The 57,171-nt window shown below is 63.7% G+C and carries 47 protein-coding genes (1 of these 47 only partly in view); 24 read left to right on the plus strand and 23 right to left on the minus strand.

The annotated features are described in order from the left end of the window. The first annotated feature begins 82 nt into the window (after window positions 1-82). The 3 genes from ABVV53_RS09460 (at window position 83) to ABVV53_RS09470 (ending at window position 2,245) form a co-directional block, all read left to right on the plus strand. Window positions 83-970, plus strand: coding sequence for an ArdC family protein (locus ABVV53_RS09460; RefSeq protein WP_353984124.1), 888 nt, complete (start codon window positions 83-85; stop codon window positions 968-970). Then, window positions 967-1,251, plus strand: coding sequence for a sigma factor-like helix-turn-helix DNA-binding protein (locus tag ABVV53_RS09465; protein ID WP_353984125.1), 285 nt, complete (start codon window positions 967-969; stop codon window positions 1,249-1,251). Before ABVV53_RS09460 ends, ABVV53_RS09465 begins: the two co-directional genes overlap by 4 nt. Before the next feature lie 82 nt (window positions 1,252-1,333). Then, window positions 1,334-2,245, plus strand: coding sequence for a HEPN domain-containing protein (locus ABVV53_RS09470; protein WP_353984126.1), 912 nt, complete (start codon window positions 1,334-1,336; stop codon window positions 2,243-2,245). 7 nt (window positions 2,246-2,252) lie between these two features. Here ABVV53_RS09470 and ABVV53_RS09475 read toward each other — a convergent pair whose 3' ends face one another. Then, complete coding sequence (locus ABVV53_RS09475; RefSeq protein WP_353984127.1) at window positions 2,253-2,630, minus strand: hypothetical protein; 378 nt, start codon at window positions 2,628-2,630, stop codon at window positions 2,253-2,255. Window positions 2,631-2,978: 348 nt separating this feature from the next. Here ABVV53_RS09475 and ABVV53_RS09480 point away from each other — a divergent pair, with 348 nt between their 5' ends. From ABVV53_RS09480 to ABVV53_RS09490, 3 genes are all read left to right on the plus strand, one after another. Further along, window positions 2,979-5,084, plus strand: coding sequence for a DUF3363 domain-containing protein (locus ABVV53_RS09480; RefSeq protein ID WP_353984128.1), 2,106 nt, complete (start codon window positions 2,979-2,981; stop codon window positions 5,082-5,084). A 151-nt stretch (window positions 5,085-5,235) separates the two neighbouring features. Next, complete coding sequence (locus ABVV53_RS09485) at window positions 5,236-5,658, plus strand: hypothetical protein (protein WP_353984129.1); 423 nt, start codon at window positions 5,236-5,238, stop codon at window positions 5,656-5,658. Between the two features lie 26 nt (window positions 5,659-5,684). Next, window positions 5,685-5,864 carry a helix-turn-helix transcriptional regulator gene (locus tag ABVV53_RS09490; RefSeq protein WP_353984130.1) on the plus strand — a complete coding sequence of 60 codons (180 nt, stop codon included), beginning with the start codon at window positions 5,685-5,687 and terminating at the stop codon, window positions 5,862-5,864. Window positions 5,865-6,156: 292 nt separating this feature from the next. On the opposite strand, the gene ABVV53_RS09495 is transcribed toward ABVV53_RS09490, so the two are convergent. The 3 genes from ABVV53_RS09495 to ABVV53_RS09505 are packed head-to-tail and all read right to left on the minus strand — an operon-like array spanning window position 6,157 to window position 8,878. Continuing rightward, window positions 6,157-7,191, minus strand: a complete 1,035-nt coding sequence (locus tag ABVV53_RS09495; RefSeq protein ID WP_353984131.1) for a CBASS cGAMP-activated phospholipase — start codon at window positions 7,189-7,191, stop codon at window positions 6,157-6,159. After that, on the minus strand, window positions 7,188-7,592 hold the full coding sequence (locus ABVV53_RS09500) for a type II CBASS E2 protein (protein ID WP_353984132.1): 405 nt from the start codon (window positions 7,590-7,592) through the stop codon (window positions 7,188-7,190). Before ABVV53_RS09500 ends, ABVV53_RS09495 begins: the two co-directional genes overlap by 4 nt. 41 nt (window positions 7,593-7,633) lie before the next feature. After that, on the minus strand, window positions 7,634-8,878 hold the full coding sequence (locus ABVV53_RS09505) for a nucleotidyltransferase domain-containing protein (protein ID WP_353984133.1): 1,245 nt from the start codon (window positions 8,876-8,878) through the stop codon (window positions 7,634-7,636). 146 nt (window positions 8,879-9,024) lie between these two features. Here ABVV53_RS09505 and ABVV53_RS09510 point away from each other — a divergent pair, with 146 nt between their 5' ends. Genes ABVV53_RS09510 through ABVV53_RS09525 form a run of 4 tightly spaced genes read left to right on the plus strand, consistent with a single transcriptional unit; the run spans window position 9,025 to window position 13,816 of the window. Further along, a complete protein-coding gene (locus ABVV53_RS09510) occupies window positions 9,025-9,351 on the plus strand; it encodes a helix-turn-helix domain-containing protein (RefSeq protein WP_353984134.1) in 327 nt (108 codons plus the stop codon). Continuing rightward, a complete protein-coding gene (locus tag ABVV53_RS09515; protein ID WP_353984135.1) occupies window positions 9,348-10,253 on the plus strand; it encodes an ImmA/IrrE family metallo-endopeptidase in 906 nt (301 codons plus the stop codon). Before ABVV53_RS09510 ends, ABVV53_RS09515 begins: the two co-directional genes overlap by 4 nt. 51 nt (window positions 10,254-10,304) lie before the next feature. Beyond that, on the plus strand, window positions 10,305-12,425 hold the full coding sequence (locus ABVV53_RS09520) for a RecQ family ATP-dependent DNA helicase (RefSeq protein WP_353984136.1): 2,121 nt from the start codon (window positions 10,305-10,307) through the stop codon (window positions 12,423-12,425). Beyond that, the gene (locus ABVV53_RS09525) at window positions 12,422-13,816 is read left to right on the plus strand and encodes a DNA-processing protein DprA (protein WP_353984137.1); all 1,395 of its coding nucleotides are present in this window, start codon (window positions 12,422-12,424) and stop codon (window positions 13,814-13,816) included. The genes ABVV53_RS09520 and ABVV53_RS09525 overlap by 4 nt, the downstream gene beginning before the upstream one ends. A 316-nt stretch (window positions 13,817-14,132) precedes the next feature. Here the strand turns inward: ABVV53_RS09525 and ABVV53_RS09530 are convergent, their stop codons facing one another. The 6 genes from ABVV53_RS09530 to ABVV53_RS09555 all read right to left on the minus strand — a co-directional run bounded on the left by ABVV53_RS09530 (window position 14,133) and on the right by ABVV53_RS09555 (window position 22,237). Further along, window positions 14,133-16,085, minus strand: coding sequence for a DUF3732 domain-containing protein (locus ABVV53_RS09530; protein ID WP_353984138.1), 1,953 nt, complete (start codon window positions 16,083-16,085; stop codon window positions 14,133-14,135). Then, the gene (locus ABVV53_RS09535; protein WP_353984139.1) at window positions 16,082-16,570 is read right to left on the minus strand and encodes a three component ABC system middle component; all 489 of its coding nucleotides are present in this window, start codon (window positions 16,568-16,570) and stop codon (window positions 16,082-16,084) included. Before ABVV53_RS09535 ends, ABVV53_RS09530 begins: the two co-directional genes overlap by 4 nt. Further along, a complete protein-coding gene (locus tag ABVV53_RS09540; RefSeq protein WP_353984140.1) occupies window positions 16,567-17,691 on the minus strand; it encodes an ABC-three component system protein in 1,125 nt (374 codons plus the stop codon). The genes ABVV53_RS09535 and ABVV53_RS09540 overlap by 4 nt, the downstream gene beginning before the upstream one ends. 530 nt (window positions 17,692-18,221) lie before the next feature. Continuing rightward, window positions 18,222-20,369 carry a hypothetical protein gene (locus ABVV53_RS09545; protein WP_353984141.1) on the minus strand — a complete coding sequence of 716 codons (2,148 nt, stop codon included), beginning with the start codon at window positions 20,367-20,369 and terminating at the stop codon, window positions 18,222-18,224. A gap of 330 nt (window positions 20,370-20,699) precedes the next feature. Further along, the gene (locus tag ABVV53_RS09550; RefSeq protein WP_353984142.1) at window positions 20,700-21,554 is read right to left on the minus strand and encodes a hypothetical protein; all 855 of its coding nucleotides are present in this window, start codon (window positions 21,552-21,554) and stop codon (window positions 20,700-20,702) included. A 251-nt stretch (window positions 21,555-21,805) separates the two neighbouring features. Continuing rightward, entirely contained in the window at window positions 21,806-22,237 is a 432-nt protein-coding gene (locus ABVV53_RS09555) for an Rrf2 family transcriptional regulator (protein WP_353984143.1), read from the minus strand. A gap of 87 nt (window positions 22,238-22,324) precedes the next feature. On the opposite strand from ABVV53_RS09555, the gene ABVV53_RS09560 reads away from it, so the two are divergent. Beyond that, the gene (locus tag ABVV53_RS09560) at window positions 22,325-23,104 is read left to right on the plus strand and encodes a class I SAM-dependent methyltransferase (RefSeq protein ID WP_353984144.1); all 780 of its coding nucleotides are present in this window, start codon (window positions 22,325-22,327) and stop codon (window positions 23,102-23,104) included. Window positions 23,105-23,303: 199 nt separating this feature from the next. Here the strand turns inward: ABVV53_RS09560 and ABVV53_RS09565 are convergent, their stop codons facing one another. The 3 genes from ABVV53_RS09565 to ABVV53_RS09575 form a co-directional block, all read right to left on the minus strand. Further along, on the minus strand, window positions 23,304-24,716 hold the full coding sequence (locus tag ABVV53_RS09565; RefSeq protein ID WP_353984145.1) for an MFS transporter: 1,413 nt from the start codon (window positions 24,714-24,716) through the stop codon (window positions 23,304-23,306). 427 nt (window positions 24,717-25,143) lie between these two features. Then, window positions 25,144-26,340: an IS91 family transposase gene (locus ABVV53_RS09570; RefSeq protein WP_353984146.1), complete on the minus strand. Its 1,197-nt coding sequence runs from the start codon at window positions 26,338-26,340 to the stop codon at window positions 25,144-25,146. A gap of 4 nt (window positions 26,341-26,344) precedes the next feature. Beyond that, window positions 26,345-27,253 carry a tyrosine-type recombinase/integrase gene (locus tag ABVV53_RS09575; protein ID WP_353984147.1) on the minus strand — a complete coding sequence of 303 codons (909 nt, stop codon included), beginning with the start codon at window positions 27,251-27,253 and terminating at the stop codon, window positions 26,345-26,347. 526 nt (window positions 27,254-27,779) lie between these two features. Here ABVV53_RS09575 and ABVV53_RS09580 point away from each other — a divergent pair. Then, on the plus strand, window positions 27,780-29,135 hold the full coding sequence (locus ABVV53_RS09580; RefSeq protein ID WP_353984148.1) for a serine hydrolase domain-containing protein: 1,356 nt from the start codon (window positions 27,780-27,782) through the stop codon (window positions 29,133-29,135). A gap of 216 nt (window positions 29,136-29,351) precedes the next feature. After that, window positions 29,352-30,782, plus strand: a complete 1,431-nt coding sequence (locus ABVV53_RS09585; protein ID WP_353984149.1) for an IS1182 family transposase — start codon at window positions 29,352-29,354, stop codon at window positions 30,780-30,782. 142 nt (window positions 30,783-30,924) lie between these two features. Here ABVV53_RS09585 and ABVV53_RS09590 read toward each other — a convergent pair whose 3' ends face one another. From ABVV53_RS09590 to ABVV53_RS09600, 3 genes are read right to left on the minus strand one after another with little or no spacing between them, the layout of a single operon-like run. Beyond that, the gene (locus tag ABVV53_RS09590; protein ID WP_353984150.1) at window positions 30,925-31,965 is read right to left on the minus strand and encodes an MBL fold metallo-hydrolase; all 1,041 of its coding nucleotides are present in this window, start codon (window positions 31,963-31,965) and stop codon (window positions 30,925-30,927) included. Between the two features lie 33 nt (window positions 31,966-31,998). After that, a complete protein-coding gene (locus ABVV53_RS09595) occupies window positions 31,999-32,919 on the minus strand; it encodes a ketopantoate reductase family protein (RefSeq protein ID WP_353984151.1) in 921 nt (306 codons plus the stop codon). Beyond that, entirely contained in the window at window positions 32,916-34,100 is a 1,185-nt protein-coding gene (locus tag ABVV53_RS09600) for an aromatic amino acid transaminase (RefSeq protein WP_353984152.1), read from the minus strand. Before ABVV53_RS09600 ends, ABVV53_RS09595 begins: the two co-directional genes overlap by 4 nt. A 168-nt stretch (window positions 34,101-34,268) precedes the next feature. On the opposite strand from ABVV53_RS09600, the gene ABVV53_RS09605 reads away from it, so the two are divergent. After that, window positions 34,269-34,736 (plus strand): Lrp/AsnC family transcriptional regulator, encoded by a 468-nt coding sequence (locus tag ABVV53_RS09605; protein WP_353984153.1) that lies wholly within the window; start codon window positions 34,269-34,271, stop codon window positions 34,734-34,736. 226 nt (window positions 34,737-34,962) lie between these two features. Continuing rightward, window positions 34,963-37,761, plus strand: coding sequence for a TonB-dependent receptor plug domain-containing protein (locus tag ABVV53_RS09610; RefSeq protein ID WP_353984154.1), 2,799 nt, complete (start codon window positions 34,963-34,965; stop codon window positions 37,759-37,761). A gap of 184 nt (window positions 37,762-37,945) precedes the next feature. On the opposite strand, the gene ABVV53_RS09615 is transcribed toward ABVV53_RS09610, so the two are convergent. Continuing rightward, on the minus strand, window positions 37,946-38,914 hold the full coding sequence (locus ABVV53_RS09615; protein WP_419956766.1) for a formylglycine-generating enzyme family protein: 969 nt from the start codon (window positions 38,912-38,914) through the stop codon (window positions 37,946-37,948). Window positions 38,915-39,064: 150 nt separating this feature from the next. Then, a complete protein-coding gene (locus ABVV53_RS09620; protein ID WP_353984155.1) occupies window positions 39,065-40,579 on the minus strand; it encodes a sulfatase-like hydrolase/transferase in 1,515 nt (504 codons plus the stop codon). A 129-nt stretch (window positions 40,580-40,708) separates the two neighbouring features. Here ABVV53_RS09620 and ABVV53_RS09625 point away from each other — a divergent pair, with 129 nt between their 5' ends. Beyond that, window positions 40,709-41,608: a ketopantoate reductase family protein gene (locus ABVV53_RS09625; protein ID WP_353984156.1), complete on the plus strand. Its 900-nt coding sequence runs from the start codon at window positions 40,709-40,711 to the stop codon at window positions 41,606-41,608. Between the two features lie 21 nt (window positions 41,609-41,629). On the opposite strand, the gene ABVV53_RS09630 is transcribed toward ABVV53_RS09625, so the two are convergent. After that, window positions 41,630-42,619 carry a 3-hydroxybutyryl-CoA dehydrogenase gene (locus ABVV53_RS09630; RefSeq protein ID WP_353984157.1) on the minus strand — a complete coding sequence of 330 codons (990 nt, stop codon included), beginning with the start codon at window positions 42,617-42,619 and terminating at the stop codon, window positions 41,630-41,632. Beyond that, window positions 42,609-43,691 (minus strand): NAD/NADP octopine/nopaline dehydrogenase family protein, encoded by a 1,083-nt coding sequence (locus ABVV53_RS09635; RefSeq protein ID WP_353984158.1) that lies wholly within the window; start codon window positions 43,689-43,691, stop codon window positions 42,609-42,611. Before ABVV53_RS09635 ends, ABVV53_RS09630 begins: the two co-directional genes overlap by 11 nt. A 269-nt stretch (window positions 43,692-43,960) precedes the next feature. Between ABVV53_RS09635 and ABVV53_RS09640 the strand changes: the two genes are divergently transcribed. The 5 genes from ABVV53_RS09640 to ABVV53_RS09660 are packed head-to-tail and all read left to right on the plus strand — an operon-like array spanning window position 43,961 to window position 49,439. Then, window positions 43,961-45,214 (plus strand): spinster family MFS transporter, encoded by a 1,254-nt coding sequence (locus ABVV53_RS09640; RefSeq protein WP_353984159.1) that lies wholly within the window; start codon window positions 43,961-43,963, stop codon window positions 45,212-45,214. After that, on the plus strand, window positions 45,211-46,386 hold the full coding sequence (locus tag ABVV53_RS09645) for an alpha-hydroxy acid oxidase (protein WP_353984160.1): 1,176 nt from the start codon (window positions 45,211-45,213) through the stop codon (window positions 46,384-46,386). Before ABVV53_RS09640 ends, ABVV53_RS09645 begins: the two co-directional genes overlap by 4 nt. Next, window positions 46,376-47,701 (plus strand): MFS transporter, encoded by a 1,326-nt coding sequence (locus tag ABVV53_RS09650; RefSeq protein WP_353984233.1) that lies wholly within the window; start codon window positions 46,376-46,378, stop codon window positions 47,699-47,701. Before ABVV53_RS09645 ends, ABVV53_RS09650 begins: the two co-directional genes overlap by 11 nt. Next, window positions 47,701-48,450 (plus strand): class II aldolase/adducin family protein, encoded by a 750-nt coding sequence (locus tag ABVV53_RS09655; RefSeq protein WP_353984161.1) that lies wholly within the window; start codon window positions 47,701-47,703, stop codon window positions 48,448-48,450. Before ABVV53_RS09650 ends, ABVV53_RS09655 begins: the two co-directional genes overlap by 1 nt. 20 nt (window positions 48,451-48,470) lie before the next feature. After that, window positions 48,471-49,439 carry an AraC family transcriptional regulator gene (locus tag ABVV53_RS09660; RefSeq protein WP_353984162.1) on the plus strand — a complete coding sequence of 323 codons (969 nt, stop codon included), beginning with the start codon at window positions 48,471-48,473 and terminating at the stop codon, window positions 49,437-49,439. Between the two features lie 172 nt (window positions 49,440-49,611). On the opposite strand, the gene ABVV53_RS09665 is transcribed toward ABVV53_RS09660, so the two are convergent. The 3 genes from ABVV53_RS09665 to ABVV53_RS09675 form a co-directional block, all read right to left on the minus strand. Then, a complete protein-coding gene (locus ABVV53_RS09665) occupies window positions 49,612-52,389 on the minus strand; it encodes a TonB-dependent receptor plug domain-containing protein (protein ID WP_353984163.1) in 2,778 nt (925 codons plus the stop codon). A 120-nt stretch (window positions 52,390-52,509) separates the two neighbouring features. Next, window positions 52,510-53,769 (minus strand): CapA family protein, encoded by a 1,260-nt coding sequence (locus ABVV53_RS09670; RefSeq protein WP_353984164.1) that lies wholly within the window; start codon window positions 53,767-53,769, stop codon window positions 52,510-52,512. An 84-nt stretch (window positions 53,770-53,853) separates the two neighbouring features. Further along, window positions 53,854-54,366, minus strand: coding sequence for a MarR family winged helix-turn-helix transcriptional regulator (locus tag ABVV53_RS09675; protein WP_353984165.1), 513 nt, complete (start codon window positions 54,364-54,366; stop codon window positions 53,854-53,856). 298 nt (window positions 54,367-54,664) lie between these two features. On the opposite strand from ABVV53_RS09675, the gene ABVV53_RS09680 reads away from it, so the two are divergent. The 3 genes in view from ABVV53_RS09680 to ABVV53_RS09690 are tightly spaced (at most 20 nt apart) and all read left to right on the plus strand, a layout consistent with a single transcriptional unit that may run on beyond the window. Next, a complete protein-coding gene (locus tag ABVV53_RS09680) occupies window positions 54,665-55,771 on the plus strand; it encodes an amidase (RefSeq protein WP_353984166.1) in 1,107 nt (368 codons plus the stop codon). Then, a complete protein-coding gene (locus tag ABVV53_RS09685; RefSeq protein ID WP_353984167.1) occupies window positions 55,768-56,922 on the plus strand; it encodes an acyl-CoA dehydrogenase family protein in 1,155 nt (384 codons plus the stop codon). The genes ABVV53_RS09680 and ABVV53_RS09685 overlap by 4 nt, the downstream gene beginning before the upstream one ends. 20 nt (window positions 56,923-56,942) lie before the next feature. After that, window positions 56,943-57,171 carry the 5' portion of a hypothetical protein gene (locus tag ABVV53_RS09690; RefSeq protein ID WP_353984168.1) on the plus strand. It continues 131 nt past the right edge of the window, so only the first 229 of its 360 coding nucleotides appear in the window; it begins with the start codon at window positions 56,943-56,945; the stop codon falls past the right edge of the window.

Consider the following 57,171-nt stretch of genomic DNA (forward strand, 5'->3'; position numbering starts at 1 on the left):
CGGCAGGGCTGTCGGTCCGCTCCTGCCGCCCCCCGCCACCCTGGCGCCGGTCAATGGCGGTTGAAGGAAGGAGTGAAGGAGCATGGCCAAGACCGAACGTGGCAGCCTCTATGGTGAGGTCACTGCCAGGATCATCGCCGAGCTGGAGGAAGGGCGCTTGCCCTGGGTGCAGCCGTGGGATGCGTCGAGGTGCCCGTGCACGATGCCCCATAATGCTGTGTCCGAGCGCAACTACTCAGGCATAAACGTGCTGATCCTGTGGGCCGCCGGCGTGGCGCAAGGCTACGGATCGCAGCGTTGGCTGACGTACAGGCAGGCGGAGAAGGCGGGCGGTCACGTGCGCCGGGGGGAGCGTGGAAGCGTTATCTGCTATGCCGATCGCTTCACGCCCAGGGCCAAGGCCGAGAAGGCGGGGAACGAGGATCGCGAGGCTCGCACGGTTGCATTCCTGAAGCGCTTCACCGTCTTCAACGTGGACCAGTGCGAGGGGCTGCCGGATGCGCTGACTGGGCCTGTAAATCCCATCGATCCGGTGCTTGCGATCGCCGAAGCGGACGCGATCATACAAGGCTGCGGCGCCGACTTCCGGATCGGTGGTGGCGAAGCCTACTACGCTCCCGGGCAGGACTTCGTGGCGGTGCCACACCAGATTGCCTTTCATGCCGGTATCGACTGGTACCGCACCGCGCTGCATGAACTGAGCCATTGGACCGGGCACGCCAGCCGCCTCAACCGTGACCAGACAGGCGCCTTTCGCTCCGCTGCCTACGCGCGTGAAGAGCTCGTTGCCGAGATGGCGAGTGCCTTCACCTGTGCGTCGCTTGGCATCCAGCCGACCGTGCGTCACGCCGACTACATCGGCGCCTGGCTGGCGGTGCTGCGTGCCGATGAGAAAGCGATCTTCCGAGCGGCCAGTGCTGCGAGCAAGGCGGCCGATTACCTGCTCCGGCACGGGGAGGGCGAGGCATGATCCGGCACCTTGCCTTTCTTCACCAGCACGTGCGCGAGCTGTTCCTGAAGAACTGCTCGCCCGAGATCGCCGACCCCGATCTGCGGCGGCTGGCGCGTGCAGTCGCCTCGTTGCCAGACCGCCAGCACGAGGTGTTCCGTCTCGCCCGGTTCGAGGGGCTGCGGCCCGAAGTTATCGCCTGCCGCCTCAGCATTTCTCAAGATGCGGCGAACCGGGAACTGGTCCTCACCTTGCAGATGATCGGCCGCTCGGTGCGGCGGCAAAAGCGCAAAGGATGGTGACCACAGCGCGGCCGATCCCTTCCGGGATCGGCCGCATCACTTTGCGCTTGGCAGCAGGCGTGCGAAGGACGATTCTGACACGATGAAGACCAGCCTCGATCATCTGCCGCAGGGCAAGCGCGCCGAGCTCGCGCATGTGGTCGAGGTCGTCCGCGAGGGCTTCGCCTTCGCGACCGCTCGGCGCACGCAGCCGCACTTGCGCGAAGCCAGGCTGCTCAAGATCATCCTGTTCGGCAGCTATGCGCGGGGCGATTGGGTCGAGGATCCGGTAGGGCGCTACTTCTCTGACTACGACCTGCTCGTGGTCGTCAATCACGATGATCTCACCGATGCCGCCGAGTTCTGGGAGAAGACCGAAGGGCGGCTGCTGGTTGAACTGTCGGAGGCCAAGCAGCTGCGCACGCCGGTGAGCCTGATCTATCACAGCCTCGACGATGTGAACGATAAGCTGCGGCTCGGGCGCTACTTCTTCATGGACATCCTCAAGGATGGCATCGTGCTGTTCGAGGAGGCAGGCAACCCCTTTGTGGAGCCTCAGCCGCTCTCGCCGGAGCAGGCGCTGCAGGAGACGCGGGAGTACTTTGAAGACTGGTTTAGAACGGCCTTAGAGTTCGTCGAGGGGGCTGAGTTCCATCTCGGAAGAGGCCACCTGAATTTAGCAGCCTTCAACTACCATCAGGCCGTGGAGCGCTTCTACCACTGCCTCTTTCTGGTCCGCACGTTGTACTCGCCCAAGACCCACAACCTCAACCGGCTGCGCGACATGGCTGAGGAACTGGAGCCGCGTCTGAAGACGGTCTGGCCGCGCGAGAACCGCTTTCAGAAGCGGTGTTATTCGCTCCTGCGCGACGCCTATGTGAAGGCCCGCTACTCGCGATCCTACGTTATCACTGCCGAGCAGCTTGACTGGATTGCCAGCCGCGTGGCGGTGCTGCAGGACGTGGTTCGCCAGGCTTGCGAGAGCCGCATCGAGACCCTCGCCGAGGCCGCCTGACGCTTCCTTAAGCGGCCTCTTCCACGACGATGTCGAGCGTCAGCTGTAGCACGTTCTGATCGTCTGCAGCGGCGTGTGGTTGCACGGTCTCGGTGCCGCACGCGAGCGTGATCCAGTCAAAATCCCAATTCAGTTCCAGCACGTCCTGTATGCCTTTGCGGGTGATCCGGACCAGCGCTGCGCCCTCGCTGGAGAGGAAGAAACTGCATGCGGATGCGCTCTCTGGATAGTGCCCGTGGACCAGCGTTCCGTCGGAGAATGCGAGCGAAAAGCCGTCGTTGATCGCGCGCTCCGGCACGTCGAGAACGGCCTCGATATCGCCGGCCAGCTGCAGCCTCCGGTTTGCTCCTGGCTCGATCCGCACTGCCATGATCCGCACTGCCATGTTCCTGTTCTCCTTCGCGACTCACATGCAAGCGCAGGCTAGAACAAAACAGGAACTATGAGAATGCGTGACGACGGTGCCGACGATGGACCAGAAGCGCGGATGGCTGCGGGTTTGGGCAGGGGGGGCCGGAAAGGGGAGGGAGGGCAAGATAAAGGCCGGAACGCTTCGTCGCGTTTGCCGGGCCAAATGTCTGTCTGCACATCGTTTTTGGGCGAGACGTTTTGTCTCGCGAGGACGGCACCAGGGAGACAATCCCGGTACCATAGTGTCGTGGCGCCGCAGCAAAGCTGGGCTCGTGCGCGAGACACTTGAGGTGGCGGCTGCCCGCCCCTCATATCCGTGATCATGCCACAGGATGACAATCGCTTCGAGCCTCGTGTGGGCCGCTCGCGCCGGGACAGCGCACGGGCTCCGCATGCGCGTGACATGCGCGGGCGCGTGCTCGAGCAGGTTGCGCGGCGCGGCGGCAATCCGCGCGGCGGCGGGGCCAACTTCGGGGGCACGCAAGCGGCGTCTTCCGGCCGCTTCAACGCCCGTGGGCGCGGCGCCAAGATCGCGGCCGTTCTGCCGCGCGGGAGTGGCTGGTCGTTCGACCGCGGCTCAGGCCTCAAGGTGCGCCCCCGCCGGGCCGCGGTAAAGGCCCGCGTGGTGAAGCTTGCCGGCAAGGCCACGGCAGTCGCGCGGCACGTCACTTACCTGGAGCGTGACGGCGTCGCGCGCGATGGTGGGCCCACGCGCTTCTATTCGACCTTTGCCGACGAGGCGGACGCCAAGGCCTTCGTCGAGCGTGGCGCAAAGGATCGGCACCAATTCCGGTTCATCGTTTCGCCTGAGGACGGACGCGAGTTCGGCCACCTGAAAAGCTTCACCCGCGATCTCATGGCGAAGATGGAACAGGACCTTGCCACCAACCTCGACTGGGTGGCGGTCGATCACTTCGACACAGGTCACCCGCACAGCCATGTGCTGGTGCGTGGGAAGACGGAGGACGGCAAGACGCTCAACATCGCCGGCGACTACATCGCCCACGGGATCCGCGCCCGCGCCTCCGAGATCATGACGCGCGAGCTGGGGCCGCAAAGCGAGATTGAGGTGCGCCAGCAGCTGACCCAGGAAGTCGAGGCCGAGCGGCTGACGCGGCTCGATCGTGATCTGCTCCGGCAGGCAAAGGAGAACGTCGTCGACCTCTCCCGCATCGAAGGACCGATGGCTGGTGACGCCGAGTACCAGCAGCTGTTGGTGGGACGTGCCCGAGTGCTCGAGCGCATGGAACTGGCGAGCAGCAGCGGGCCGCTGTCATGGACGCTCGATCCTGCCGCCGAGCAGACCCTGTCCGACATGGGCCGCCACGGTGATATCGTTCGCACATTGCACCAGCGTTTCAAGCTCGACCTCGTCGGGGACCTGTTCGATCGGGTCAGGAGCGGGAAGCGGGCTATCGGACCGTCGTCCGAGCGCCTTGTGGTGCATGAGCGGGCCAAGGTCCGCGCGCCTGTCCCGGAGCTGCCGTCCGGACCTGTCGTCGGCAAGGTAGTAGGCCGCGGGGCTGCCGACGAGGATCACGAACGACGCTACCTGGTTGTGGATGGCGTAGATGGGCGCAGCCACTATCTCGACATCGGCACGACCCAGCAGACGCTCCCCACTGGAGCCACAGTGCGGCTCGACCCCAAGCAAGTGGATGTGCGCACCGCTGACCGCACGATCGTCGCGGTCGCGGCCGCCAGCGGTGGCAAGTACGATATCGACTTCCACCTGAAGCACGATCCAGGCGCGACGGAAGACTTCGCGGAGGCGCATGTACGGCGTCTGGAAGCTATTCGCCGCGCCACCGGCAAGCCCGAGCGGCATCCCCGCGGCACCTGGATCATTGCACCCGATCACCTCGACACCGTGCTCGCCTATGAGCAGGGCAAGCAGCGCGCCGAGCCTTACCGCATCCAGGTGCTCTCGCCCGTGCCGATCGAGAAGCTGGTTCATGTGCACGCCGAGACCTGGCTCGACCGCGAGCTGACCGCACCGGACAAGAGCGAACTGGCGCCCACCGGGTATGGCGGCGAGGTACGCAAGGCGCTGCGGCTGCGCCAGCAGTGGCTGATTGAGCAGGGTTTTGCCGGGCAGCAGGGTGGGGACGTGGTCTACCGCCGCAATCTGCTCCGCGTGCCGCGTGAGCGGGAGGTGAGGGCGGTGGCAGGTCAGCTCTCGGGCGAGCTGGGCCTGCGCTTTGCCGAGGCCAAGCCGAACCAGCAGATCGAGGGCACTTTCAAGCGCACGCTCGATCTCACCTCGGGCAAGTATGCGCCGGTCGAAAAGAGCCGCTACTTCACGCTGGTGCCCTGGCGGCCTGAGCTCGAAAAGTATGTCGGGCGAAGCGTCTCGGGACTGATGCGCGAGAGCGGTTCCATCAGCTGGTCGCTGGGGCGCAGCCGTGGCCCGAGTATCGGCATGTAGCCGCCCCCCATGGACGAGCGGCACCGAACAGACCCCATCTGACCCCATCAGGGCCATTCCCAGGAATGGCACACGGTAGGATACTGGCACGCGGTGGCGGAACGGTTTGCCCCTGGCCGTCCGCCACCACCTTAGCTTTGGAGCAGGTGCCATGGCCCAAACCTACAAGACCCGTCATCAGCTGTTCTTGCCTGAGGACATGAGCAAGCGGCTCGCGCACGTCGCGGAGAGTTCAGGCAAGGCGCGCTCGGAGATCCTGCTCGAAGCGCTGGATGCCTGGTTCACTCGGCGGCAGGCGCCCAGGACTGACGAAGCCATCGGTGTGCGGCTCACGCGGATCGAGCGCAACCTGGACTGCCTTCGTCGCAACGAGGCTCTTGTCTGGGAAATCATGGCTCGGGTTGTGCGGCACCAGCTGATCTCTTCGGCGCAGACGCCCGCGTCCCGTGAAGCGCAGGCAGTCGGCGCCAAGCTTTTTGCCGAGCTGATCGACGAGGTGGCGGACCGGCTGGCAGGCAAGCCAGCGAGCAGCACGTCTGATCCCGCTATCATCAAGCTGAGGTCGCTTCAGTGAGCAGGCAGGAATGGAGCGGCGCGCCGATGCCGATGATGGAACCGCTCGCTGTGCGCATCCCTGAGGCATGCCGCATGATCGGCATCGGCCGATCCAAGCTTTACGAGCTCATCGCCGACGGAACGATCGAGATTGTAAAGATCGGAAGCGTTACCGTCGTACCCGTATCGCAGCTGAAGGCGCTTGTTGAACTCCCAACTCGGTAAGTCGGCTTCGTTGGACCTTGGCGACTGTCCGGACTCAGGAACGATATCGCGGTAAGCCGCCCATCGTTCAGGTGGGCAGAACCGGGCTGACTCACGTCGCCTTCTGGGACGAGCCCGAAATACCGCTCTGGGCGCGCGACTTCAGGTATGCCAACCCTTATTGATGTCCTTGGCGATCGGTCAGCGTAGATCCAGGATCGGGCAATCCGTAACCGTCGCTGTCGGCAGCGAAAAAGCGCAAAGTTGCCTTCTTGTTGAGAAAATAGCCCATACCGCTATGTCTCAAACGCCCTCAAGCGTTTGGGCACCGGACGAATGGGTCTGCACAATCGGTCAGGAACATTGATGCAGTATGGTGTCCCGAACCCTCGGCCAGACTTCGCGCGACACCAGGCAACTCACGCAGGGCGCGCGACACGTCATCGAGTGCGATCGGCTGTCCCGATTCTGGCGGATCGATCCGCAGCACATTGTTTTTGCCGACAAGCAGATAGGCCTGGCCCAAGGCGTTCTTGCACTGCGCCCGCGCCGCAGCCGTGAAGGCGCGCAATAATGCCCAGTGCCGAATGCCGCCGGACCGCGCGCCTTCCTCAACGGTGAATTCAGCTTCTCCCGTGCCGAGGCTCAGAATGCGAATATTCTCCCGCGGAACATCATAGCACGCCAACGCATCGACGAGCGCGTTCATGATCGGATTGTTCGCCCAAATGCCGCCGTCGATCATGAAGTAGCCGTCGTTATCGACCGCCGGATAATAGGACGGCGCAGCGCTCGTGTGGAGTGCGACGTGAGCGAATTTCTGATGCCGATCCTTTTGGTAATCGGGGTGATGCGGCGTCTTGTAAAGGAACGGCTCGCCATGTCGGCCTTCGAAGCTCGGCACCACCAACCGCGTCGTTGCATCGTTCAGCACTCTATCGCCGAAGATCGACAGCAGCTCGTCCCGCAGCACGGTCTGATCGTGCTTGGGGCGCGAAATCCAACGCAGCAGCTGGCACCACTTGCGCCAGCCAGACCAGCCAGGGAAGATGCGCTGTCCGCGCTCGACGTAGATTTGCAGCGCTTCGCGCGCGGTCATGCCATGGGCGAGCGCCAGCGCGATGATGCCGCCGGTCGAAGTGCCGGCCACCATGTCGAAACACGAGGCGATGGAGCGACCTTCAAGGAATCTTTGCTCTATCTCGGCCAGATAGGCTGCCGGAAAGACACCCCTTATGCCGCCGCCGTCAATCGACAGGATTCGGAACAGGCGATCTTTCGGCCAAGGCTGCTTGACCCGCGCATGCTGGATCGTTCCATCTGAGCGGCGGCCGGGAATATATGTCATGCCAATGCACTCAATCCTGGAACTGCGCTGCCGTGGCGACCGCCGCCGGTCCAACGCCCGGTCATTAGCCAAAGCTCGTAACAGGCGATCCAGTCGCACGCCCACGGCACGGTCGTCGTCGCGATCGTCATCGACGGATCCCACTGGTTGGTTGCTGGATCGAACAGGCACAGCGTTGGGTCATCCGCCGGTGGGTAAACATGCGGGAGCTGGCCTTCGATATTGCCGGGCAACCTAATCAGCGCCGGGCGCAGAACCCGGGCGTGCGGAACATCGCCAAGCCGGTAGCGGATCTCTATGCGGAAGCGGCCGAACTGGGGCCGGACCTCGCCAGTCCAGTACGCACTCTGCGTCTGGCGATTGAGCCTATGGATCGAAAAGGACGGCCAGATGCTATTCATCGCGGCACGTTGCTCTTCGATCGTCAGCGCGTGCTCCGGCATCAAATACGCACACCGTAAAAGCTGTGAGGCTGCGCTCGGGCGATGCTGGGGGTCGCTGCTACCCCCACGATCCCGGCCGTCGGCAACAGCAGACCGCCCTTTCGCGTATAGCGTTGATCGGCTGACTGAACACCTGCACCGATCTCGTTCGCCATTCGGTCTGCCGCCTTGGTGACGACGCGGTCGCCGAAACGGCTGCGTAGCCAGTCCATCAGTCGGTCGGCCGCGAGATCGCCGCGCTTGACGCCTTCAAGCCCTGCAACCAACTCCTTCAGGTAACCGGCGAACTCGTCTTGCTGCCCGATCGTCTCGGGCCAGCGGTCGGTGAAGACGTCATCTGCGCAGACCGGGTTTGCCACATGTAACTTCTGACCACAGCGGGAAGCCTGTTCGATATCGCCGATGATCCAGTTGGCGATGCGTATGACCATTTCGGACAGCGTGCTGTCGGGCTTAGCGGCTGTGCCGGCATAGTAGGACAGCATTACGGAAGGCGGAGTGCGGCCCCTATAGGTGGCGTAGCGAATATTTCGGAACCGCTTCACCAGCTGCAGCGCCAGCGTTGCCGTGTTCTTGACGATGAACTCGCACTGATCGGGGACATCGTCCACCTCAGCATCAGCACGGAGGCCAGAAGCTTCGAGATTGAGCCAATGGTCATGGAATGCCTTGGCCATACGATATTCGAGCGGCGTTCGACCGCGATACCATTCCACAAAACCAAATGCGTTCATGTCGACGAAACGGTCGTCGGTCGAATTAGTCGGCCCCTTGGCGTGGGTGATGTAGCTCTCCCGATCGAGCGTGCCATAGGCACGTAGCGCCGGGGTGATGTCGAGGTGCATGCGGTCGGCGTAATAGAGGGTCACGCACCGTGTCTGGCGGACCACCTTTTGGACCGGATAATTCTTGAGGGCGCGCTCGAGCGCGAGGAGGATCGCAAGAGGGTCCATCTGGCGAAACCGACCGCCGAGTTGTGACACGATGTCGAGATCATACTCGTCGTCAGTGCCCCGACTGGAGATCGTGGCATCGATCGCCATCGAACCCTGCGGATAGAAATGCTCGATCTGATCCTTGAACGCGGGATCGGCTTCCAGATGAGCGCGCGCCGCGCCGTAGCGGCCGCCCGCTTTTCCGTGGAGCGACGGCGGAAGCTGCGCGCTCAGCGCGATCTCCGCCAGGATCCGGTCGAGCGGATCGTCGAAAGGGTTCCGGCCCTGAGGCGAAAATGGCGCGTTCAACGGTAACTCCTGGAGGCAGAGCCTCGGTTCAGCTTGTGAGTAGATCAAATATAGCTACTCTGAACTTCACCATCTGCCTGTTGCATGCTGCTGTCAAGGGCGCTAGAGTTCGCCTACTCCGAACATCTGCAAGGGTTTGAATATCTATGGAGATTAAATTCGGCGACCGAATCAAAGAGCGCCGGACGGCTCAGAAAATGACGTTGGAGCAGTTGGCCCAGGCGACGGATTCATCCAAAAGCTACATCTGGGAGTTGGAAAACAAAAACCCGCCACGCCCCTCCGCGGAGAAGCTGTCGGCGATCGCCAAAGCCTTGAACGTGACCGTGGACTATTTGTTCGGCCGCGATGATCAGACGCTGGAGCAGGCCGAAGACAAGGCCTTTTATCGGTCCTACAGCGGTCTGCCGCCCGAGACGCGTCGGCAGCTTCGAGAGATGGCGAAGATACTCGGCGCGAAGAAACCCGAATGACCGACGACGCCCGGCTTCGTCCCCTCAAAGAGGCTGGTCGGATCACCAAGATGCTCGACACCGTCTTCGGAACGGACCGGTTTGATCGGGGCCCGGTCGATATCGCAAATCTCGCCCTGGAATATTCCGCCAATGTCGCGCCGGATGGGCGAATCCACGACGTGGTGGAGCGCGACATTCCCGGTTGCGTCGGCGCGCTGGTCTGCAGCGAAACCCAGCCACGGCAATGGGCGATCATGTATAATCTGGGCCAGTCCGCCGGCCGCCGCGCCTTCACCATCGGGCATGAATTCGGCCACTACGTGCTGCATCGCCAGGCGATCGAGACCGATGATTCGTATGACCTTGGTATTTATTGCGACGAGGAGGCCGTCACCCAGCGGAGCGGGCATGGGATCGAGCAGGAAGCCGATGCCTTCGCAGCCGCGCTGTTGATGCCCTTCCATGATTTCCGGGCACAGCTGTCGGCGAAAACGCGACCTAATTTTGACGTTCTCGGCACCTTGGCGAAGCGTTATGGCGTGTCGCTCACGGCGGCGATCCTGCGCTGGCTCGAATATACCGAGACCCGTGCCATGCTCGTTGTGTCGAACGAAGGCTTTGCGCATTGGGCAAAGCCCAGTCGAGCCGCACTCAGGTCGGGCCGCTATATTCGCACAAAGAACGAAGTGTTCGAGCTCCCGGCGCTCGCCACTGCGGTGATCAGAGATTTCACCGAGGAGGCTAAAGCTGGAATCCCGCAAGACCTGGGCGTCTGGTTTCCCGAACCGGTGGTGGAGATGTGCCTGCGATCGGATCGCTATGACCAGGAACTCACGCTTCTGCATTTTGAAAGCAGCGGACCGTGCCATCACGACGAGGAAGCAGTCCCGGACAGCTTCGATCGTTTCCAGGAAGGCTGATCATCTGCTTCCCGGCGAAGACTTTTTCGGCATTCCAGGCTGCACAGCTAGGTGGCGGCATTGGGATGTACGCGGAAACCGAGGGGCAATACGATGAACTATAATCCAGGTCGCGCACTCGAATTGCTCAAAATCGGTTCCGGCCGCGCCGATGCTAGTTTCCGGGATGGCCAGGAAGAAGCGATCCATCACACCGTCGACGGTCGAGGCCGGATATTGGTCGTCCAGAAAACCGGCTGGGGAAAAAGCTTCGTCTATTTCATTGCATGCAAATTACTGCGCGAGCGCGGCTTCGGGCCCGCGCTGCTGATCTCACCTCTTCTCGCACTTATGCGTAATCAGATTGCGGCAGCAGAACGCATGGGTGTCCGCGCCGCTACGATCAATTCCGACAACAGCGACGAGTGGGCGTCGGTCGAGGCCAAGCTTGCTCGGGGTGAAATCGATATATTGTTGATCTCGCCGGAGCGTCTAGCAAATGAGAGATTTCGCACCCAGGTGCTGGCAGGGATCGCGGCGCAAATCTCGCTCCTCGTCATTGACGAGGCCCATTGCATTTCCGACTGGGGGCATGATTTTCGCCCGCACTATCGGTTGTTGGAACGGATCGTCAGGACCCTTCCAGCCAATCTGCGGCTGTTGGCGACCACCGCAACTGCCAACAATCGCGTGATGGAAGATCTCACCGCGGTCCTCGGACCGGATCTCGATGTTTCGCGAGGCGATCTCAATCGCAGCTCGCTATCATTGCAGACAATCCGATTGCCGAGCCAGGCCGAGCGCTTGGCTTGGCTCGCCGAGCAGCTCGCGACACTGCCAGGTCACGGCATCATCTACACTTTGACAGTGCGTGACGCCAATCAGGTTGCGCAATGGTTGAAAACGCGGGGCTTCAATGTGGAAGCTTACACCGGCGAAACGGGCGAACAGCGTGAGGCATTGGAGCAGGCATTGCTCGACAATCAGGTAAAGGCGCTGGTCGCAACCACGGCGCTGGGCATGGGCTACGACAAGCCCGATCTTGCGTTTGTCATCCATTATCAGATGCCGGGATCGGTGATTGCCTATTACCAGCAGGTTGGTCGGGCTGGACGTGCCTTGGACTCTGCTTACGGCATACTCCTCAGCGGTCGGGAAGAGGCGGACATCACCGATTGGTTCATTCGCAGTGCCTTCCCCACGCAACAGGAGGTCGCCGAGGTCCTCGAAGCACTGGAAGCGGAGCCCGACGGCTTGTCTGTCCCCGACCTTCTAAGCAGGATCAATCTCAGCAAGCGACGGATCGACAAGACGATTGCTCTTCTCTCGCTTGAATCACCGGCGCCCATCGCCAAGCAAGGCACCAAGTGGCAGCTGACGGCGGCAGAGCTGGCCGACAGCTTTTGGGAACGCGCAGAACGGCTCACGGCGTTACGGCGAGATGAGCAGCAACAGATGGAGAACTATGTCGGCCTGCCGTTCGGCCAGCACATGGGCTTCCTGATCGACGCGCTAGACGGCGATCCCGGCGTGGTGACCGGGCCGACATTGGCTCCGCTGCCGACGGAGGTGCACGCGGATCTGGTCAGAGAAGCGATCGCATTTCTGCGGCGAACCAGTTTGCCAATCGAACCGCGCAAGCAGTGGCCCGCCGGCGGCATGCCGCAATACGGGGTCAAGGGCCGCATTGATCCGGGTTGCCAGGCACAGTCCGGCAAGGCGTTGTGCGTCTGGGGCGACGCCGGGTGGGGCGGTTTGGTCCGACGGGGAAAATACCAGGATGGTCGATTTTCCGACGAACTCGTCACGGCCTGCGCGAATATGGTTCGCGCATGGAGTCCGGATCCGGCGCCGGCTTGGATCACCTGCGTGCCATCGTTGCGGCATCCGGATCTTGTACCCGATTTCGGGCAGCGACTGGCGGCGACGTTGGGCCTGCCATTTCATATGGTTCTTGCCAAAACGGATGCCAGACCTGAGCAGAAGACGATGGCGAACAGTACCCAGCAGGCCCGAAATATTGACGGCTCCCTTGCGCTTAACGGAGCGCCGGTACCTTCTGGGCCGGTGCTTCTGATCGACGATATGGTCGACTCCCGTTGGACTCTTGCGGTATCGGCGTGGCTTTTGCGGATGAATGGTAGCGGCGAGGTGTGGCCGCTCGCCCTTTCCCAGACGGGTCAGAACGAATGATCCCTACGCTCTCCTCAAATACGCAAGCGATCTTGCTGCTGACGGCCCCGCTGATCATTGGACGGGGCACCTCGACGCCAGACCTGCTGAAAGCGGGTGAATACAGGCGTCTCGCTCGTCTTTTGCGTGATATTCAGCAACAGCCAGCCGATCTTGTCGGGCCGCACGCTAACGATATCTTGCGCGCCTGCCAGCCCGCTGTCGAAGAGGATCGTCTCAAGCGTTTGTTGGGCAGGGGGTTTTTGCTGAGTCAGGCCATAGAGCGCTGGCAAACGCGTGCTATCTGGGTGATCAGTCGGGCAGATGCGGATTATCCCCGGCGCTTTAAGGCTCGGTTCCGGGAAGACGCGCCAGCTGTGCTTTATGGCTGCGGCGATGTTGGTTTGCTGGAAAATGGTGGCTTGGCTGTCGTCGGGTCGCGTGACGTGGATGCCGCGCTGATCGATTATACCATGTCTGTCGGAAGTTTGGCCGCTCGTGCCGGCAGAGCTGTCGTCTCGGGTGGAGCCAAGGGCATTGACCAAGCCGCAATGCGGGGCGCTCTGGAGGCAGGTGGTCAGGTGTGCGGTGTGTTGGCAGACAGCCTGGAAAAGAATGCGATGAACCGCGAGCATCGAAACATGCTGCTTGATGGCCAACTGACGCTGGTTTCACCTTACGATCCCGGTGCTGGGTTCAACGTTGGCAACGCGATGCAGCGCAACAAGCTAATCTATGCCTTGGCAGATGCGTCGCTGGTGGTCAGTTCCGATATCAACAAGGGCGGCACCTGGACAGGGGCGGTCGAACAGCTCGAAAAGCTTAGGTTCGTTCCGGTCTATGTTCGGTCGATCGGCGAGCCCTCGCCTGGCCTTGAGGCGCTGCTCAGGAAAGGTGCGCTTCGCTGGCCAAACCCGGTCGACGTGGAAGCATTGGAGGAGGTGTTCGCTGAACCGGCCCCGCTGTCCCCAAAGGCCGAGCAGGGTGGCCTTCCACTAGATGCAGGCGACGCTCGCAAGGATGATGCGTATGTGTTACCCAAATTAAATGCACTTCAAACTGAGGAAGGTAATACGGATGTTGCTGCAGCGGCAAATTTAAAAGAGAGCCCAGAACCTGACAGTTCCGATGAATCCCGTGCCGTTACTTCGACGTCGTTGACGTCAAGTATAGAAATCGATAATGTCACACAGATCCGCGGAATTCCCGCGGAGAATTTATTTTCTGCGGTGCGCGAAGCGATTCGGCAGATACTAAGCACACCTATGAAAGAATCCGACGTTGCTGCGGCCCTAGAAGTGTCAAATTCCCAGGCAAAATCTTGGCTGAATAGACTTGTAGCTGAAGGTTTAATCGAAAAACGCAACAACCCATCCAGTTATGTCACCAAAAGCAAGCAGCTGTTTGAGTAGATTAGAGACTCAGAACGGTATGATACGGATTGCGTTGAATAGAATTTTGCGGCGGCGATTTCTTGACCGGAAATAATCAGATTTGGTGGGTGTAGGGCCCTCTCGGCAGTGTCCGGCTATACGCACTCGACGACAGCTGTACGCCTCCGGGCTGCCGTGCGATGGCAGATCTATGCCGCAAGTCCGGGCATTTATTCGGCTTTGTCCAATACGGTGGCGAATCGACGGTCCTCTGGAAAATCGCTCGGACGACCCTCAGTTGCGGCAGAAACTATCCTCAGCGATGGCGCTCGTGAAAGGCTGCTTGAAGCCGGGCTCAGTCAGCGAGCTCTGCGAGATCCGGCCAATCTTCCGGTACCAGCGCGGGTGGCTTGGTCCAAGGGTGCTCAATTAGGGCTTCCTGAAACCAAGGATTGCGCAGATTTGCGTGCTCTGTGACGATAATCTGGAAACCAGGTGCGTCCTCACGTGCGAATCTATCGAGTAGTTCAAACAGCCGCCGCACTGCCTCGAGATCGGCGTCCTGCTCGGTCTTTTCGATCGAGCCGCCGGCTGCCTCGTAAGAGGCTTCCGACGGGAAATAGACCTGGGTGGGCTGATCGATCAGCAAGAATCGTGGGAGAGGCTGCTTCTGGCTTGCCGCGAAGCGATGAAGCGCCAGCAGAGCCGCCAGATGATAAGCAAGATGGTTCTCGCCACCCCCGGTCCGCTGCATGAAGATTGGACGGCCAGGCCGATCGAGCGCTACCGTCAGATTGTGCAGGTCAAGCCGCGCCGGGTATTGGCTGAACTCACCACCGAGCGCCGCAATGTAGCCGGACATATGCATCGAGATATTGTTCATAGTCGACGCAAGCCGGGCGCCCGAATCGTCCGCGCCGATGCGCTGTTCGAGATCGGCCACTCGCGCCTTCAAGCGGCGCTGCTCCTTTTCGAGCCGCGCAAGCTCAGTTTCGGGCAGCAGACCCTCGAGAAATAGGCTGATCCGGCCGACGACGCGTGAAGCAGCGTTATTGCGATTGCCCAACTGCACGATCACTTCGCTCGTCGCGATAGCGCTCGATAATTCAACCTCCTTGGCCCGGATTTGCTCGCCGATCGTCTGAAGTTCACGTCGCTGCTCGTCCAGATAAGCATCGAGCTGCGGGCGCTCGCCGACTACTGCGTTCATCTCGCGATCGAGCGATTCCAGATCGGCGAGCAACAGCTGCGCGATCGGGCTTCCCAAAGCGAGGTTCGCCTCCGCGAACGGCCATTGCCACTCGCCGGTCGCCTTGTTGATCGGCAACGCCTTAATTGAGGTCAGCCGGTCATGCTGCTCTACCACCTCTGTCTGAAAGCCATCGGCGCGTCTCGCGTATTGTTCGGCCGCATCGAGACGACGCTGGATTTCGCGACGCTGCTCTCTCAGCGTCACCAGCTCATTCTCGATTCCCGTTATGCGGCCGCCATCGTCCTCGGGGACCGACGTCGGTTTCCAAGTCAACGCTTCCCGCAACCGATCGACGATCTTTGCGTCCGCCGCAGAGCTGGCCGGCAGGATACCAACCGCACGCGCCTCAGACTGGAGCCCGATCGCGCGCTCCTCCGAGGTGTCGATTGCGGATTTAGCTTCCTCCAGCAACTTGGTGTTTAGGCGCAGCTCACGCTGGGCGGCACGCAATCGGGATTCCAGGCTGAACCGATCTCGCGAAGACACACCAAGCAAGATGGGCAACGTGTCCTTAATCGTCTGCGGCTGAAACTGCTCATTCTGGCGGTAGAAGAGCTGATCCTTATTGGCGATGATGGTCTGCTTTTGGAATAGATAGAAATAGGTGTGCTTGATATTGGCGTCATAGCTCTCCCGGCTATTGTCTATCGGTACGTCGGTTGTGTTTTCTGGAATACCGAGCCGCCGCGACAAAAGGCTCACTACACCCTCGTCATCGTCGTTGACCGTGAGATCGTCGAAGTCGGGAACGGTAACATTGGCCCCACGGCGCACCATGGCGAGGCTGCAACTGCTGCGCCCCGGTCCCGGCGCAGGCTTCGCAACGAGCACCTCCTCGCCTTCAAACGTATAAAATACCGCATACCAGGAGACGCGCTCCTGGATAATACCTTCGGGAATGTTGAAGGTCGATCGCCCCATGCAATATTCGATGATGTCTGAAAGCGCCGACTTGCCCGTCGACGAGCGCCCCGTGATAACGTTGAGACCGTCATGGAATGACAGGTCGCGCCGACGGCCGTCATGGCTGTAGATGTGGATTGATCTGATTTTCACGGCCTAACGCCCATCGTCATGTAGAGAGTGCTCCGATCGCCGACGCGGGCGAATTCCTTACCAACAAAGCGCGCGACGCGCTGGCAAGAGACCGTCTCGGCGGTGCCGGTGACCGACTTGCGGATACCGTCCGGCACCGCCTTCAGCCGTCCTTGCGCGTCGACCGTGAACAGGCCCATTTGCATCAGGAAGCCCAGGGCCTCGAAGGCATAGGGTAGCAGATCGCTGGTGCGGCGCGCGAAGCCGACGAGCAGTTCGGGATGGATTGCGACGAGCTTCAGCAGATAGCTGCGATTGCCTGCTTGTAGTATCTCGCGCGAGCGCTTGTGGAGGCAAAGCGGCAGCACCAGTAGCATCAGCGAGAAAGGCATGCCGCGTTCGTCCTCCTCCTCATAACCACACAGCGCGCGCATCAGGATGAGGCCGCAAAAGCCAGGGTTGAAGAGATTGCGAATTTCAACCGGTCGTTCATCCCATCGCTTCATGCAGCGATCCCGAGCAGATGTTGAAGGCGCTCCAAAAAGCGGGGATGCCAATAGACTCTTGGCCGCGGGCTCGCGTTGGCGAGTATGTGGAAGGCGCCGCGCACCACATAGGGCTCAGTGACCCGCTCTCGGACGCGCAGTGTCATCGTCTCCATCTCTGCCCAGCGGTAGAGTTCTTTTCCGGCTACGAGGTGGGCGTCCTCGTCGCTGGTGTCGTTCAACCGCTCGAAGACGATTTCGCGATAGCGAGTCCACTCATCGACCAGCAGATCCTCATAGTCCTCGATCTCGCCGGAAATCAGCAGACTTTCCCGCGCCCAGCTTGAGCGCTGCTCGAAGGCGCGATAATAGTCGATGATGGCATTGCGGATGCGGGTCGCCGATAGGTCGAGGACACGGAGCTGCTCGACGAACAGCCGGGGATCGTTGGCGACGTCGATCTGACCGTCGGGCCAGCGCCCTCGGAAAGTGATGGGCAAATTGTCAGCGCGATATTCCTCGGCGATCGCGGACAGTTTGTCAGAGACTTCATAGCCATGGACAGGCTCCTTGCGTTCGCCGGCCAGCATCTTGATGGTGAGATCCATCCACCAGCCTTCGAGGCGCTCGAACACGGCTGTGCGGGACTCCCGCCGGATGGTGCGCAGGTGGAGGTTGATCAACGCTGGTAGGTCGGTGATACGGGGCGTCGCTTCGATGATAGTGATCCGATTGTAGAAATCGTTCAGCTCGTCTTCGCTTAACTGTTCGAGCTCTTTGCTTACCTTGCCGATCAATTCAGATGTGCTTGTGGCGAGCGCCGCCTGCGCTTGTTCTACCCGATCATTGTTGCCGCGCGCGCTTTCGGTGAACAGGGTAAGGAAGGTGCCTTCGCCGAGTTGGGCCGTCGTGAAGAGCAGGAACCGGCCGTCGGATGCGATGCACCCGGTCTTGCGATAATATGACAACCATATCCGAACTGATTTCCAGAAATCGGTCGACAGATTGGTCAGCTTGTCACCACCCGCCTTATGTTTGAGGGAGCCAAGCGATCGGAGGCCATTCTCGGAAACGAACTCGACATCGTCTTCCTTCTCAAGGAAGACCGCGCTGCTTTCAGGAAGCTCTAAAATCTTGAGCAACGCAAATCGCGGCTGGAATATATAGCCGAGCCCTTGTTCGGCCGCAGAAAATGGTGATCCAGATCCCTCCATTATGGACGAATTCTGTTCGATTCACGTCCGCGTCGTAGCTGTCGCATCTGCCCCCCGCGCACGCGTACTACCGTCACTTAGGATGCGATAGTTATTCCAAACCTCGATCAAAGCAACTGGCGATTTTGGTATTCCAGGATCACTCTGAATCGTCCCGCGCTGCCGCGTTACCTTTGTCGACGAAACCAACTACGCGCGTGTGGGCCTGGGAGTGCTGGAATGTATGCCGTCGTGCGAAGCATGCCCGAATGCCGACAGACGTCTAACGGCCGCCCCCCGGTGCTCGTAGTGCAGATGAGCGAACGGACGCTTGCGGGTAGCCAATCCAGGGGTAGGAATGTCCGGGATGTCGGCTGGCGCGGACCTACTTCCAACTTCTGTAGAGTCGGCGGCTGCTGCCTCCTATGGCCAGGACGGAAGAGGACGGGCTCGAGAGAAAGAATTGGGCGCTCCGAGCGTCAGCGGCGCTTCTTCCGGACCCGTTTCTCCCGCTTCTTGCGGACCTGCCTCACCGCCTTGGTCGCTTCCTTTCGAAGCTTGGTGACGCTGGCGGGATCGAATCCAAAAAAGTCGCTCAGCCTCTGCATGTCCATTTCGCCGGCGCTCCATTCGACCGTGACGCCGAATGTGTCGTCGGAGAAGCGCATGAAGGAGGGGAAGCCCTCGCACCTGGCCATCATCAGCCTGGACTGGAACGGATAGCCTAGTTCTTCAGCGAAGCGCTTGGGCGTCGGCTCATCGCCTTTCCATAGATCATGGATGGCGATGCGGTGGAGGACGCGCTTGCCAGGCTCGATCTGATGATAGTTTTTGATGTGGACATAGCGCTCACGGAAGAAGCGCGTGAGCGAGGACCAGTCGGTGACACAGATGCCCTCGTCGGCGCCGTCATCGGCGACGGGCAAGGAATACAAAACGACTGGGACGATAGTCTTCTCGCGCGGATCGATCCCGGAGACGGCGATCGACATGTCGGGGTGGCGAAGCAGCCCGTCGATCTGGCGTTGCAGCTGCTTCCGGAACTTCGTCCGGTCGCGCGCCTGATTGTAGGCTAGCCGCGGTTTCAGATTGGATGGACCGCGGTTCTTGCACTCGAAAACGAACAGATGGTCATCCCAGGGCACCAGCACATCGAGCTCATACGGCTCGCCATCCCGCTTCGTGTCGATCGAGTAGGCGTCGAAGCCTTTCTCCTTAAAAAATTCAAGCACGCTGCGTTCGAACGCCTTGCCCTTCGCTTTGAACTCTTCTTCCAGACGGGTGAGATTCGACAGCGCGATGCGCGCAGGATCGCAATCGGCCGCTGCACCCGTCAGCAGAATCAGCGATCCGTCCGCACACTCTAGCAACGGGCAGTCGAAAAGATCGTCGGTGTCGATGTGCATAGTCGCGTTGGCGATGAAGGCTTTGGCTGATGCCTCACTAAGACCGACGCGAGAGAGGTGAGCGGCAAGATTATCGGGCGTGAGACTGAGGAAGCCGCGCTCGACGGCCGAGGTGCCTTCCGCGATCGTCTCGGTGGCGAGGCTGCCCAGCAGCGCATATCCGCGGACCCACTCCAGCAGCGTGCAGCCGTGATAGCTATTGGTGTCGAGCGGATCGAGAGCGATGAAGTCGAACAGCAAGCCGGCGCTGCTCGCCTCCATTAGCGAAAGGAACCCGCCGGGCGGCAGCGGCACGATCCCATCGGCATCCATGACGAGGTCACCGACCGAACTTTCCATCATCGTATCGCCAAAGCTCTGCGCGGCGACGTCCGCGAGGCGCTGATGCGCGATCCAGTCCGGAAGATCGGCATAGCTGGGATGATGCAACCGCAGGTGCTTCGCCTGAGGCGGGACCTGGTCCTCCAGCCTAGCGTCGCGTTCCTCAAGCCGGCCGGCCCAGAGCCGCGCCCGCGTCTCCGCCGTGACCCAACGGTACCATGACACACCCAGGTCGACGATGTCCGCAGCAGCAGCCAGATCAGCATCATCGACCGCGATCATATCGGGAAGAATGATGCGACCATCTGGCTTGGCCCAACCATTGGTTCGGGCCAGCATCCCAATCAGGATGGTGACGAAGGCGCTATAAATAAAGGCGGCACCGTCGACGTCGGTCGACATGCCGCTCGATGTCTGCCCCTGGACAGAGGTGCCCAAGGTCGAGCCGGTCTTATAGACTGCCGTCTGCCGCACCTGATCCAGCTCGGCCGCGGCGCGCGTCACCGCCGCCCATAATTGGCGGGTTGGCGGGAGCTTCGAGATTGTGGCTCTGGCCAAGCTGGACAGAATCTCGCGATATCCATTCTCAGCTATCTCAATGGTTCGCCGGATCTCCTTGATGCGCTCTTCGTCGTCGGGGCCGCGCACATCAGACACAAGCTGCATGACCATGTCGAAAAGGGCATCGCGCTTGGCCTCCTTCTGCTTGGCCGGATATCGGAAGATGACGGATTCGCTGTCGCGCAACACCGTGCACAGCGCGTCGAATACTATATCGTCGAGCCCCACGGCTCGGAGTTCCGCGTTGAGATCTGCGGCTGACAATCGAGCGAGCGTGTCCCGGACCTTCCCCTCGTTCCAAACAGCAGGCTCATTTTCGACTTCTGAGTTAGCCCCCATTCACGCGCAACCTTTGACCTAACATTGCGCCATCGCGCCTTGCATTCTACTGGACCACTCTCCGATATCAGAGATGAGGAACGTCCAAATACGTAGAACGGGCCGCGGCAGCTTGGCGCGAGTTTCTCGCTCGGATCATACATTTCAGCCAAAGCATTTCCATTGCCGTCTATCGACAAGTTATCTGACATCGGCGTTCGAATGAACGATCGGCCGCTTCCAGGGAGTGTCGGGGAGGGCCCGAACGTCGGCAATGTCGGCGAAAACCGCCTTTGGTTTTCCATCGAACCACGCCTCACGCCGAACTCCCGAGGTGTTCGATCAGGCTTCTCAGCTTTTGGTTGATGGTCGAGGTGGGGAGAGCATCGGCTCGCGTAGATGCGGATACTGTGTCAGGAACCGCTCACGCGCTTCGGGTGAGCCCACGATATAGATCTCGCCGGGGCCGCAGGCATCCTGCAGGGCCTGCTTGGTTTTCCTGTCAATATTCGCGCTCGCGGGGCCGCCCCAGCTCATATCCTCGCCCAGACGAGCCAGCGTTCTGCCGCTGATCCTGTCCCGCAGGATGAAATAGCCGGCCGGATCGACGCCAAGACCTATTTCCGAATGAAACCACGCCAGCTTGTCGGCAGGCTTGCCGTCGAAACCAACAAAAAAGCAACCGTCTCGCAACACGACCTTGCCGTGGAAAAGGGCCTGGAGCTGAATCCCAGTTCGCGTTCTGGAGGCGGGCCACACGCGGATTGCAACTTGTGCTGCCTGACTCACCGGAGGAAGGCTCATCTCCGGTACAAAGCTCCAGCGTATATGACGGGGCACCCGCCACTCATTTTCCGTTACCCAGTCTTTGAACTCCTGTTCGGTCAGACCCGTGTCGATCATCTCGACTGCCTCGTCGGCCGTCTTGCCGGCGAGCCCATAGCCGAGGAGCGCTCCGTGTTCTTGCAGCCGCGCGATCCACAAGTCGCCGATTGCCTTTGCGTCGGGCGGGGGAGACGAAGTGGCTTCCCATGTTTCTCCCTTGCCACCCGCCGCCGGTTGGCCGAGCAATGTAGCGTAGTTGGGCGAGGGAGCTTCGGTCCGCGTTGAAAAAGCGGGCACCGGCCCGGGCTTCGCATCACTCTGTTCCGGATCAGCCGGCGAACATCCGACACATAGCGCCACGAGGGGCAGGAACATCCGCATGATGAACAGCTTCTTCTAGCCCTCCTTACACACGGCTGAACAACAGGAAGCGCGTCACTTCGGCAGAAAAACCATCTGACACGCCGAAACATGATCAGCAGAGAGTCACCAATCACCGCAACTGAGCGTGCCCTGGTACCCCCCGATACCCGCTGCTTGTTACCCGATGTTTATGCTTGAACGTACCGCCGCTTTCGGGAGGGCAATCTGGGGAGCTAAACGAAGACTGCTCTGTCGGCGGCAACAGACCGCTAAAAACCGGAACTGCAACGCGCATCGAAGCGTCTTGCCAATTCTGCGAGACTGAGTGTCCCCAGCCTCGAGACCAACATCGCCTCTGCCTCGTTGAGCGCGCTTTCCAGCGCTTCGTTTACCACCCGTTCGACCGCGCAGTCGGCATTCGGGTGCTCGTTGCCGATCGTGAAAAGACGTGGTCCGCCCACCGCTCGATGGATGTCGAGCAGCGACACGACTTCGAGATCGGCCACGATCACCCAGCCGCCACCGTGCCCCTTTTCCGATCGCACGTAGCCCGCCTCCCGCAAGCCCGCCATCGTTCGGCGCACCACAACGGCGTTGGTGCTCAACATGCGTGCGATCTCGTCAGAGGTCATCGGGCCATCGTACCGCGCCATGTGCAGGAGCACGTGGAGCATTCGCGATAGTCGGCTGTCATTGCGCATGGTGCGATCTTTCGCGGGCTAACATGGATTGGCAAGAGCCCGGATTCACGATACTTATAATGTTACGTGATTCGTGGAATGGCGAGAATGGCTGAATTCGAGAACCCCAACCATTGGGACATCGCGGCCCAGCATTACGAGAAAACCGCGCATCCCTTCACGGAGCGCTTTGCCGAGGCCGCGCTCACCCGCGTGGCGCTGACGCCCGATTGCCGCGTCCTCGACGTTGCGGCCGGCACCGGTGCGCTGGCTTTGCTGGCGGCTCGAACCGGGGCAAAGGTGCTGGCGACGGACTTCTCATCCGGGATGATCGCGCGCATCGCGGCGAGGAATATGCTCAACGTCGAGGCGCGCGTGATGGACGGTCAGGCGCTGACGCTGGAAGACGCCAGCTTCGATGCGGCGTTCTCGATATTTGGCGTCATCATGTTCCCGGACTGGCGCAAAGGCTTAGCTGAGATGGCGCGGGTCACGCGCCCGGGCGGACACGGCGTGATCGCCACCTGGCGGGAGCACGGTGCCGCGACCTTCCTGCTGCTTGGCCAGATCCGGCGCAAGCTGTTCCCCGATCGAGAGGGCATGACGATGCCCGAAGCCGTGAAGGCGCTGAGTGAGCCGGCAGACTTCGCGCGCGAACTGATCGCGGCCGGCTATCGCGATCCCCGGATCGAAAGCGTCACCCATGACTACATGCTGGACTTGACAGCGCTGAACGAGCCGGCCTCTGTGTTCGGAATGTCTCCTGACTGGATCAGCCTGGATCAGACCGAGAAGGACGCAGTGATCGCGGAGGTTTGGCAGATGGCAGGCGAAAGCGCATTCCTGCCCATATCTTCTACTGCACTGATTGGAGTAGCTCGGCGCTAGAGCTGAACAGCCGGCAGGTATCACTTGCCGGGAGCGATCGCTTGAACGGCAGAAGTGTCGGCGCAGTTCGTCGATCGTGGCGAACGGCAGCAACTACGCCATTGGCTTCAGAACGCTGCTCGACAGCAGCCGACCCGAGAGCCGCCGGCTAGTGAATGTCGACTTCGACAGCGCTGACTTTCGGGCTTAGCAGATTAGACTAGCTTCCCCTGGTGGGAGGCCCTTGGGAGTGCTCGGCGCCGTCTTCCGCGAGTGCCGCAAAGCTCCCCATTATGCCTCCGTTGAGAGAGGAAGGGCTGCGCTCTTCAGCCGCACTTGCATAGGTCGTCGAAAGCTGACGATACTGCCGCGAACTGAACGCAATCAGGGTCATGACCACGCCGAGTGCGCCGGTGACGCTGAACACCAGAGCCATGCCGCGCTCCGGCCCAGTTCCGTACCAACCGCCGATCGCCTCGGCACCCGCGCCCGTGGTCATGAAGGGTATAGCCAGAAATTGGGTCAGCGGGCCGATCAGGAACGCTGTTAGCGGCGCTGCGGATTGTTCGACGGATTGCGCGAAGCCGAACACCCGTCCCTGTCGCTCGTAGGGCACGACCTTCTGCAGCGTAGTATGCTCTGCTGCCTCGGCATAGGGCCCGAGGAACAGCCAGATCACGCAGCCAACCGCCAGCAGCAGGATCGAGGACTGGATGGTGAACACGCTCGCCACCGTCCACACGATCAGGTTAACCAGCAGCAGCGTGCGCAGCGGATTCTTACCCAGACCCGTCCTGGCGATGATGAGCCCGCTGACAATGAATGCGCACGAGGCGAGCGCCCACAGCAGGCCCCATTGCTGAACTTCCATCAGCGACAAGCCATAGGCGTCCATCAGCGCCATGAACACGCCGCCCAGGAAATTGTTAAAGGTGGTGAAGAAGATCAGCGCGAACAGCCCCGGCACTGCGGCAACCACGTGGATCGTACCCCTCAGGTCCACTTCCTTGCGCCCACCCGGCGCGGACGAAATCGGTTCCGGGTCGCTGACGCGCACCGTAAGCAGGTGCAAGAAGACAAGCGCCGTGAAGCCGATCGCCAGCACCAGCGTACCTCGCATTCCGTCCCATGCGACCAGAAAGCCGCTGATGCCTGAGGTCAGCAGGAATCCGATCCCGGTCACCATGCCGACTAGCCCGTTGGCCTTGTCGCGTTTGTCCTCTTCGATCAGCGCGGTGACGAGCGTGGGCAGCGCTATCATGCGAATATTGCCGCAGATCACCGCGAGCATCACGAGAAGTATAAACCCCCACAACGTGGCGCCTTCGACCCGGGCCAGCGCCTCTTTTGGCGCGAAGAAATAAGCCGCGAGTGAAGCGGCATAGAGAACAAAGGATCCCGCGCTGGAGGCCAGCATGATGCGCTTCTTACGGTTGTGATCCACCAGGCTGCCGAACCAGATCGCGAATCCGGCGGTGAAGACCAAGTATATGCCACCGATCATGCCAGTGACGGTTACCGAACGCGTTTCCAGAAACGCCCAAAACACCAGCGCGAACCAGACTGTGAAATTGATCACGTTCTGCACCAGATTGTTGGCGAGGATCACATGGAATGGATCGAGCCGAGACATAGTATGCCTATCTTTCACCCGGAGCCCCGGTGCAATCCAAGGATGCAGGATTCCCATAGGGACGCATAACAGCTCTGTTGAAGGTCAGCTATTCAGGGTTGCCGTCCGTTAGCGGAAGTTCGGCATTCGTATAGAGTTTCGGACGCCGTGAGGTGTCGGAAAGTCGTCGGAGCCCGAACCTGCGGGCCCCATTCACTGAGCTATGGGTTTTAGATTTTGGGCCGGTCCGGATGTCCGAGATCGGAGCCGAAATGCAGACGAGTTGGAGAGCGGACGGTCTGCATTTTGGTGGGCAGGAGTGGTCGCCGCCATGCGGACGGTCCGCTCTGAGGATGAAGGCGTCTGCTTTTCGCCGAGGTAGGCGCAAGCCTGCTTGTAGGCAGGAGCGCGATCGCTCGAAGCCCTATCGGTGGCGAGCCGTGCCGGATCACGACGCAGGTCTTCCGGGTAGGGGCGCGAGGATGGGCGGGGCTCGAGGCTGGTACTGACGTTCCAGGATCTCGATGATCACCATGTGGCCGCCGCAGCATGGACACGGTGGCCGAGCAACTGCCGCTGGATCGTTCGGCGCGTCGTCGACAGCAGGTGGGGCGACGGCGAGAAGCTGGCGGGCTCGTGCAAGATGGGCCTTGCGAGAGCCGCTGGCGAGCAGGCCGTAGTGACGGATGCGGTGAAAGCCCTTGGGCAGGTTGTGCAGCAGGAAGCGGCGAATGAACTCGTCGGCAGTCAGGGTCATCACTTGCTGGCGGTCGGAGCCGTCGCGGCGGTAGTCCTTGTAGCGGAAAGTGACGCCGTCTTCGCCAAAGCGGATCAGCCGGCTGTTGGAGATGGCGACCCGATGGGTGTAGCGCGAGAGATAGGCGAGCACTGCCTCGGGCCCAGCAAACGGCGGCTTGGCGTAGACGACCCAGCGCTTCTTCCGAACGGGTGAGAGGCGACGCAGGAAGGCGCGTCGCTCGGCAAGAGGCGCCAGGCTGCCAAAGAAGGCGAGCTGCCCGGCATCGTGCATGGCAAGCAGCCGAGTGAGAAACAGGCGGCGGAACAGCGCGCCAAGCACCCGCACCGGCAGGAGGAAGGCAGGGCGCGAATGGATCCAGCGCTCGCCCTTGAGCGAGATACCGCCGCCCGGTACGATCATGTGGATGTGTGGGTGATGGGTCAGCGCCGAGCCCCAGGTGTGGAGCACCGGCGTGATTCCAATGCGTGCGCCCAGATGCGTGGGATCGGCCGCGATCACCTGCATCGTCTCCGAAGCGGCGCGGAACAGCAGATCGTACACTGCCGCCTTATTCTGAAGCGCGATGGTGGCCACCTCGGCCGGAAGAGTGAAGACGACGTGGAAGTAGCCGACCGGCAGCAGGTCGGCCTCGCGCATCGCCAGCCATACTCGTGCCGCCGCTCCCTGGCATTTGGGGCAGTGCCGATTGCGACAGCTGTTGTAAGCGACGCGCCAGTGCCCGCAGTCTTCGCAGGCCTCGACGTGACCGCCCATTGCAGCCGTGCGACATTGCTCGATGGCCGACATGATCTTGAGCTGATGCAGGCTCAGGTGCCCGGCATGGGTGATGCGATACGCAGGGCCTGCGGCACGGAAGATGTCGGCGACCTCCAGAGAGGTGCGCATCCGCTCAGCCGTCGGACGTAGCTCCACTGGGTGACATCAGCGCCAGTTTGTCGAGGGGACTGGTTACAGCTCGCATCGTCTTGGTCGCCACCTGCGTGTAGAAGGCGGTGGTGTTGAGCTTGGCGTGTCCGAGCAGCGCCTGGATCACACGGATGTCGACGCCGTCCTCGAGCAAGTGGGTGGCGAAGCTGTGCCGCAAGGTATGGGGACCCACGCGCTTGACGATGTCGGCGGCCTCGGCTGCCTGCACGACGACGCGGTGCAACTGGCGTGTGCTGATCGGCACCGACGCATTCTGGCCCGGGAAGAGCCAGCCATCTGCCTGCATGACCCCGTGTTGCCGTCCAGCACGCCACCACTCCCGCAGCAACACGAGAAGACCCTCAGGCAGCATGGCATTGCGGTATCGACCACCCTTGCCCCGCTCGATGCGCAGCAGCATGCGCTTGCTGTCGATGTCGCTCACCTTGAGAGCGGACACCTCGGCAACGCGCAGCCCGGATCCATAAGCGACCGACAACGCCGCCTGGTGCTTGAGGCAGGTCGTAGCATCGAGCAGCCGCTTTACCTCGTCCTGGCTCAGCACAACGGGGATCTTGCGAGCATGGGCTGTGCGGACCAGCTTGCGAGCAAAATCTGGCCTATCCAGTGTGTGCGTGAAGAAGAACCGCAGCGCTGCGACAATGCTATTCATCGTCGGCACCGGCACTCCGGTTTCCTGCTGATCGAGCTGAAACCGGCGGATGTCCTCGGCCGTCGCGGTGTGCGGCGAGCGACCCAGGAACGTCGCGAACCGACCGACGTCTCGGATGTAGTTACGCTGCGTCTCGCGTGAGAAACGGCGCATGCTCATGTCGTCAATGAGCCGCTGGCGAAAAGGGCTGACAGCAGATGCGAGTACGAGGTCATTCATGAGAAGGCTCCTCCAGTCAAAGGAACCTCGATGGTCTGCCCGTACACAGCAGCCCTCAACTCACATACTACGCTCCAGCTCTCGCTTTACCTCGCAAAAAGCGCCCCTCCCGCGGAGCGGGTTCGTGCGACGCCCACATGCGGACGTTCAGGTGGGCAACCGTGTCCCCGAAAGCAGCCACTCGTTCAGCACGATCATTCCCATTCTCCCTCTCCGAGCGGCAATTTTGGAAAAAAGCAATTGGGAACAGATTTTGGCAAAGGGGATGCCGAGACGGCTACCGGTGCCCTCACCAAAGCGACGGTCCCCGCTTTGGGTTCCCAATCGGGAGTGAGCGCGGACCGACCAGGCGAGTAGGAGACGGCCGGCCTGGCTGGGTGCCCGGGATGGGTGGTTTCGCGACACAAAACACCCAGCAGTCACGTCCGGCATCACACGGGCGCGCAAAAAGTTTTTGGGTCCGAGTTTTTTGTAATCGTAATCTGCATGCTGAACCGCCATCCTCAAGGTCGCGGAAGGGAACACAATGATCAGAGCAGCTCTTTGCCTTATCGTCCTGGTAGCACCTGCAAGCGCGGCTCATGCGGAGCCTGCTACAACGCAATTCGAAAATTGGCTGGCGACGTTCAACACGGGCGACAAGGCGGCAATCCAGAAATTCTATGGCGAACATCTTGGCGATGCCGATGCGTTAACCGCCCGTAATCTGCGCGAGGAAACCTGTGGGTTTGATCTGGCGCGGGTCGAGGACAAGAGCGACAAATCGTTTCGCGCCTTGCTGGTCGAGCGCTGCTTCCCGGCGCTCCTCCGCGTGTCATTTTCGGTCGCTCAAGACGGCAAGACGCTAGAGAAGTTCAACCTTCAGCCCTTTGCGATGCCCGAAGCGCGTGCGCTCGCCGCCACGCGTGACGTTGCCAAGCGGTTGGCGGCATCGGATGCATTCGCTGGCTCGATCATCGTAGCCCAGGACGGCCAAGCGCCGTGGACCTATTCTGCCGGGACCTTCAACCGGGATGATGCACGGCCCATAACGGCCGATACGCCGATGTTCCTGGCTTCGGCCGGCAAAATGTTCACGGCGGTGGGCATCTTTCAGCTCATTGAGAAAGGGAAGGTCGCGCTTGATGCGCCCCTCTCTCGCTATGTCCCGGACTACCCCAACAAGGGCATGGCCAAAGTCACGATTAGGCAACTGCTTAGTCATCGCGGCGGCACCGGAGAAGATGGCGTTCTGCAACGGGAGGATACGGCGAACCGGGAGTGGGTCCGCACGATCGACGATTACATTAGACTTAATGGCAGCCGGCCCCCAGCTTTTCTGCCGGGCAGCAAGTTCGACTATTCAAATTATGGGTTCATCCTACTTGGTGCGGTGATCGAGCGGGTGTCAGGCCAGACCTATCAGGACTACATCCAGCAACACGTATTCGGCCCTGCCGGGATGACGCACGCGTCGTTCCCGGACCTGCAGCACATCAAGGACATTCCAGTCGCTTATTCCACCTTCTTCGAAGCCGAGCCCAAGCCCGTCGCGTCCACCGCAGTACTCCCCTGGCGCGGATCGGCCGCCGGAGGTGGTGTTGCCAGCGCAACCGACATGCTGCGCTTCTTCACCGCGCTCCGTTCGAACGTGTTAGTGTCCGCTAGGTCACGCGCGGTGGCCACCGAGCCGAGTGAGAAGGGTTGGTATGGCCTCGGGTTCGTCACCCAGGCGGGCAAGTATCCGCTTTGGGGGCATGGCGGTTTTGGATACGGGATGAGTGTCGCGGCGCAGCGGTTTACTAACGAGAGGACAACATTTATTTGCATAGCGACCCGCGACGGGGCTTGCGATCGGATGATATACGCATGGTCCGATCGCAGGTTCGGTCTTACCGAATAACGGTTAGGATGCTTACTCTGCTGGTCGCGCCTCGTATTATCTGCTGCGGCTTGCTGCTGCCTTTCCGAAAATTGGATCGTTTTTGGGAAAGGGGCAGCCCACCGGCAACGTCAGCTAATCGCCACCCTCTTCCCGAAAGCGGACGGTCGCCTTCCACCGAGGCTGTGTGAAAACGTGCTGATGTGGTAGAGTTCTCGCGCTGATGGAGGTGCTGGGATGAGCCGTTTCATCGAGGGGAGCGACCGGCGCGAAAGGCTGCTGCCGGACTGTATCGACGATTATGTGACCGCGGACAGCCCGGTTCGGGTGGTCGACATGTTCGTGGACGAGTTGGACTTAAGCGAGTTGGGCTTTGGCGCAGCCGCTGCGACCGGGCGACCGTGTTATCATCCGGCGACCATGCTCAAGCTCTACGTCTACGGTTACCTCAACCAGGTGCAGTCGAGCCGGCGGTTGGAGCGCGAGGCGGGCCGCAATGTCGAGTGCATGTGGCTCACAGGCAAGCTCGCGCCTGACTTCAAGACCATCGCCGACTTCCGCCGTAACCATAGTGCGGCGATACAGGCGGCATGCCGGCGCTTTGTCCTGGTCTGCCGCAACCTGGGTCTCATCGCGGGCTGCACGGTGGCGGTGGACGGCAGCCGGCTGCGGGCGGTGAATGCGCGCGACCGGAACTTCACGCCTGTCACAATCCGGCGCCGGATGGAGCAGGTCGATGCCAGCATCCAGCGCTATCTCGGCATGCTCGACACTGCCGACCGGCAAGAGGGCGAGGCGTCCGAGTTGCGTACTGCGCGGCTGACGACGCGGCTCGATGCCTTGCGCCGGCAGATGCGCGACCTGGAAGCCATGGAGCAGGCAGTCTTGGCCGCGCCCGACCGGCAGATCTCGCTGACCGACCCGGACGCGCGCGCAATGGCGTCGGCTGGAGGCGGCACCGGCCTTGTCGGCTATAACCTTCAGGCAGCGGTCGACGCGGACACCCACATCGTCGTGGCGCACGAAGTGATCAATCGTGGCCACGACCGCACGTCGCTGGCCAGCATGGGGGAACAGGCCCGCGACGCGACTGGCACCGATACGCTCACAGTGCTGGCCGATCGCGGCTACTTCTCGGGTCCGGAGGTGCTGGCCTGCGAGAAGGCCGGCGTCGTGGCGATCTGCCCCAAGCCACTAACCTCAGGCGCCAAGGCCGAGGGGCGCTTCGGCAAGCAGGACTTCGTCTACCAACCGGGCACTGACACCTACCGCTGCCCCGCCGGCGAGACCCTAACCCGACGCTTCTCCAGCCTCGAACATGGGCTGACGCTTCATGGCTATGCCACGCCAGCCTGTCGCTCCCGCTGCGCTGTAAAGGCGAACTGCACCGCCGGGATCGAGCGGCGCATCAAGCGATGGCAGCATGAAGAGGTGATCGAGGCCATGCAGGCTCGGCTCGACCGCTGGCCCGATGCCATGCGCGTGCGACGACGAACGGTGGAGCACGTTTTTGGCACGCTGAAAGACTGGATGGGCAGAAGCCACTTAAAGACACGAAGGCTCGGGAACGTGGCAACCGAGGCCAGCCTCCACATCCTCGCCTACAACATCAAGCGCGCCATCGCGCTCCTCGGCGTACCAGCGCTCATCGCCGCGATGCAGGGCTGAACGACCAGCCCCGTGCGCGTCGATCCAGCCAACGCACAAAGCCCTTTCCACACAGCCTCTAACGCAACGCGGCTATTGGCTTGAGGCTTGATTTGGGTGGTCCCTGACAGATGCTCTCACCCATCTAATGAGTTATGTGTCGCTATTTCTGCACAGCGCTCGTGTCTTCGAACACCCTGCTTGCCTGGTTCTCGCGCCGCCCAACTTCGATCTGCTCTCCGACCGTTAGGGTCATCAGGTCGAACGCGCTAACGAGTGGCCCCTTGTAGTAGGGGCGGGTAAGTGCACTGAGATACTCGCCGGTGGTTTGCGGTGGGATGATGTGCGAGTAGACCGCCATGCGCGGCTTGGCTTTGGCGAAGACGGCGCCTGCCTGTTCGGGTGTGGTGTGGACGTTCAGGCTGACGTTGGCGCGCTCGGCCTCCTTGTCGCCGCCGGTCGACGGCACCTGCACCTCGTGGACGAGCACGTCGGCGCCCTGCGCCGCCTTGACGATCTCGGAGTTCGGCAAGTCGCGCACGTCACCCGAGAACACCACCGAGCGGCCCTTGTACTCGACCTTGTAGCCGTACGTGTCGCCTTCGAGCTTGCCGACCTTCATCGTGGCGGGATTGATCGGCATGTGCTCGACGTGGAACGCGGTGATTTTCAGCCCGTCGCGATCGAACACCTCGCCGGGCTTGAGGTCGTGCGCCTGCAGGCGGTTGCCCGCGGCCGGGATGCCGACGATCTCGCGATAGCGAATGTCCCACGAGAAGGCCGAGCTGATGTCGCTGGCGAACTTCTCGGTTCCCGGCGGTCCCCAGATCGTCAGCGGGGTGCGGCGGCCGTACATCCAGCCGGCGATCCACACGTCGTCGATGTCGGCGATGTGGTCGTAGTGCAGGTGGGTGACGAAGATTTCGGTGATGTTGGTCAGCAGGTCGAAGTTGCCGGCCTGGAAAATGCGTTGGCGGATTTCGGGGCCGCAGTCGATCAGGACGCGGTGCTTGCCCGCTTCGACCAGGATGCTGGCGCCGTGGCGCTCCTCGGAAGGACGCGGCGCGCCGGTGCCCAGGAAGACAAGGCGGATCTTGTCGGAGTCGCCGTTCTGGACGGGGGCGGTCGCCCGCGCGGCGGACGCGGCGAGGGGCTGGGCGGCCAGAAGTGCAGCGGCGGCGACGAGAAAGGATCGAGCTGTCATGATGGTCCCTGTTTAGGTCTGTGACGGGAAAGTTCAGCCTTGGATGTTACTGCTGGCTTGTCGACCGGCGAAGCCGGCGAGGCTCACGACGGTATTCGCAACCGGCATCGACATGCCGCGGCTTTCGGCCAGGTTCAGACAGCGCAGCGCGATTGCCTCGAGTTCCAGCGGCCGGCCCGCCTTGTAGTCCTGCAGCATCGAGGTTTCGACCGGGCCAACGGCGCGGCCGACGTCCATCATGGCATCCACGGTCATCGCGCTGGCGACGCCCAGGGCTTGGCCGGCGCTCACCGCCTCTTCCAGCATGGCGCGGACGATCAGATTCAGCGCGGGATCGTGGAACTGGTCGTGCAGCGTGGCACCCGAGACGACCGAGAGAGGGTTGGTGGCGAGGTTGAGCGCCATCTTCGCCCAGATGTCGGCGCGGATGTCGGCACTCACCTTGGTCACGATCCCCCCCGTTGTCAGCATGGCGGCGAGGGCGTCCAGGCGCGGGATTGAAGCGCCGTGGGGAAGGCCGAGCGTCAGCCGCGCATTTGGCGTGGGGTGCGCTACACCCGCCGCGTCTAGCCGCGAGACGACGTAGACCGCGGCGCCGACGAGTTCGCCGGGGCAGGCATGGTCCGCCAGCATCCAGAACGGGATGCCGTTCACCAGCGGGATCACCAGCGTCTCGGCCGCGATGGCGGCAGCAAGCTCCTCGAGCAGCGGTGCGAGGCCTTGTTCCTTGACTGCCAGGAAGATCGCGTCCTGCTCCGGGAGCTCCGCTGCACCGACCACGTCGGCGGCGATTGCCGGCAGGCGGGCCAGTTGGAGACCGGTCGACCGCAACTGCTCGGCCCGCTGGCCCCTTGCGACGAGGGTGACGTGATTGCCCGCCGCGGCTAGCCGGTAAGCGACGACGGCGCCCACAGCGCCGACTCCGGCCACGGCGATGCGCATGGGCGCGGTCACGCGTATTCTCCTGCGCGCACGGCCAAGAGGGCATCGGCGAGGCGCTCGATGGTGGCGTCGGTCAGCGCGGCGAGGTTTATCCGGCCGGACGGGGGAAGAAAGATGGCGAACCGTTCTGTCAGTTGCTCGACATCGCCCGGTGCCACGTCGAGCATGCCGAACATGCCAAAGCCGCGTGACAGGCATGGCTGGCCCAGGCCCCGCGCCTCGAGTGCCATGGCGAACGCCTGCCTCAGACTCGCCAGCCGCGCGCGCATGGCGTCCAGTTCGCTGCGCCAGAGGCGCGACAACTCGGCGTCCTCGAGGATGGTGCGGACCACCACGGCGCCGTGATCGGGCGGCATCGAGTAGGCGGTGCGCGCGGCGGCGGCGAGGTGCTGCACGATCATCTGGCCGGATGTGGCATCGCGCCCTTTGACCGTCAGCATGCCCACCCGATCGCGATAGAGGCCGAAGTTCTTGTCGCAGCTATAAGCCACCAGTAGCTCGGGCACGGCATCGTGGAACAGCGCGACGACCGCTTGGTCCTCGGCCCAGCCTTCGCCGAAGCCCTGGTAGGCCAGGTCGATCAGCGGCAGCGCTCCGGCCGCGGCGATCGCGGCGGCGATGTCCTGCCATTGGGCGAGGTTGGGGTCGATGCCGGTGGGATTGTGGCAGCAGCCGTGCAGGACGAACACATCGCCGGCGGAACAGGTCGCGATGGCCTGGAGCAGGGGAGCTGGGTCGAACGCCCCTCCCACGTCGGCACGGTGGGCGTAAGTCCTGATCCCCAGTCCGGCGGATGCGGCGATCGGCGCATGGTTGGGCCATGTGGGAGTGCCGAGCACCACCTTGCGGCCGGACCCGGTGGCGGCGAGCACGTGCATCGCCAGGTGCAGGGCGCCGGTCCCGCCGACGGTCTGCAGGCCGGCGAAGGCGAGGTGCTCGCCGAAGGCCGCAGCGGACATCGCGGCCACGAACCTGGTGTCGCCCAGCGGCGAGAGGTAAGCCTTGGTGCGCTGGTCGCGCGCGATCCGCGCCTCCGCGGCCTTGACTGCGGCGAAGATCGGCGAGTGCCCTTCGGCGTCGCGGTACACTCCGATCCCGAAGTCCACCCGCTCGGGCCGCGGGTCACGTGCTACCCGCGCCGCGATCGAGAGAATAGGATCCAGTCCCAAGGGCTGCAGATCGGAAAGCGACACGAACGTCTCCTTGCAAGCGTTTGCGGATTCGTCACAGGATAGCGCGCAATCCGGCGGACGGGGTTCCGTTCTTTCCTTGTTGTGGCTGACGAAACAGAATAGTACTTGAAATCTTGCGGATCGAGCAGAACAATGTTCTGCAATAGCGGTCAAGGGCAGACGAGCGGTATGGACAGGATTGATTGGGCCGTGCTTGCGGCGTTGGAGGCGGATGGACGCTTAGGCTATGCAGCTCTCGGGGAGATCGTCGGGCTGAGCAAGACGCCGTGCTGGACTCGCGTGCAGCGCCTCGAAGAGCGAGGCGTCATCACAGGTTACCGGGCAGACATCGATCGCAGCGCCGTAGGCCTGCCGCTCACCGCCTTCTGCGAAGTCACGGTTGACTTTGCGCACCACCACGACTTCGAGGCAGCGATCAAGTCGCACCCGGCGGTCCTCGAATGCTACACCACCGCAGGGCAGGGCGACTACTTGCTGAAGATCGTCTGCGGCGACGTGGAACACCTCGACACCATCCTTCGCGAGCAGATCAGCGGCATACCCGGGGTCGTCCGCTCGTCTTCGACGATCGCCTTGAAGAGCATCAAGCAGGCGAACGGGATCATGCCGTTCGCGTCGCAGAGTCGGCAAGGCTGAAGCTCGCGGGAGCCGCGGCCCAAAGCCGACGCTCGCCACTGTGTTTCGGCTGGGCGAGCACCGAGATAGTCGGCGCCGAGTGTTGCGCGCTTGCCCCAACTAGCACCGAAAAGAGCCTTACTCCCATTATCACTTGAAAATGAAACTTTCGTGATGCAGCTTTTCGTCATGGCTGCATGAGTCGGCCAAAGAACGTAGCCAGCTTATCGCCAGCCGGGGGGAAATCATGACACGACGCGCTCTCTACGCCTTTAATGCATCGCTCGCAGCCGTCGCGGCGATCATCTCAAGTCCCGTGCTTGCGCAGTCGGCCGAAGGTACCGACGCCGCACGGCCTGCCTCAGAAGTCGACCCGGCCGAAGCGGCGACCGATGCTGGCGATATCGTCGTCACCGGTACGCGTACCAACCGGACCGGATACGAAGCGCCGACGCCGACCACTGTGCTCACCGCCGAGACTATCGCGCTCACGGCTCCCGCCAGCCTGGCCGACTACGTGAACCAGCTTCCCGCGCTGGCCGGCTCCACCAGCCCGCGCAACGTGAACGGCACCACCGCCGGCGGCACCGCGGGCGCGAACCTGCTGAACTTGCGCGGCCTTGGCGTCAACCGCACGCTGGTCATGCTCGACGGCCGCCGCGTCGTTGCTTCCACGCTGACCGGTGCGGTCGACGTGAACCTGCTGCCGACCGCCATGGTCAAGAGGGTCGACATCGTGACCGGCGGCGCCTCGGCCGCCTACGGCTCCGATGCAGTGGCCGGCGTGGTCAACTTCATCCTCGACGACACGTACACCGGCCTCAAAGGCGAGACCTCTTACGGCATAACCGACAAGGGCGACGGCAACGCGTTCCGCGCCGAGCTGACCGGCGGCCTCCAGTTCGGTGGGGGGCGCGGGCACATCGTCGTCTCGGGACAGTATAACAAGTCGGGCCGCGTCCGCGCGCAGGACCGCGACTGGTACAACGGCTCCAAGCTGATCGTGAACCCGGCCTTCACCGCCACCAACGGCGTGCCGCAGTACATCGTCGCGCCTAATGTCGGCCTCGCGTCAGCCACCGACAACGGCCTGATCACCTCGGGCCCGCTGCGCGGCACACAATTCGGAGCCAACGGCCTCGCCAGCGCCACGCCATTCAATTTCGGCTACACCAACGGCTTGCAGTCGCTGGGCGGTTCGGCCGAAGATCACGGCGGCCGCATCGAAGTCGCGGTGCCGACCGAGATGTACAGCTTCTTCGGCCACGCGGCCTACGACCTGACCGACGGCATCCAGGTCTTCGCCGAAGCCAGCTACGGCCACTCGGTAACCGATTATCTCTCGGTCTCGTACAACCGCTTTGGCAACCTGCCGATCTCGATCAACAACGCTTACCTTGATCCGGCGGTCCGCGCACGGCTGGCCGCGGCCGGGCAAACCACCTTCAACCTGGGCACGAGCAACTACAAGTTCGGCCAGATCCGGGGACGCAATGAGCGCGAGATGGAGCGCTACGTCGGCGGCGTGAAGGGTGATCTCGGCGGGTGGAAGTGGGACCTGTACTACACGCACGGCATCTCGCACATCATCTCAGAAGCGGCGAACAACCCCAATATCGCCAACTACAACCGTGCCGTGAACGCAGTGCGTACCCCCAGTGGTGCGATCGCCTGCGGCGTCAATGCCGACGCTTCGACTGCAAACGACGATGCCGCCTGCGCTCCGCTGAACCCGTTCGGCACCGTCGCAGTGTCCGACGCCGCGCGCGACTATGCCTTCGGCACTGCGCGCCAGGTGATTGGCATCAAGCAGGATGTGGTCTCCGGCTCGATCTCGGGCGATCCTTTTTCGACCTGGGCGGGCCCCGTCTCGGTCGTGGTCGGTGCCGAATATCGTCAGGAAACCTACGACGCGACTGCCGACGCGGTGTCGCAGGCCAACGGCTACTTCACCGGCAACTACAAGGCATCGCAGGGCGAAGTTTCGGTCAAGGAAGCCTTTGGCGAGATCATCGTGCCGCTGCTGAAGGACAAGTCTTTCGCGCAGGACGTCAGCTTCAATGGCGCCGTGCGCTACACCGACTATAAGCTGAGCGGCGGCGTAACCACCTGGAAGGCCGGTCTCACTTGGGAGATCAACGATGAGCTGCGCCTGCGCGGCACCCGCTCGCGCGATATCCGGGCGCCCAACCTGAACGAGCTGTTCCAGGGCGGGCAGGCGACCACGCTTGCGCTGGCCGACCCGGTCATCAACTCATCGTATGCCACGCTGGTGCTGGTGGTAGGCAATCAGAACCTCCAACCGGAGCGTGCGGACACCCTGTCGCTGGGCGTTGGCTACCGTCCGCAGTGGCTTCCCGGCCTGTCGCTCTCGGTCGACTACTACGACATCAAGATCGACCAGTCGATCGTCAGCCTGGCCGCGCAGAACCTAATCCAAGGCTGTCAGGCGGGCGATGCCAGCTTGTGCGCCTACATCACGCGCGATCCCGCCAGCAACCTGATCACGCAGATCCTGACGCCAGGCATCAACTTCAGCCGCGAGCGCGCCACCGGCGTTGACTTCGAGGCGAACTACTCGACCGGCCTCGGTGCGGGCCAGCTGCGCCTGGCGGCACTGGCCAACTACGTGAAGCGCCGCGACGTCGATACCGGCTTCACCGTTTTCCGCTATGCCGGGACGATGAGCGAGAACACGGCGGTGCCCAAGTGGCGCGTCAACCTCAACGCCAACTACACCGTCAACGGCACCACGTTGAATGTGCGTGAGCGGTTCATCGGTGCGGGCAAGTACGCGTCCGACAAGACTATCGTCGATAACCACGTGAAAGCAGCCTACTACACCGACGTTACGCTGACTCAGCGGTTCGAGGACATTGCCGGGAGTCCGGCGTTGTTCTTCTCAGTCGAGAACCTGCTCGACCAGGATCCGCGCGTGAGCCCGGCGGTGCTCGGCCCGGTGCACATCAACGTCGGCGTCAATGGCACGCTTTACGACGTGCTGGGCCGGACCTTCCGGGTCGGTTTCCGCTTCGACCTGAAGTAAGGCGGGTCGCAGATCTGAGGGGGGCGGGACGGCGGAATTGCCGTTTCCGCCCCTTTTTGCTTTTCCACGCGAGCAGACACCCACTGCCCGTTCGTGTCGAGCGTAGTCGAAACATGCTGGCGCTGTGCGTGGTCACTCGACTACGCTCGACGCGAAAGGACTTGGAGTGTGGTCGGCGCGACGTTTACGTCAGATCCGCCTCGCGCACCACGCAGCGGAAGCCGATGTGGCCGGTCGAGGTCTCGATCGTCTGCGGATGGCGCGCCGCCGGGCGATAGCGCTGGCAGTAGTTCTCGGCGCACAAGTGCGAGCCGCCCTTGATCACCTTGCGGCCGATCCGGACTTGCGCGATTAGCGGATCGAAGCTGCCCTTTAGCGATCCCCCACGCGGATCGGGCAGGCCGCAACAACTCTGCCCGCCCTTCTTCGGCTTCTTGCCGGCGGGCAGCGCCCACCAGTCGTCGGTCCATTCCCAGACGTTGCCGATCATGTCGAACAGACCGTAGTCGTTCGCGGGGTAGGTCCGCACCGGTGATGTCCGCTCCCAACCATCCAGCTGGGTGTTGGCGAATGGAAATAGCCCCTGCCAGTAGTTCGCCATCATCGTTCCGCCGGGCGCGAGTGCGTCGCCCCAGGCGTAGTCGCGGTCGTCATGCCCGCCCTGCGCTGCAAACTCCCACTCCGCCTCGCTCGGCAGCCGCTTGCCGGCCCAGGCGGCATAGGCTGCGGCGTCGATGTGCGAGACGTGGACCACGGGATGGTCGAGTAGGTCGTCGATCGTGCTTTCGGGCCCTAACGGATGGCGCCAGCTGGCGCCGGGTTGGAACGACCACCAGGCGCTGGAATCATCGAGATCGACCGGCCCTCGCGTTTTGTGGAACACCAGCGAGGCGGCGTGCATCTGCGCCGGGTCCATCCCGGGATAGTCCTTTGGCGAAGGCGGGATTTCGGCGACGGTGCGATAGCCGGTCTCGTCCACGAAGCGGGCGAACTGGCGATTGGTGACCGGGGTCTCGTCAACCCAGAACGGCGCCACGGCGATGCGGCGCGGCGGCGCTTCCTCGGGATAGAAGCGATCGGAGCCCATCGTGAAGGTGCCGCCGTCAAGGCGGTGCATGCCATCGAGACACGTGTCGGTAGGGGCGTCGCTCATGATGGTCTTCGTGGTCCCATGTCCTGCCAATGACGGGAGGACATAGCCGTTTCGACGCGGACCGTCATGCGCCAAGGACGCTGTCGAGAGAGCGCACGAAAAAGGTCCGCAGTCGCGCCGGCGAACCGGACGACCGCGGACAGGGGTGGATTACTTGCCGAACACCGGCGAAATGTTGGTCCAGCCGCGCGGCGGGAGCGAGCCGTTCCAGGCGTCGTACTTCGCCTGCAGATCGGCCTTGATCTGCGGGTTCTGCGCGCTGACGTCAGTCTTCTCTGCGACATCGGCTTCAAGGTCGTAGAGTGCAGAGGCGCCGCTCTTAGTGTTGAGCCACAGCTTCCACTTGCCCATGCGCACCGCCGATTCCTGGCCCAGCTTCCAGAACAGCGCTTCGTGCGGCGAGCCTTCCTTCTGCGCCTGGACGAAGGGCAGCAAGTTCACGCCGTCGAGCGGCTGCGAGCCCGAGGTCGAAACCTTGGCTGCCGCTGCGACAGTGGGCAGGATGTCGAGGCTGATCACTGGCTTGTCGTAGACGGTGCCAGGCGCGATTTGGCCGGGCCAGCGCATCATGAAGGGGATGTGGATGCCGCCTTCATGCGTCGAGTATTTGCCGCCAGAAAAGGGCGCGTTGCTGCCTGGGCGGCTGAGCGCCTCCCCGTTGTCGCTCAGGAACACGACGATGGTGTTCTGGTCGAGCCCGGTCGCTTTCAGCTTGCTGAGCACGGCGCCGACCGCCTGGTCCTGCGCCATCAGCAACGCGTTGTAGGCGCGCTGGTCCATGTTGGGGATCTTGCTGCGCAGCTGCTCGTAGTAGCCGATTGGCACTTGCAACGGGGGCACCGGCGAGTTCATCGGCAGGTACAGCAGGAACGGCTTGCTCTTGTTCTGCTCGATGAAGTCTACAGCGCGGTCGCGGAAGTACTCCATCAAATACTGGTTGACCTGCACCAACTTGCCGTTCTCGCGGATGCCGTTCAGCCCCTCACGCGACCAGGCGGTGAGCGGCGCCTCGTCGTGGAAGTCGACCTTCATGCTGATGATATCAGGGTTGGACAGGTCGGTGTACTGCATGCTGGTGTTGCCGTAGAACACGTTCGAATAGTCGAAGCCGCGGTTTTGCGGCAGGAACTGCTCGCCATGGCCCAGGTGCCACTTGCCGATCACGCCGGTGGTGTAGCCCGCCGCCTTGAACGTCTCACCCATGTTGCGTTCGCTGGTGGGCACGCCGCGGCGCAGGAACTCGGCCTCGCCCTGCAGCGGGGTCAGCTTGCCGTCCTCCTCGCGCACTTCGCGCAGCTCGGGGAAGGCGCCCGAGGAGACCTGCTGCTCGAACCCAAAGCGCTGCTGGTAGCGGCCGGTAATCAGGCCCGCGCGCGAGGGGCTGCACAGCGGCGCGCTGACATAGCCGTTGGTGAACTTGACGCCATCGGCACCGATGCTGTCAATGTTGCGGGTGTTGATCCACGGGCTGCCATTGGACGAGATGTCGCCATTGCCCATGTCGTCGGCGAGGATGACGATCACGTTGGGGCGGGCGCTCGACGAGGTGCGCGAGCTGGGCGCGCGTTCGGAGGCGGTGCCCGACTTCGCGAAAGCGACAGGCGATGCGGCGACGGCAAGGACCGTGGTGAGCATCAAAGCGGATCGGCGCAGCAACCTCTTCATAATTCCTTCTCCTCAGCATGGCGTCTGCAAGCGATAGCCTGGGCGCCAGGACCGTTGATGACCAAGGCTTAACAAACGCCGGACCGCGTGCAATAGAAATTTGAACATTCAAGTGACATGGAGGGTAGGATGCGCGTTGCGGTGGTCGGTGCGGGGGCGATGGGTTCGCTCTTCGCGGCGCGGCTGGCACTTGCCGGACATGACTTGCACCTTGCCGAGATCAGCTCCGAGCGGCGCGCGCAGATCGAGTCGCGAGGCGTGGTGTTCGAGATCGCCGGTCAGGCGGGTGCAGCATCGATCGCCTGCGGCCTTCCGGCCGATCTTCCCGCCGGCCACGATGTCCTGATTCTCTTCACCAAGTTCGGCGCTTTGCGTCCGGCGCTCGCAGGCGCGCTGCACGCGCTGAAGGATGATGGCATTGTGGTGGTGCTGGCGAACGGGCTCGGTATCGCCGAGGCGCTGAACGGCCTGGTCCCGGCCGAGCGGCTGATCCTCGGCGTCACCGATGTCGCCGCCGATATGCGCGACGGATGCGTCCACAGCGACGGTTCGGGGATCCTCAAGCTCGGCGTCGCGGCTGGGGAGAGCGGCGCGTGCGATACCGTCGCTGCGCTGCTCGCGAGCGGCGGGTTCGCCGTGCATCCTCAGGCCGACGTGCGCGGCGCGATCTGGGAAAAGGTGGCCTTCAACGCTGCCTTCAACGCGCTCGCGACGATCGTCGACGTGCCGGTCGAGGGCCTGGACAACGAGGCCGGGCGGCGGCTGGTCGGCTGCGTCCTGGCGGAAGTGACCGCGGTGGCGCGCGCCGAGGGCGTGCCGTTCGATCCCCAGACGGTGCGCGCCCGCATCGCAGCGGCGTTCCGCCATCAGGGCCATCACATGCCGTCGATGGTGCAGGACCGGCGGGCCGGCCGCACGACCGAGATCGCCGCGATCAACGGCGCTATCGCTGATCGCGGCGAACGATCGGGGGTAGCGGTGCCTGTGAACCGCACGCTCGCTGATCTGGTGGTGCTGACCGGAGGCTAAGCCTCCGGTCAGTCACGCGGATCAGGGTTTGATCGACGGCATCAGCTGGCGGTGCTGGAGCATCGCGAGGAATTCGCCCAGGCGACGCGCGCGATAGGCTGCGACGTTGGTATCGGCGTAGTCGTAGAAGCCCTTGCCATCGCGCAGGCCGTTGCGTCCTTCGGCCATGTTGCGGCCGATCACGTCAGGCGCGGCGAAGCGGTGTTCATCGAGGTTCTTCGACAAGTGCGCACTGGCGTAGTGCAGGATGTCGCCGCCGCCCCAATCGATGAATTCGAGCAGGCCGAGGATGGCGAAGCGGAACCCGAAACCGACGCGCACGGCGGTGTCGATGTCCTCGGCGCTGGCGACGCCTTCCTCAACCATTCGCGCCGCCTCGTTCATCGCCAGCGCCTGGATGCGCGGGACGATGTAGCCGGGCGAGGAGCGGCACACGACGGGCACCTTGCCGATGCCTTTGAGCAGGTCGCACAACACGTCGACCTGGCGCTGATCGGTCACGGTGGCAGGACTGACTTCCACCAGCGGCACGAGGTGCGCGGGATTGAGCCAGTGCGCGTTCATGAACCGCTCGGGCCGGGTGACCATCGCCGCTAGCTCATCGGCTCCGATCGTCGAGGTGGTCGATGCGATGATCGCCTCGGGGCTCGCCGCTTCGCAGACGACGGCGAAGGCGGAGGCCTTAGCCTCCAGCGTTTCGGGCACGCCTTCGAAGATCACGTCGCAGCTGCCGATCGCGGCTGGCGCCTGCGCGACAGGCACTACCGCGACGCGGGAGAGCACGTTGTCGACGCCCGCTGCGTCGAGCAGCCCCGCCTCCGCAAGGAAGCGCACGCTGTCGCCGATCTCCGCCATGGCCGTCTCGCGCAGCCGGGCGAAGTCTCCGTCGCTCCTGGGGCGCAAGTCGATCAGCAGCGACTCGATGCCGGCCAGCGCGAAGGACGTGGCGATGCCACGTCCCATGCGGCCGGCGCCGAGGATGGCGATCCGGCTAGGGTTCTCAGTGGCCACCGTTCATCCACTCCGTCATGCTTGCGCGGTCGAGCGAGGCGAGCCCGAGCCGCTCCAGCGTGCGGCCTGAGGCATAGAGGTCCTCACCGGTGATTGCCGAGGCGAGCGCCAGCAGGCCCTGCGCAACCGGCATCGGATGGCCGGCCCAGCGCCCGATCGACACCAGCATCGAAAGGCCCAGCTGCGTGTCCTCGCGCATGTAGCGGTGCGTCTGCAGGTCGATCTTCTCGCGCCAGTCGCCGCTGTCGGTCAGCTTCTCGTGCGCGGCGTTGCCGTACATCCACTCGTCGCCGTCGGACGTGTAGTGGTCGGCCAGCGGGAAGTGCGGCGCGCTGTAGCCCAGCGCTTCGCGCAAGGACATGCGCTCGGCGTCGAGCGCTGTGGTGACAGCGCGGATTGCGGGCTGGGTGCCCTCGTTGTGGATGTCCCAGGCTTCGAAATGCTCGAGCGGCCCGGCGTTCATCATGATCAATGGCGGGTGGATGATCGGCCCGGCGTTCATCAGCGCGCCCGAGAGGATGTCGGCGTCGGCCTCTACCGCAGGATAGGCCTCGCGGATGATATCGAGCACCTCGTCGCGCTCCGAGCGCGGGAAGACGCCGGTGGGCAGGCGCGTCGCATAGGCACTGACGACGATCTCGGCCGGGCCGTGCTTGCGCACCAGGTAGGGCAGGGTGCCCGTCTCGGCGAAGCGAACCTTGGCCGTGTTCCCTTCCGCGCGCGCGGCCTGGATGAACAGCACCGAGCCCAGCGTGCCGGGCGGCAGGAACGCGATCTGGCCGTCGCGCCAGTAAGGGGCGCAAGCCGCCGCCAGATCCTCGTGCGTGTGCGCGGGGAGCGGGATGACGACCAGCTCGGCCGCCTCGATCGCTTCCTGCAAGGACGCGGTCGCATGCGCGATCGGCACCGTGCGCGTGCCGGCATGGTCGCGCACGGTGACCCCGCCGTTGGCGTTCAGCGCCTCGAAAGCTGAAGCCTCCCGCCGCCAGAACCACACCTCCTGGCCCTTTTCGCTCAGTTCCGCAGCCGCCGCATAACAGCCGTGACCACCGCCCAGTACTGCAACCTTCATGTCACACCTCATAATTCAAGCGCTATCCATGCCGGCTGGCGGCGCGGCGAGCTATCCGCGAGGCGCAGCAATGTGCACCAAGCGCAAGATCGCGCATCGCAGACCGTCGCCATGCATTTAACTTGAAAAGTCAATTGATGTAATACATCCTTCACATGGTGAGCGGCTCGACTCATGCCGCGGCGGCAACGTCGCTCGGGCTATTACGACACGACGGGAGGTTGGGCGCGATGACGAGCAGGGGTGCATGGTATGTGGTGGGCCTATGTATGGTCGCCTACGTGTTCTCGTTTATCGACCGGCAGATCCTTTCGCTGCTGATCGAGCCGATCAAGCACGACCTCTCGCTCAGCGATACCCAGTTCGGCTTGCTGCAGGGGCTGGCGTTCTCGCTGTTCTACGCCACCATGGGCATCCCCATCGCTAGCTTCGCTGACCGCTATTCGCGCCCTTTGACGATCGTGCTGGGCATTGCGTTCTGGAGCGTGGCGACGATGGCCTGCGGACTGACCCGCAGCTTCGGGCAACTGTTCGTCGCGCGCCTAGGCGTGGGCGCGGGCGAGGCGGCGCTGTCGCCGGCGACCTACTCGCTGATCAGCGACCTGTTCCCCAAGGAGAAGCTGGGCCGCGCCGTGGGCGTCTACTCGATGGGACCATTCGTGGGGGCTGGTATCGCCTTCCTCGTCGGCGGCAGCGTGATCCAGCTCGCCGCGTTGCTGCCCGAAGTACGCCTGTTCGGCGAAGCGCTCGCCCCCTGGCACTTGGTGTTCGTGCTGGTCGGCTTTCCCGGCGTGCTACTGGCGCTGGTGATCGCGCTGACGGTGCATGAACCGGATGCCGCCACCCGCTACAAGGCCCGCCGCGAAGCGCCCTCGACCGGCCAGGTGCTCGCCTTCCTGTGGCGCGAGCGGGCGATCTTCGGGCCGCACTTGTTCGGCTTCTCGTTCATGGCGATGTCGCTGTTCGCGCTGCTCGGCTGGGCGCCGGCCTATCTCATCCGCACGTTCGGCATGACGGCGGCGCAGAGCGGACTGTGGCTTGGCATGGTCGCGCTGATCGCTGGTGTCAGCGGGGTGCTGGCGAGCGGCTGGTTCATGGACTGGCAGACCGAGCGCGGCCGCCGGGACGCGCCGTTCCACACCGGCATCGTCGGCTCGGTCGGCACGATCCCGCCGATGGCGCTGCTCCCGTTCACTAGCTCGCCTGGCGTGGCGCTGGCGCTGCTGTGCGTCGCCATGTTCTTCGCCTCGACGCCGATGCCGCCTTCGACCGCGGTGATGCAGGTGGTCGCGCCGCCGGCGATGCGCGCGCGGGTCTCGGCGATCTTCCTGTTCCTCAACAGTTTCATCGGCCTGGCGATGGGCGCGGCGCTGGTCGGCTTCCTCAACGACCGCGTCTTCGCCAGCGAGAAGGCGGTTGGCAGCTCGATGGCGGTGGTGGTGATCGCTGCTGCGGTGCTCTCGATCGTACTGCTGCTCAAGGGCCGCCGTCCGTACATGGCGTTCGAGACCGCCGCCGCATGACCGCGCTGCTTCGGCGATACCGGACCAGGGGCAGGGTCGAGCGGGCGCACTCCATCGCCGAACTGCGCGCGATGGCGCTCCGCCGCCTGCCTCGGCTCGCCGCCGAGTACCTGGAGAGCGGTGCCGAGGACGAACTGTCGCTGGCCGCAAACCGCGCGGCTTTCGATGGCATGGAGTTCATGCCCCGAATGGGCGGAGGAAAGTCTGAGGTCCCCGCGACCAGTGGTCGGCTCGCCCATCAGGCATTGCCTTACGTCATCGCTCCTACAGGGTTGAACGGGCTGCAGTGGCGCGAGGCCGACCTTGCCCTGGCGCGCGGCGCCGCGGGCGCGGGTGTCGTGTTCACGCAGAGCACTGTCTCCAACACGGACGTGGGCGAAATCGCACGCACCCCGGGTCTGGCGCACTGGTTCCAGCTCTACGTGTTCAGCGACATGCAGCTGGTGCTCGCGCTGATGGCGCGCGCCTACGAAGCGGGTGTACGCACGCTGGTGGTTACCGTCGATGCCAACACCGTGGGCAATCGCGAGTGGGACACCCGCCTCTATGCGAGGCCTGGAGTGCCGACGCCGGCCGCCAGGATCGACGCGCTGCTGCACCCGCGTTGGTTTGCGAGCGTGTACTTGCCCGGCTTGCCGTCCTTCCCCAACCTGACCGAAGCACTGGGCGGCCGGCGCGACCTGATCGCGGCCAGCCACTGGCTGCGCGACAACATCGCCCCTCATGTCACCTGGGTTCAGCTGGAGCAGATCCGCGCCGCCTGGACAGGCGACTTGCTGATCAAGGGCATCGCTCACCTTGCGGATGCGCGCGAGGCGATTGCCATCGGCGCACAGGGCGTGGTGCTGGGCAATCACGGCGGCCGCCAGCTCGACGGCGCGGTGAGCGGGCTGTCGCTGCTGCGCCAAGTGCGCGACGATTTGGGCGCCGGGCCGACGATCCTGGTCGAAGGCGGCGTGCGGCGGGGCAACGACATCCTCAAGGCGCGGCTGCTGGGCGCCGACGCGGTGATGGGCGGGCGCGCGACGCTGTACGGCGTGGCAGCCGGCGGCGAGGCAGGAGTGGCCCGGGCGCTGACCATCCTGCGCACCGAATATGACCGCAGCGTGAGGCTGCTGGGCAGCGGCGAATTGGCGCCGAAAAGAGGAAACAAGGGGCGTGATGCAGTCTGACAATTCCCTGCGCTGGACGCTGGATCATGGGCCGTGGACCGGCTTCCAGAGACGCGCCGGCATGCTCGCGATCCTCGCGGTGGTGCTCGACGGGTTCGACATCCAGCTGCTCGGCGTCGTGCTGCCCGCGCTGATCAAGGAATGGAACCTGCCGCGCGAGGCCTTCGTGCCGGTGATCGGGCTTGGCATCGTCGCGATGAGCGTGGGCACCGCGATCAACGGCTGGCTGGGTGACCGCTTCGGCCGCAAGCTGACCCTGCTCGCCAGCATGATCGTGTTCGGATTGGGCACGTTAATGACGGTGATGGCGACCGGCATGCCGCTGTTCATCGTCGCCCGCCTGATCGCCTCGGTAGGCCTGGGCGGCGCGATGCCGAGCGCGGTGGCGCTGCTGTCGGAGTTCACGCCGGTGCGCCGCCGCAGCTTCATGGTGACGCTGGGCATGATCTGCACACCGGTGGGCGGCGTGCTGGCGGGGCTGGTCTCGGCTTGGCTGCTGCCGGTCTATGGCTGGCAGTCGCTGTTCCTGGTGGGCGGGTTGCTGCCGTTGGTGCTGGCCGGGATCATGCTGGTGGCGCTGCCCGAATCCCCGCAGTTCCTCGCCTCGCGCCCCGGTCGCCGCGCCGAGCTGGAGCGCTTCGCGGCGCGGCTCGGCGTCGCCCCCTCGCCGGGTGACCTTGGCGCCACCGCGCAAGCGGGCGAGGCCAAGGCCGGCTACGGCGCGCTGTTCGCGGGCGGCGAGTGGAAGGTGACGCTGCTGCTGTGGTCGCACTTCCTGTTCGTGCTCACCACCGCCTATACCGTGTTCAACTGGCTGCCGACGCTCAGCACCGCAACCGGCTTCACCGTGGCCCAAGGCGGCATGTTCCTCGCGGCGTTCAACTTCGGCGGCATCGCCGGCGCGCTCATCGGCGCGCTGTGCATCGACCGCAGCGGCTCGCGGCGCCTGACGATCAGCTTCGGCCTGGGCGCCGCGGCGGCGAGCCTCGTCGCGTTCGGCACCTTCGGCGTCGGAACGCCGGTCGCGGTGCTGGCAGGGACGATCTTCTTTGCCGGCCTGTTCATCGCCGGGCTGCAGCCAATGCTGTTCGCGATCGCCGCCGCAGCCTATCCGGTCCAGCTGCGCGGCACCGGCGTCGGCACCGCGCTGGCGGTGGGCCGGCTTGGCGCGATCGCCAGCTCCTACATCGGGGCGGTGCTGATCGGCGCGGGAGCGGGCGCGTTCTTTGTGTTTTTGGGTGCGATGATGATGGCGGTGGCCGCGGCGCTGTGGCTGATGCCGCGTCACGTCCCCGGCCGACAAGGGAGTAAGTGATGACACGTTTCAGCGACGAAGAGTGGAAGCTGCGCTATGACCTCGCGAACTTCTACCACCTGGTCGAGCACTTCGGCTGGCACGAGCTGATCTTCAACCACATCTCGGTGCGCCTACCCGAGGGGGATCGCTACCTCGTAAACCCGTTCGGGCTGAACTATTGCGAGATCACGCCCGAGAACCTGCTGGTCGTCAACGTCGACGGCGAGCTGGTGGGCGAGTCCGAGTATCCCGCGAATCCCGCCGGCTTCGCGCTGCACGGCGCGATCCACACGCACCGCCACGACGTCCACTGCGTCGCTCACACCCACACGATCGCAATGTCGGCGGTGGCGATGAAGGAAGGCGGGATCGACCACAACAACTTCTACGGCGCCCAGCTGATCGACCGCGTGGGCTATCACGACTTCGAGGGCATCACCTTGTTCGCCGACGAGCGCGACCGCATGGTCGCCAGCCTAGGCGACAACAATGTCCTCGTGCTGCGCAATCATGGCGTCGCGGTGTGCGAGCGTGACGTCGCCTCGACCTTCATGCTACACTACATCGTCGAGCGCGCGGCGCAGGTCCAATGCCAGGCCGGGGCCATCCCCGGACCGGACCGCCAGATCAGCGAAGAGATCCGGCAGCGCTGCAAGGCGTCGGTGGCGAAACTGAACGACAGCAATCGCTTCTCCGCACTGCTGTTCGACAGCCAGGTGCGGGCGATGCGTCAGGTCAAGCCTGTCGACTGGCAGAGGCCCGCGTAACCGACGAAGGAGGTAGCGTGATGCAGGGTGAACCGATCAACAGCGGCCCTGCAACGGTCGCCGCGGCCGGGTGGAGCTCGCGCGACCGGGGCGAGGCGATCGCGATGCTTTCGGGCATCCTCGCACCGCACGACCTCGAACTGCGCGAGCCGCGCGGCGCGGTTCATGCGCGGCTAGCCCATGTCACGCTGGAAAGCTGCAACTTCGCCGACATCCGCTATGGCGCGCCGGTGCGGATCCGCTCGCGGGTGCCGTCTGACCGCTGCCTGATCCACGCGGTGACGGAAGGACGCAGCCGGATCGCGGCTCGGGCGGGCGACATCTGCCTGCAGCCCGGCATGATCCACGTCTCGGCCCCCGGCGCCCCGATCGACATCGAGCACGGCCCGGCCAGCCGGCACCTGACCGCCAGCCTCAGCATGGATGCCTGGAGCGCGATCGCGGGCTGGTCCCACGACGCGGCGCTGCCGGTGTTCAACGCCAGCTCCGCCCCGGCATGGCGCGATCTGGCGAGCTTCGTGCTGGGCTGGGCGCAGCTGGGCGGATCGGGTTTCGGCACCGCGGCCGAGCGCCTCGACGGCCTCGTCCGCGCGTTCCTAACCGACAGCCTCGCGCTCGGTGCCGACGCCGCCCGCGCGCGCGCGGTCCAGCCCTGGTACGTGATGCGGGCGAGGCAGGTCATGCTCGACGCGGTGCGGCAAGGCTGCGACCCGATCGGGCTCGCCGACGTCGCCCGTGCCATCGGCGTCAGCATGCGCACCTTGCAGCAGGGCTTCCGCACTGCGGCGGCCCGCACCTTCGGCGAGGAACTGCGCGAGCTTCGCTTGTGCGAACTCGACCGCCAGCTCGCGGCGGCCCGGCCCGACGACGACGTGACCGCGATCATGCAGTCCTGCGGCATCACCAGCATGGGCCGCTTCGCGGGCTACTACCGCGATCGCTTCGGCCTGCTCCCCTCGCAGCGCTTGCGCAGCCGCCAGGGGCATTGAGCGACCGTAGCCGTCGCTGCAAACCCGATTCCGTTCGTGTCGAGCGAAGTCGAGACACGCTGGCGCTGCGTGTGGTGTCTCGACTTCGCTCGGCACGAACGGAAGTTGGCCGTGGTTTCTTTGATGAGGCAGGGTTGAGGAGGAGCGGCCACGCACCGCTCCTCCGCCTATCTCAGAAGCCGAAGCGCACGCCGGCACGGAAGTTGCGGCCGAGCACATCGTAGACCGTGCCGTTGACGCCGGTGTTGATGTGCACCGGCGCGATCGTCTGCGGCGTTACGCGCGGTGCCTGGTCGAACAGGTTCTCCACCGACAGGAACAGTGCCGGCTTACCCGGAAGGTCCTCGAACTCGTGGGTCAGCGTCAGGTCGGTGTAGTAGGCCGCCTTGACGTGGTTGTCGGCGATCGTGAACTGCCGGCTGTAGCGGCCTGCGCTGATGAACCGCTCGCGCAGGTTCAGCGAGGTTCCGCCGGCGCGGTAGTTCGCGTTCAGGGTGCCGCGCCACTTGGGCACCGCGGTGTTGTCCGAAAGCGTGTCGGCGTACTGGTAGACGGTGAAGCCGGTGTCGATATCGCGCCGCTTTACGTAGTTGGCGAGCACGCTCAGGCCCAGCCGACCGGGACCGACTTCGGCCGAGTAGCTGGCCTCGATGTCCACGCCCGTCGCCCGCTCGCTGCTGAAGTTGATCCCGGGCGTCAGGATCTCGGTGATCATGTTGGTGGACGGATCGCGGGTGATGTAGGGGCACAAGTCGGCGCTGCCGCCGAAGCAGCCGTCGATCAGGTTCTGCGAGTTCAGCGTGACGATCGCGTTGCTCAGCTTGATGTCGTAGTAATCGACCGAAAGCGACAGGCCGCGAAGCCACTCGGGCCGGTAGCCTACGCCGAACGAGAGCGTGTCGGCCCGCTCGGGCGTCAGTTCGCGGTTTCCGATGATGAAGACGCGGCCGGCGTAGCCGGTTCCCAGCACCGGATCTACGAAGGCGCTCGTGGTCGCCTGGCCGCCCTGGTACAGCTCGTTGAGGTTGGGCGCGCGGATGTCCCGCGAGCGGGTGCCGCGCAGGCGCAGTTCGCTCGTGACGTCCCAGGTGAGGCCGGCCTTCCAGGTGGTGACGCCGCCGCTCGGATCGTAGTCAGTGTAGCGCACCGCGCCGTTGAAGCTCACGTCGCGGAAGAAGCGAGTGTCCTTGAGCAGCGGCACGATGATCTCGGCAAAGCCCTCGCGCACGCTGATGTCGCCGGTGGAGGCCTTGTAGTTGCCGGTGAAGAACCCGGTCGCCTGCGAGATCGCGTCGGCGGTGGAGCGGTAGGTCTCCTTGCGGTACTCGGCACCAACGACGAGCGAGACCGGACCTGCCCAGGTCGAGAACGGCTCACCCGAGATCGAGCCGGACGCGACGTCCTGAGTGATCCGGACGTGCTGCTCGGCGGTCCCGGTGACGTAGGCGAAGGCCGCATCGGACGGCGCCGCCGACCCGAAGACGTTGAACGGCACGCAAGCCGCATCGTCATTCGCGGGACTGGCGTCCCCGTTTACGCCGCACACGATAGAGCCGCTTGAGAGCACCGCGTCGGTCGCTTTGTTGTAGGCGGCGACGATCGGGTTGCGCGCCGCGATCGAGGTGATCTTGGACACGCCACGCTCATAGTAGACGTCCCACTTCCAGCCGCCCAGGTCGCCCTTGAGGCCGCCGACGAAGCGGGTGAGGGCGCGGGTGTTGCGGCCTTCGATCTGACCGAACTTGTAGTTGCTGGTGCCCAGCGAGAAGCTGGTTTGCCCCGCCGCCTGGAGCGCGCGGCGCACCGCGGGGTCGAGGTAGGCGTTGTTGGCGCGGATCGTGACGTTGCCGAACCGGTTGTAGCTGACGCCGAGGTAGTTCGCCTCGCCGTGGCCGTAGCTTGCCTCGCCATAGGCTTGGATCGCGTCAGTCAGCTCGAACGAGGCGTGGCCGAACACGCTGTAGGTCTCGGTCGGGATCGCCAACTCGATGCGGCCGCCCTGGTCCTCGGCCGTGCCGCCGAGCGACTGCAGGTTGGCGGTGTAGCCGAAGTTGAACGGCGTGGGCGAGGCGAGCCCGTTTGCGCCGAACTGCGTACCGCGCAGCGGGCCCGAGGTGATCAGGCCATTGTCGGTGGCGGAGGCAAGGCCGACGTTGGGCGCGACGATGTATTGCGGCGCGCCGTTGGTGGCGGTGCGCCCCGGATTGGGGATGAGCTTGGAGCCATCATACCAGTCGCGGTCCCTTGCCTGCACGCGGCCGGACTTGGCATACTGGCCCGAGACGACGATGTGGCCGCGTCCGCCAGCGAAGGGCATGCCGCCGGTCAGCTCGAGGCGATAAGCGCTGCCGTCCCCCTTTTCGGTGACGCCGTAGTTCGCCTCGCCCTTGATGCCAGTGTACTTGTCATCAAGGATGAAGTTGACCACGCCCGCGACCGCGTCCGAGCCCCAGGCGGCGGAGGCGCCGCCGGTCACGACGTCGACACGCTGCACCATCGAGGTCGGCAGCGTATTCACGTCCACCGCGCCGGTGAGCGTGGACGGCACTACGCGGCGGCCGTCGAGCAGCACCAGCGTGCGGTTGACGCCGAGGTTGCGCAGGCTCAGCAAGTTCGACCCGGCGGTGCCGCCCGAGGTCGTGCCGTTGTTGTTACGCGGGCTGGTGGAGCCGACGAGCGCCGGCAGCTGGTTGACGTAGTCCGCGAGGCTGGCCGGGGCTGACTGCTGGATCTGGTCCAGCGAGATGACGGTGGTCGGCGTCGGCGCCGTGTAGCCTTCGCGGTTGGTACGCGTGGCGGTCACGATGATGTCGGAGACGGCGTCGGGTGTTTCCACGGTGCCGGTGTCTTCGCTGGCACTGCCGACATCGGATGTCTGCGCCAGGGCCGGCTGGCCAGTCAGGATCAATGCCAGCGCGGTGCTGGCGGCAAGATGCGCACGATGTGCCATAGATGATACTCCCCTGGTTGTTGTTGCTTGTCCTGCGATACGCGACTGCCGCGCGCTTGTTGTTGTGTCGGAGGGGCTCGCGGCAGGCCTTTCTGCCGCGAGCGGGTCAGCGCGCTGCGCTTACTTGGTGGCGTTCAAGTCGATGGTGGCTTGATCGCCATCGATCCGGAGCGTGGTTCCGAACGGCTGCGACAGCTGCGCCAGGCGCTCCAGCGTGTAGCGGGCCTGGTCGCTATTGGCGGGCGCTGGCATGCCGCGACGGGCGATGAAGCGGTCGTCCTCGTCACGCCCCTTGTCGATGGCGACGGGCTTGAAGCGGACGCCCTGGAGCTTGCGATCCTTGAAGTCGACGGTGGCGATCACGGAGCGCCAGACCATCGTCTCCTCGAAGCGCGGCGGGGTCGGTTCGAGCTGAAAGATGAAGTTGCCCAGGCCATAGAGGATGACCGCACCCTTGTAGACTTCCACCCCGTGCAGCAGCGGCGCGCCGTGCATCACCACGACGTTGGCGCCCGCATCGACTTCCTCGTGCGCGAACCGCTTGACCCAGTCGGACGGGTAGAGCCGTTCGGGCAGCTGCTCGTTCATCATCGTGAAGAACGGTGCGGAGGACTGGAACACGTGATTGTGGTGATAGGCGATCACCACGTCGGCCTTGCGCGCCGCCTTGCGGATCTGGCCCAAGATGCGCGCCTTGTCGTCGGCATCGGGCAGGCTGCGGTCGGCGACGCGCAGCTCGTTGATGCCGGGCTGCGCGGCTGTGGCGCCCGCACCCTTCGCAATTGAGCCCGAGGCGAGCGAGACCAGCGCCACGGTCCCATCAGGAGTCTTGAGGTAGGCCGGCGCCGCCGCTTGCTGCAGGTCCTTGCCGATGCCTGCGCCCGTCAGTCCGCGCGCTTTCATCGCCCTCATGGTGCTGAGGATGCCGGGGCCTTGCAGGTCCCAGGCGTGGTTGTTGGACAAGGCGAGCAAGTTGAAGCCCAAGTCCTTGAGCGCATCGAGGCTCGCGGCCGGCGCGGCGACCGCGGGGGAATGGAAACCCTCGCCGGTGAGAAAACCCTTGGCCTTGGCGCCCTCGATGGCGACCGCGCCCTCGAAGTTGGTGAACACCACGTCGCCTTTCAGCAGCGGCTTCACTGCAGCCACGGTCTCGGGCGAGGCGGTGCGGAAGTCGGTGTGGATCAGGGCTTGGCCGGTCAGCGCGATGCTGAGTTTCCCATCGGCCGGTGGAGCTTCGGCCCCGGCGCTTGCCGCACACATTGCGCCGGCGAGAGCGAAGGCGCTCAGGTGAAGCTTGCGAGTTCCGGACCGGCTGCAGCCCGAACACTTCCTTGGTGCAAACATACGCGCGATGCCCCTTTCGTTTGAATGAAAGGGCATGATGCGTAGAGCAGGAGGGATGCGCTATTCGCCAGGCGCGAATTGTGCAGCACGTGCAGAAAAGAAGAGAGTTCGAAAACGACCTTATTCGTCGTCGAGGTGGGCGATGACTTGGCGGAGCAACTTGTTGAGGGAGACGATGTCGGGGCCATCTGCGACAGCGAATACGCGCGAGAAGATCTTGCTGGCGGTCTGCCAGGCCAGCCGCCGCGCTTCCAGCCCCTGCTCGGTCAGGGACACTTCGGTGACGCGCCCGTCGCTGACGCGGGCGCTGCAGGCGACCAGGCCTTCGGCCTCCATGCGCTGGATCAGCTTCATCATCGTCGGCATCTTGACGATCGCCAGGTCGGCGATCTCGCTCACGCTGCGCGCGAAGCCCGGATGGATGCACATCAGCACGCGCCAGCGGCCGATGTCGAGATTGACCTTCTTCAAGCCGCGCTCGAGCTTGCTGAGATAGAGACCGGTCGCATGCGTCAGCCAGAAGAAAGGCCATTCGCGGGCATCGAACTCGGCACCGTCGGAGCCCGGGTCTAGGATGTTGCCGACGTCGCGCGCCTTCGCTTCCGCGCTGCGCTTCTTCTCCGCTTGTTTCATCTAAGCCAACCCATATGCGTATCCGCGATCGCGGTCGCGATGCTGAGCGGGCGTCTAGTCCTGAGATTAAGTGAAAAGTCAATCGAAGCCCTTGGCCGTCGCCTGATCTTGCATCTGCCTTTTGGTGCGTGGAATATCACGGCGACGTCAAGCGGCGGCATTTTGGGAGGTGGACAAGGCTGGTAGTCGCAGCACGTATCGCTCCGCACTAGTTGACAATTCAAGTGAAGCGTCTCAAGTTGATGTCATGTCGAGTCACGGCGCCCTTCACAGCACCTTTGTCTTTGGACGCGGCGCCATGCGCGTTGCCGTCAAGGACTGCATAGACATCGCCGGCCTGCCCACGCGGGGCGGCAGCCGGGCGCTGGAAGATGCGTCGGCCGCCCCGGTCAATGCCGCCGTGGTCGACGCGCTGCTCCATGCCGACTGCACCATCGTCGGTAAGGCCAACATGCACGAGCTGGCCTATGGCGTGACCGGGATCAATGCCTGGACGGGATCACCGGTCAATCCGCTGTTTCCCGACCGCGTGCCCGGCGGCTCTTCCAGCGGGTCGGCCGTCGCCGTGGCGGAGGGGATTGTCGAATTCGGTATCGGCACCGACACTGGGGGGTCGATCCGGACGCCAGCAGCCTGCTGCGCCGTGTTCGGCTTTAAGCCGACGTTCGGACGAGTTAGCCGCGAGGGCGCTTGGCCTCGCCGCTCGTCGCTGGACTGTATCGGGCCCTTCGCCCGTTCGATGGAGATGATCGAGGCGGCCATGGCGATCATCGCACCTGGCTACGAGCCGGTGCCCGACGTCGATCCGCGCTACGCCCTCGTTCGCGTCGCCGATGTCGATCCCGAGGTGCAGGCCGCTTTCGATGAGGCCCTGGCGGGCTTCGCGGCGCCTGCGGGCGTGCACATGCTGGAGAGCCTCGGCGAAGCGTTCGAGGCCAACATCGCCGTGATCGCCGCCGAGACGCACGCGGCTTTCGGCCATCTCGCCGGACGCGGCCTGCTCGGTGCCGATGTCGAGGCGCGTCTCACCGCCGCGGCTGCGGTCGGACCTGAGCGGCTGGCTTGGGCCGAAGAGGTGCGCGAGCGCTTCGGCCGTGAGGTCGATGCGCTGCTGCGCGATCATCACGTGCTCGTCCTGCCGACGATGCCATGCTTCCCGATCGCTTTGGCAGACGCCGGCAACGCTGCGGCTGCTTTGCGCATGACGGCGCTGGTGCGGCCATTCAATCTCTCGGGCCATCCGGCGCTGACGATTCCGGTCCGCAGCGGGCAAGGCTTGCCCGTCGGAATCCAGATTATCGGCCGGCGCGATCACGACGAGACCGTCTGCGCCATGGGTCGCATGCTCGCGCGCGAGCTGGGGGACAAGGTCGTCAGGACCAGAAAGGAAGAGGAACTGCGATGAGCGTTGTCGAGGCCATCAAGCCCATCGATCGTGCGGAGGCGCTCCAGTCGCTGCTGTCCGCGGCCCGCTCGAGGCATGCCGAGTTCGCGGCGCAGACGCACGTCAGCGCCGACGTGGTCGAGCTGATGAAGCAGGCCGGCGTGTTCCGCGCCATGGTCGCCAAGCGCTTCGGCGGCGACGAGATGCATCCGTCCGACTTCCTGCGTCTGATCGAGACAATCAGCCAGGCGGACGGCTCGACCGGCTGGGTCGCCAGTTTCGGCTTCTCCGCGGTCTATCTCAGCTCGCTGCCGCTGGCGACGCTCGAGGCGATGTACGCCAACGGACCCGACGTGGTCTTCGCCGGCGGCATCTTTCCGCCGCAGAAGGCGCTGCCGGTCGAGGGCGGCCTGGAAGTCTCCGGCCGCTGGTCGTGGGGCTCGGGCTCCATGGGGGCCGACCTGATCGGCGTCGGCATCAAGTTCGACGGCGCGGGCCCGACCGGCGGCCTGCCGCGGATCGCGGTGATGCCGGCCGAGAAGGTCCAGATCGTCGAGTGCTGGGACGTCATTGGCCTGCAGGGCACCGGCAGCCACGACATGGTCGTCGACAAGGTCGTCGTACCCGAGGAGTGGACTTTCGTTCGCGGCGGTCCGTCCAGCCTGGAGACGCCGCTCTACCGCTATCCCTCGATGCCGCTCGCGGCCCAGGTGCTCGCCGTCGTCGGCCTGGGCCTCGCCCGCGCCTCGCTCGACTGCCTGAACGAACTGGCCGGTGGACGCACATCAATCACCGGCGCCCCGACGCTGGCGGACCGCGCCTATGTGCAGGCGGATCTCGCCAAGGCGGAGGCGGCGCTGCGCTCCGCCCGGACGTTCTTCTATGAGACCACCGATGCGGCCTTCGCAATGCTGGAGAAGGGCGACGAGCTCGACGCCGAGGCCCGCTCGTTGCTGCGCCTGGCCTCGACCCATGCCGCCCATCTGGGTGCCGAGGTTACGCGCATCGTCTACCGGCTGAGCGGAACCACGGGCATCTCGGCAGGCCATCCGATCGCGCGCTATATGCAGGACGCGCAGATCGTGCCGCAGCACGCCTTCCTGTCGGACGGCACCTGGCAGAACGCCGGCAAGGTCCTGCTCGGCCTTGAAGCCGCCCCCGGTTTTCCCTGAGCGAGAGAGATTTGACGACCATGAGCGACACTCCCAAGAGCCTGCGCGTCCTGTTTTGCGGGGCCGTGCTGCAGAACTTCTTCGACCTGCCCTCGAGCGAGATCGGCAAGGTCTGGGCCGCGACCGGCGAGATGCTGAAGGGCATCCGCGACCTGCCGGGCGTCACCGTGCTGGGCACCATCGACGACGACGAGACGATGGTCGGCACTTCGCCCAACGGCTGGCCGTGGACCTTCTACATCCTCGCCG

It is taken from the genome of Novosphingobium kalidii (genome assembly GCF_040534015.1).
In the GTDB taxonomy this organism is placed as follows: domain Bacteria; phylum Pseudomonadota; class Alphaproteobacteria; order Sphingomonadales; family Sphingomonadaceae; genus Novosphingobium; species Novosphingobium kalidii.

Bases quoted from the DNA above. Each gene is read 5' to 3' on its own strand.
- ABVV53_RS09500 (WP_353984132.1), bottom strand. From the start codon at position 7,592: ATGAATAGCATCTGGCCGTCCTTTTCGATCCATAGGCTCAATCGCCAG.
- ABVV53_RS09565 (WP_353984145.1), bottom strand. From the start codon at position 24,716: ATGTCTCGGCTCGATCCATTCCATGTGATCCTCGCCAACAATCTGGTG.
- ABVV53_RS09570 (WP_353984146.1), bottom strand. From the start codon at position 26,340: ATGCGCACCTCTCTGGAGGTCGCCGACATCTTCCGTGCCGCAGGCCCT.
- ABVV53_RS09550 (WP_353984142.1), bottom strand. From the start codon at position 21,554: ATGCGGATGTTCCTGCCCCTCGTGGCGCTATGTGTCGGATGTTCGCCG.
- ABVV53_RS09605 (WP_353984153.1), top strand. From the start codon at position 34,269: ATGGACAGGATTGATTGGGCCGTGCTTGCGGCGTTGGAGGCGGATGGA.
- ABVV53_RS09510 (WP_353984134.1), top strand. From the start codon at position 9,025: ATGGAGATTAAATTCGGCGACCGAATCAAAGAGCGCCGGACGGCTCAG.
- ABVV53_RS09625 (WP_353984156.1), top strand. From the start codon at position 40,709: ATGCGCGTTGCGGTGGTCGGTGCGGGGGCGATGGGTTCGCTCTTCGCG.
- ABVV53_RS09580 (WP_353984148.1), top strand. From the start codon at position 27,780: ATGATCAGAGCAGCTCTTTGCCTTATCGTCCTGGTAGCACCTGCAAGC.
- ABVV53_RS09460 (WP_353984124.1), top strand. From the start codon at position 83: ATGGCCAAGACCGAACGTGGCAGCCTCTATGGTGAGGTCACTGCCAGG.
- ABVV53_RS09470 (WP_353984126.1), top strand. From the start codon at position 1,334: ATGAAGACCAGCCTCGATCATCTGCCGCAGGGCAAGCGCGCCGAGCTC.
- ABVV53_RS09555 (WP_353984143.1), bottom strand. From the start codon at position 22,237: ATGCGCAATGACAGCCGACTATCGCGAATGCTCCACGTGCTCCTGCAC.
- ABVV53_RS09575 (WP_353984147.1), bottom strand. From the start codon at position 27,253: ATGAATGACCTCGTACTCGCATCTGCTGTCAGCCCTTTTCGCCAGCGG.
- ABVV53_RS09635 (WP_353984158.1), bottom strand. From the start codon at position 43,691: ATGAAGGTTGCAGTACTGGGCGGTGGTCACGGCTGTTATGCGGCGGCT.
- ABVV53_RS09465 (WP_353984125.1), top strand. From the start codon at position 967: ATGATCCGGCACCTTGCCTTTCTTCACCAGCACGTGCGCGAGCTGTTC.
- ABVV53_RS09475 (WP_353984127.1), bottom strand. From the start codon at position 2,630: ATGGCAGTGCGGATCATGGCAGTGCGGATCGAGCCAGGAGCAAACCGG.
- ABVV53_RS09480 (WP_353984128.1), top strand. From the start codon at position 2,979: ATGCCACAGGATGACAATCGCTTCGAGCCTCGTGTGGGCCGCTCGCGC.
- ABVV53_RS09560 (WP_353984144.1), top strand. From the start codon at position 22,325: ATGGCTGAATTCGAGAACCCCAACCATTGGGACATCGCGGCCCAGCAT.
- ABVV53_RS09495 (WP_353984131.1), bottom strand. From the start codon at position 7,191: ATGACATATATTCCCGGCCGCCGCTCAGATGGAACGATCCAGCATGCG.
- ABVV53_RS09515 (WP_353984135.1), top strand. From the start codon at position 9,348: ATGACCGACGACGCCCGGCTTCGTCCCCTCAAAGAGGCTGGTCGGATC.
- ABVV53_RS09665 (WP_353984163.1), bottom strand. From the start codon at position 52,389: ATGGCACATCGTGCGCATCTTGCCGCCAGCACCGCGCTGGCATTGATC.
- ABVV53_RS09675 (WP_353984165.1), bottom strand. From the start codon at position 54,366: ATGAAACAAGCGGAGAAGAAGCGCAGCGCGGAAGCGAAGGCGCGCGAC.
- ABVV53_RS09680 (WP_353984166.1), top strand. From the start codon at position 54,665: ATGCGCGTTGCCGTCAAGGACTGCATAGACATCGCCGGCCTGCCCACG.
- ABVV53_RS09545 (WP_353984141.1), bottom strand. From the start codon at position 20,369: ATGGGGGCTAACTCAGAAGTCGAAAATGAGCCTGCTGTTTGGAACGAG.
- ABVV53_RS09670 (WP_353984164.1), bottom strand. From the start codon at position 53,769: ATGCCCTTTCATTCAAACGAAAGGGGCATCGCGCGTATGTTTGCACCA.
- ABVV53_RS09590 (WP_353984150.1), bottom strand. From the start codon at position 31,965: ATGACAGCTCGATCCTTTCTCGTCGCCGCCGCTGCACTTCTGGCCGCC.
- ABVV53_RS09660 (WP_353984162.1), top strand. From the start codon at position 48,471: ATGCAGGGTGAACCGATCAACAGCGGCCCTGCAACGGTCGCCGCGGCC.
- ABVV53_RS09685 (WP_353984167.1), top strand. From the start codon at position 55,768: ATGAGCGTTGTCGAGGCCATCAAGCCCATCGATCGTGCGGAGGCGCTC.
- ABVV53_RS09490 (WP_353984130.1), top strand. From the start codon at position 5,685: ATGCCGATGATGGAACCGCTCGCTGTGCGCATCCCTGAGGCATGCCGC.
- ABVV53_RS09585 (WP_353984149.1), top strand. From the start codon at position 29,352: ATGAGCCGTTTCATCGAGGGGAGCGACCGGCGCGAAAGGCTGCTGCCG.
- ABVV53_RS09525 (WP_353984137.1), top strand. From the start codon at position 12,422: ATGATCCCTACGCTCTCCTCAAATACGCAAGCGATCTTGCTGCTGACG.
- ABVV53_RS09645 (WP_353984160.1), top strand. From the start codon at position 45,211: ATGACCGCGCTGCTTCGGCGATACCGGACCAGGGGCAGGGTCGAGCGG.
- ABVV53_RS09535 (WP_353984139.1), bottom strand. From the start codon at position 16,570: ATGAAGCGATGGGATGAACGACCGGTTGAAATTCGCAATCTCTTCAAC.
- ABVV53_RS09620 (WP_353984155.1), bottom strand. From the start codon at position 40,579: ATGAAGAGGTTGCTGCGCCGATCCGCTTTGATGCTCACCACGGTCCTT.
- ABVV53_RS09615 (WP_419956766.1), bottom strand. From the start codon at position 38,914: ATGAGCGACGCCCCTACCGACACGTGTCTCGATGGCATGCACCGCCTT.
- ABVV53_RS09655 (WP_353984161.1), top strand. From the start codon at position 47,701: ATGACACGTTTCAGCGACGAAGAGTGGAAGCTGCGCTATGACCTCGCG.
- ABVV53_RS09610 (WP_353984154.1), top strand. From the start codon at position 34,963: ATGACACGACGCGCTCTCTACGCCTTTAATGCATCGCTCGCAGCCGTC.
- ABVV53_RS09485 (WP_353984129.1), top strand. From the start codon at position 5,236: ATGGCCCAAACCTACAAGACCCGTCATCAGCTGTTCTTGCCTGAGGAC.
- ABVV53_RS09650 (WP_353984233.1), top strand. From the start codon at position 46,376: ATGCAGTCTGACAATTCCCTGCGCTGGACGCTGGATCATGGGCCGTGG.
- ABVV53_RS09640 (WP_353984159.1), top strand. From the start codon at position 43,961: ATGGTCGCCTACGTGTTCTCGTTTATCGACCGGCAGATCCTTTCGCTG.